Raw genomic sequence first — 56,716 nt, 5'->3', positions numbered from 1 at the left:
CGCGCTGATGGTCGCCATCGCCACGCATCGCGTGCTCGACAGCGAAGTGATGGAGGCGCTGATCCCCGGCTCCACCACGGCGGAAGGGATGGAGGAAGCGCACCCGCGCCAGCATGAGCCGGTCTCGATCCGCGGCCTCACCCCCGGCATCGCCTACAGCCTCAGCGATTGCTGCCACCCCGTGCCGGGCGACCGGATCGTGGGCGTACGCCGCACCGGCGAACCCATCGAAGTGCATACGATCGATTGCCGGTCGCTGGAGGTGGATCAGAACGACGACTGGGTCGACCTTGCCTGGGACAGCAAGTCCAAGGGCGGCACCGCGCGCCTTTCCGTCATCGTCAAGAACCAGCCCGGCGCCCTGGCTGCGGTCGCCAACGTCTTCGGCGCGACCAAGGCGAACATCCTGAACCTGCAACTGGTGAACCGCGAAGGTCCGTTTCACACCGACATCATCGACCTGGAGGTCGCGGATGCGCAGCATCTGAACCGCATCCTGTCGGCCTTGCGCGCCCTCGACATCGTGGTGCAGGCGGATCGGGTCTGATCCGGGCCGCCGTTACGCGGCGTTTCGCGGCAGAGCACCCCGCGTCGATCCATGTGCCCGTTTCGGCGTCCGCGATCCGGCTGACGCTGCCCTTGCCATGGTGCCTTTGCGCCCACGCGCCGACGGCGGCAAGGATGGGCAGGACGTCTTCACACATCCTTCTCCAACTGTTCGTTCTTCTACATCCAGGCGCCAAGTTGCCAGGGAACGAATTCGAAATCGCCCATGCCCAGCGCCTCAGACTTCGTCGGCGCGCCCGATGCGGTCGCCAGCAGCCGGTCGAAGATCATGCGCCCCGCGTCCGCTACGGAAAGGCCGCCGAGCACGGGCGAACAGTCGATGTCGATGTCGTCCGCCATCGACCGCGCGAGCGCCGCGTTGGACGCCAGTTTGAGGCACGGCGTCGGCTGCGCGCCGAACGCCGACCCGCGCCCGGTGGTGAAGGCCAGCAGATTGGCGCCGGACGCGATCTGCCCGGTCGCGGAGCAGGGATCGTAGCCCGGCGAATCCATGAAGTTGAGGCCGTTGACCCGTCTTTGCTCACCATAGAGCAGGACGTCCGCCAGCGGCGCGGACCCGGCCTTGGCGATCGCGCCCAGCGACTTTTCGAAGATTGTCGTGAGTCCGCCGGCCTTGTTGCCGGGCGACGGGTTGTTGTCGAGGTTGGCGCTGTTGCGCGCGGCATATTCCTCCCACCAGGCGATCCGCGCCTGCAAAGCGCGCGCCACGGCGGGGTTTGTTGCCCTGGCGATCAAGAGGTGTTCCGCACCGTAGATTTCCGGCGTTTCCGACAGGAACGCGGTGCCGCCCGCCGCGACCAGCAGGTCGGTCGCCGCACCCAGCGCTGGATTGGCGGTGACCCCGGACCAGCCATCCGAACCGCCGCACTGCAGCCCCAGCACGAGGTCCGACGCCGGTCGCGTCGTGCGCCGATCTGCGGCCGCTTCCTCAATCAGTTCGGTCACGATAGCGCTGCCCCGCTCGATCGCCTGCGCCGTGCCGCCCGCATCCTGAATCGTCAGCGTGCGCAGGCGCGGCCCGGCGGTCAGCCCGTGCCGTGCCATCATCTCGTCGATCTGCGCCACTTCGCACCCCAGTCCGATCAGCAGCACGCCGCCGAAATTGGGATTCCGCGCATAGCCCGCCAGCGTCCGTTCCAGCGTTTCGAAGCCGTCGCCCGATTTGGGCATGCCGCACCCGCTGCCGTGCGTGAACGGAGCGACCGCATCGATGCCAGCGGGCAGACGCCCCTCGAACTGGCGGGCGATGCGGCGCACGACCGTCGCCGAGCAGTTGACGCTGGCGATGATGCCAATCGCGTTGCGCGTGCCGACCGCGCCGCCGGCGCGCAGATAGCCATCGAAAGTGGCGGCCGACAGGTCAGCGGCGGCCGGTCGCGCGGCCGGCGCCGGCACGCCTTCACCCGTCTGATGGTCGCCTACCTCCAGATTGTGCGAATGGACATGCTCGCCCGGCGCGATGTCGCGCGTGGCGACGCCGATGACCTGCCCATATTTGCGCACGATCTCGCCCGCCGCGATCGGCCTCAGCGTCAACTTGTGCCCGCTCGGGATGGCATCGCGCGCCGCAATGCCCAGCACATCGTCGCCGGGCGCTGCATCGTCGATGAGGATCGCCACATCGTCCGCGTCCGTAATCCGTAACGCCCTTACCATTATTCTATATCTCCATAGCGCCCCGCCAGCGCGCGCAAGTGCGGCATCGGCAAATGGCAGTCGCTGCCGTCCACCCAGTCGACAAATGCCCCGATCCGCTTCGCCACCTTGGCGGGATGATGGGCGTGGATGTCCGACAGCCGATGTTCCAGATAGGGGTTGGCAAAGCGGTCGAGCGTCATCGCGACATAATCGCGCGCATGCTCCCCCCAACCCATGGCCGTGAAGCCCGGCACCACCTCATCGGCATACAGGCGCGCGAGCCGGTCGGCCGATGCTTCGTCCTGCATCATCGAAAGCACGGTAACGGCGCGGTCGCCCCCCGCCTGCGCCCACTCTTCCGCGAGCCAGCTATGGCCGAGGTTGAGGATGTGCAGCTTCAAACGCTCGCTGCGTTGGAGGTCGTTCACGACAGTCACTGAAGGGTGGACAAAGGGCATGACGAGCGCCGGCTGCCGTTCGATCGCCCATAAGGCGTAGGGTTCCGCGACAGCCCCCGCCGGTTCCAGCGGCGCGCTGACGATCCGGTCGACCAGCGTGTTGACCCACAGGCATGTCGCCTCCAGCCACGCGATGAAGTCCGTTTCCAGACCCTGCGCTATCGCAAGGCCCCGCACCGCCTTGCGCAATGTCGCACCATTGGCCGCGACCAGTTCGCAGGGCAGCAGGGTGACGCCCGGACGCCCCGCCATCCAGCGACGATGAAGCAGGTTCAGGAGGATGCCGCAGAAGCTTCGCGGCGGGCCATCGCCATTCCGCGCGCGGTCCGCGTCGCCGATATCATAGCCCGTGTCGCCGCTGTTCGACACGATATGGGTCGCCCGATCGACGAACAGATCGCAAAGCGCTGCCCAGTCGCCGCTGGCGGACAGGCCGCGCGTCACGCTGCAGACCTGGACCCGCCGCTCCACGGGCACGCCCTGCTCCAGTCCGCGCACGATCACCGGGAAGCCGGCCGAATCGTTGAACGCCTGAAGCCGGCCTGCCCGGCTGGCATCGCCGCTAACCTGAACGATCGCGATGTCCGGCACATCCTGCCCGGCCTGCGCCGCCTCCCACGCGAAGAGGTCGACATGCGCCTGAAGGAAACGGCTGGTTCCAAATTGCAGGATCATGGCTGCCCCGCTTGCAGCGCGTAAGCGCGCGCAGCATTGCCGCCGAAAATGGCGGCTTCGGCATCGGGGCAGTGACGCGCGACATAATCAGCGATCAGATCGTGCACGGCACGGTAGGGAGTCGCGAGCAGACAGACCGGCCAGTCCGATCCCCAGATCAGCCGATCCGGCCCGAACGCGGCGAAGACATGATCCAGATAGCGCTCCACATCCTTGGGTCGCCAATGCCGATGATCAGCTTCCGTCACCAGCCCCGAGACCTTGCACCAGACGTCCGGCCGGCGCGCGACAGCCGCCAGATCGTCAGCCCAGGGCTGCCAGCCGCCGCGGGCGATGTCGGGTTTTGCCGCGTGATCCAGCACGAACCGACCCGGACCAACCCTGTCGAGGAAAGCAGGCACGGTCGCAAGCTGCGCGTGATTGACGAGCAGATCGTAGCACAGGCCATGGCGGACCACGGCGCTGACGCCATGGACGAACGCGTCGGCAAGCAGGAAATCCGGATCCGCCTCGTCCTGCACCACATGCCGGTAGCCGACGATCAGCGGGTTCGTCCGCGCAGCGAGCAGTGTGTCAATGTCCGACGCGCGCAGGTCGATCCAGCCCACCACCCCGACGGTCCGCGCGAACCGTCTGGCGGCGTCGAGCAGGAAATCGGTTTCCTCCGCGCATTGCCGTGCCTGCACGGCAATGACAGCTTCGACGCCAGCTTCGTCCAGACAGAAGGCGAGATCGGCCGTCGAGAAATCGCGGGCGATGGCGGACGCGGGATCGATCCAGCCGAATGCGGCGGGATCGTAGCGCCAGAGATGATGATGAGCGTCTATTCGCATATGCGATCCCTAACTTGCATATATGAGAATGATCGTCTAGGCCCACCGGGAGAGACATCGCCGAGGCAAGGAGCAGGTCATGAAAGCGATCGTCTGTCGCGAACCCTTCAGCATCGAAATGGAAGAGCGGCCCGAACCTGCGGTGCAGGCCGGCCAGATACTCGTCCGCATCCGTCGCGTGGGATTGTGCGGCACCGACTATCATATCTTCGCAGGCCGCCACCCCTTCCTCGCCTATCCGCGCGTGATGGGGCATGAACTGGGAGGCGAAGTCGTGGAGGCCGGTCAGGGCTCCGCCTTCCGTCCCGGCCAGACGGTGGCGATCAACCCCTATCTTTCCTGCGGCCATTGCGTCGCGTGCCGTCGGGGCAAGCCTAACGCCTGTATGAACATCAGCGTGCTGGGCGTCCATGCGGACGGCGGCATGACCGAATTGATTGCTGTACCCGAACGCGCGGTGATCGACGCCACGGGCCTCAGCATCGACCAGGCGGCGATGCTCGAATTCCTGGCGATCGGGGCCCATGCGGTGGCGCGGTCACGGGTTGGCGGGGACGACCGGACGCTGGTTGTGGGCGCGGGTCCGATCGGCGTCGCGGCGGGCCTGTTCGCCCGGCTGAACGGTGCGTCCGTCACGCTGGTCGACACCCGACCTTCGCGCCTGGCCTATGCCCGGGACCGGCTGGGTTTCACCGACATCGTCGAAGCCGGGCCGGACCTTGCGAGCGACCTCGCCGCCCGCACCGACGGAGAGATGTTCGACATGGTGTTCGATGCCACGGGTTCGCTGCAGGCGATGGCCCAGAGCCTTAACCATGTCGCGCATGGCGGCGCGCTGGTGCTGGTCGGCGTCGCGCCCGGCGATCTTGTTTTCCCAGATCCCGAATTCCACAAGCGCGAGACGACCCTGATCGCCAGCCGCAATGCGCTCTCTTCCGATTTCGATCGGGTCAAGCAGGCTATGCTGGACGGCAGCATCCCGACCGACGCCCTCCATACCCACAGTCTGTCGGCCGAGGAAATGCCGACCCGCATTCCAGAGCTGATCGCGCAAGCGGACCATGTGTTGAAGGCGATCGCACGCTTTTAGGTCGACATGAGCAGAGGCGGCGTCGATAGGCTCCTTCGCCAAAACATGCTATAGCGTTCAGGAAGGCCGCCCTGGACCGGCCGCTTCGTGCGCGCCGGAGGATTTGCCATTTCAATGAAGACCATCGGCCTTGTGGAACTGGCCAAGATCGCGGGCGTCCACGTTTCAACCGTGTCACGGGCGCTGGACGACAATCCCCGGGTCTCGGCAAAGACGAAGGCCCGCATCAGGGCCCTTGCGGAAGAACATGGTTTCAGGCTGAACCAGACCGCCAGTTTCTTCCGAAAGCGCCGCACCGGCGCTGTGGGCGTGGTTTTTCCGCTGGGTCACGAAGTGCAGCAAAGCCTCTCCGATCCCTTCTTCATGGGCTTGCTTGGCCCCCTAGCCGACGCGCTGGCTGAACAAGGTTATGACCTGCTTCTGTCCCGGGTCGTGCCTGGCGACGAAAGCTGGCTGGCGAACATGGCCCTGTCCGGCCGCGTCGATGGCATCATCCTGATCGGGCAATCGGACCAGACCGATGTCATAGAAGGCGTGGCGAAGCAGTTTGCGCCTCTGGTCGTCTGGGGCGCGAATCGCCCGGATCTGGTTCAGGTCACCGTCGGCACCGACAATCTGACGGGGGGAGAAATGGCGGCAAGGCACCTTATCGCCATCGGCCGGCGCAGGCTGGCCTTTCTTGGCGACCCGGCGGTTCCCGAATTCGCGGATCGCTATGCCGGATTTCACCGCGCCATCAATCAAGCCGCCGAAGTCGAAGAAATCCTGTTGCCGCTGCATCTGACCGACCAGGATGCCTATCAGGACATGGCGCGTTACCTCGAAACTCACACGTCGCCGGACGGCATATTCGCCGCGTCCGACGTGATCGCCATGAGCGCCATGCGGGCGGTCGCCGATCAGGGCTTGCGCGTGCCGCAGGACGTCTCGATCGTCGGCTATGACGACATCAGCATTTCCGCACACACGGTTCCGCCGCTCACCACCGTCCGTCAGGACATGCGCAATGGCGCGAGATTGCTGGTCGACCTTCTCATGCGACGCATGGCGGGAGAAACGGTTGCCTCCGTCGCGATGAAGCCGGAACTGATCCTGCGCGGTTCGGCGTAGATCAACTTGCGCTGACCGTCCCGGTCCTGCCTTCCTTCACGCGCAAGGTCGCCGCAGCCGCAATCAGCATCATGGCGCCCGACAGCAGGAGAACATTGCGCGGATCCCCGCCCAGCAAGGGCCGGTAGATGATCGGCATCACGAGCGTTTCGATCATCATGGGCACGACGATGAACATGTTGAAGATGCCCATATAGACGCCGGTTCTGGCAGGCGGAATGGCGCTTGCCAGCATGACATACGGGTTGCCCATCAGACTGGCCCAGCCGATCCCGATGCCGATCATCGCGGGAATAAGGCCGATCCTGCTGCTGACCAGGCAGAGCGACAACATGGCAAGCCCCGAAAGAAGCATCGCCCCGGCATGCACGGACCTGGCCCCCGCGCGCCGGACAATCGGCATCATCGCGAAGGCGGCGATGAAGGCGACGAAATTATAGAGCGCGCCCGCCTGCCCCGTCACCAGGACGGCCTGCCGGAAGGCAGCGCTGCCCGCGTCCGCCGTGGCGAACAGGGACCGGGCAAGCGCAAAGGCGATATATTGCCAATAGGCGAACATGGCGAACCACTGAAACAGCATTGCGACCGCCAGTTGCCGCATGGGACGCGGCATGTCGCGGAGTGCCGCCACAAAGTCGCGCAATGCGGAACCGGCCGTGAGCGCTACGCCGGCGATGCGTTCGCGTTCTTCAGCGTCGAGGGGCAGTTCGGGGACGCGCAGGACCGAATAGAGAATCGTGGTGATCGACAGGACGGCCCCGATGAGAAACGCGATACGGGTGATTTCGGGGATGCCGTTGGCGTCGATCAGGTCCGCGCTCACGCCCGCCTGGACGAGCAGCGTCGGAGAGAGATAGGCCAGGGTTTGCGCGAGGCCCGTAAAGGCGGATTGCATCAGGAAACCCGCGCCCTGCTGCGCCGGATCGAGACGGTCGCTCACATAGGCCCGATAAGGCTCCATGGCGACATTGTTGGCTGCATCGAGAATCCAGAGGAGCGATGCAGCGACCCACAGGGCCGGGCTGTAGGGCATGGCGAAAAGGCAGATGCTGCAAAGAGCCGCGCCGATCAGGAAATAGGGCGTACGCCTGCCCAAGCGGCTGTGCGTACGGTCGCTGAGGACGCCAACCAAAGGCTGCACGAGCAGGCCAGTGACGGGTCCGGCCAGCCAGAGCAACGGCATGGACGCCTCGTCAGCGCCCAGGAAGCTGTAGATAGGGCTCATATTCGCCTGCTGGAGGCCGAAGGAGAATTGCAGGCCGAAAAAGCCCAGATTCATTTCGGCGATCCTAATGGCGCTCAGACGTGGTTTGGGACGAAACAACACAGGCCCTACCTCTCCCAACAATAGCCGGAATCGCTGCGATCTCCGGTCGCTTGAAGCGCGTCATACCTGATTGCGCAAACGTTTGCCAAATCTTTCTTGGCAAACGTTTGCGCACCTTCTATGCCATAGGGGCATCGAGTCGGCGCAACCGACCTCTTGGGGAGTGATGACATGAAGGTATTTACGTTTTTGTTGGCGACAACCGCGATGGCCATGCCTGCGTCTGCCTTGGCGCAAACCAACGCGGCCGACGCCGAGGCGCCTGCGACAGATACGTCTGAAATCATCGTGACTGCCGTCGCGCGGGGCCAGAACAAGCTGGACAGCTCGGTGTCCGTCAGTTCGCTGAGCGCCGAGGCCATTCAGCAGTCCGCGCCGCGATCGGTTGCGGAAATATTCCGCAACATCCCCGGCATCCGTTCCGAATCTTCAGGCGGCGAAGGCAATGCCAATATCGCGGTCCGCGGCCTTCCTGTCGCGTCCGGCGGCGCCAAATTCCTGCAGTTGCAGGAAGACGGCCTGCCCGTTCTGGAATATGGCGACATCACCTTCGGCAACGCCGACATCTTCCTGCGCGCCGACTTCAACGTCCAGCGTGTCGAAGCCATACGCGGCGGTTCGGCATCCACCTTCGCATCCAATTCGCCCGGCGGCGTCATCAACCTCATCTCCAAGACCGGCGAAACCGAGGGCGGCGCGATCCAGGCATCGGCCGGCCTCGACTATAGCGATTATCGGCTGGACGTGGATTATGGCGGCAAGCTGGCGGATGACCTGCGCTTTCATATCGGCGGCTTCTACCGGCAAGGCACCGGCCCGCGCGAGGCCGGCTATGACGGGAACAAGGGCGGACAGATCAAGGTCAACATCACCAAGGACTTTGCCGGCGGCTATATCCGTTTCTACGGCAAATATCTGAACGACCGGGCCATCGGCTACCTGCCCAACCCGGTCCGCGTATCGGGTAGCAACGCCGATCCCAAATATAGCAACATCCCAGGCTTCAGAATCAACCAGGACACCCTGCATTCACGCTATATCACGCGCAATGTGACGCTCGACGGCAACAATAACCCCGTCCTGGACGATATCCGCGACGGGCAGCGCCCGATCGTCAAATCCTTCGGCCTGGAAAGCCAGTTCGAGATCGCCGACGGCTGGCAGCTGACCGAGCGTTTTCGCTATTCGGACGTGTCGGGGCGCTTCATCTCGAACTTCCCCGCCAATGTCGATTCCGCGACGACCATCGCCGCAGCCATGGGTGGCGCCGGAGCGACGCTCAGCTATGCCAACGGACCCAATGCGGGTCAGGCGATCGCCAATCCGTCAACGCTCAATGGCAACGGCCTTCTCGCCCAGATCGTCGTGTTCGACACCAAGCTCAACAGCCTGAACAACATCACCAACGACATCCGCCTCACCCGCGATTTCGACGTGGGCAGCGGGAAGCTGGGGCTCACTTTGGGCTTCTACAAATCGCGTCAGACGATCGACACCGAATGGCTTTGGACGTCTTTGCTGTCGGACGTGGTAGGCGGCGGCAACGCGGCGCTGGTGAATGTGCGTTCCGCAACCGGCCAGCTGGTGACGCAGGATGGCATATATGGCTACGGTGCCAGCTATTTCGGCGGCTGCTGCCGGCGCAGCTACAATGTCGATTACAATACGAACGCTCCGTTCGCCTCGCTTAGCTGGACGTCCGACAAGCTGACCCTCGACGGCAGCATCCGCTACGATTTCGGCGACGCCAGCGGCTCCATCGCGGGCGCCGATCTGGGCGGGGGCCGGGTCGGCACCATATCCCGCGACATCAACGGGGACGGCGTGATATCGGACGCCGAAACGCGGGTATCGGTCATCCCGCTCACCAGCCCCGCGCCGGTGAACTATGACTTCAACTACTGGTCCTATTCTCTTGGCGTGAACTACCGTCTCGCCCAGGATCTGGCGCTGTTCGCACGATACAGCCAGGGCGGGCGCGCCAATGCCGACAGGCTCCTGTTCGGCCCGGCCGTCAGCACGGTCGATGGCCATCTGGTCGATGCCAATGCGGCTGTCGACATGGTCAAGCAGGCTGAAGGCGGGGTGAAATATCGCACCGGCGGCCTTTCTCTTTACGCGACGGGCTTCTGGGCGCGCACGGAAGAGCAGAATTTCGAGGCTACCACGCAGCGGTTCGTCGATCGCAAGTACCGCGCATATGGCCTGGAACTGGAAGGCAATTACCGCGCCGGCATCTTCAGCCTGACCGCTGGCGGCACCTGGACCAAGTCCAAGATCGTCAGCGACGCCCTGACCCCTGCGGTGGTCGGCAACGTTCCCCGTCGGCAGGCCGAGTTCGTGTTCCAGGCGACCCCGCAGATCGACGTCGGTCCGGTGACCTTCGGTGCCAATATCATCGGCACGACATCGAGCTATGCGCAGGATAGCGATCAACTGAAGCTGCCCGGCTACACCACGGTCAACGGCTTCCTGCAATATCGTCCCGTCGACCGGGTGCAGCTGTCCCTGAACGCGAACAATCTGTTCAACGTCAAGGGTTTCACCGAAGCGGAAGAGGGAGCGATCCCGGCGAATGGGATCGTTCGCGCCCGGTCGATCAACGGCCGGACGATCTCCGCCGCCATAAGGGTGAACTTCTGAGCCATGACGCTGGCGGTGACATCGGGAAGCGGAGTTTCGACTGAAGTGGATATAGATACCTTCCACTGGACTGCGGCCCATGTCGCCGCCATCGGCGATGGCCATCGGGCACCCATGATCGACAAGTTGGTTCCGGTCCTGCCCGGAACCGACCTTTGGGACCATTGGCCGATCATCGACAGGCAGGGGCGGACGGTCGATTTCCCCGGCGGCCCCCTGGTCATCGCACTGACGGCGCCCGTCATGCCGGACCCGGAGGCGCGCCATGCCGTGGCCCGCCTTCGGCTGATGCAGAAAAGGCCGGAAGGCTGGCTGGACTTCGGCAATCTTCTGCCCGATGATCTTAATCCGGGAAGCAGGGAATGGGCGGGGACGGCCGTGCTGGACGAGGACGGCAAGACTCTCTGGCTCTACTATACTTCGGCCGGGGTTCGGGGAGAGGCGGAGCCGACCTTCGTCCAGCGGATGCTCCTCACCTGCGCTACGCTTGAATTGTCCGACGCTGGGGCGACAGTGCATGGCTGGACAGCCCCCAGGGACATGTTCCTTCCCGACGACCGCCTGTACCAGTCGGATATGACGGGAGGCGGTGCCGTCGGCACCATCAAGGCATTCCGAGATCCCTTCCCTGTCATCCATCCGACGACCGGTGAGGAATTCATCCTGTTCAGCGCGTCCAAGCCAGGCTCAACGTCCGACTGGAACGGGCTGATCGGGGTCGCCCGGCGGGAGGGAGGGGTCTGCACGTTCCTCCCCCCGCTGGTCGATGCCGACGGACTGAACAACGAGCTTGAGCGACCGCATGTGGTCCGGCATGGCGAGCGCTTCTACCTTTTCTGGTCGACGCAGGCGAAGGTCTTCGCATCCGATGGTCCCAAGGGACCGAACGGGCTCTACGGCGCGGTAAGCGACGATCTGCTGGGCCCGTGGCGACCGCTGAACGGCACCGGTCTGGTCGTCGGCAATCCCGCCGAAGCCCCTTTCCAGGCCTATAGCTGGCTCGTGCTCGACGATCTGAGCGTTTGGAGCTTCGCTGACCTGGTCGGCGTGGCCACCCCTCCCCGCGACCAGGCGGAGGCCCGGTCGGCCTTTGCCGGAACGCCTGCTCCGGTCTTGCAACTGGCGCTTGATGACGACAGCAGCAGGATCATCGCATGAACGGCGATCCCGTTGTCGCGTCGCTCGAACTGGGCGGCACAAAGTCCATCGCTTCGCTGACGCAGGGCACACACATTCTCCAGCAGGAGCGGATCGCCACGGGAGACCGTCCCGAGGCGGTGCTGGGCTTCATGGTCGAAACGCTTGAACGATGGATAGCCCAAACGCCGTTCACGGCCATCGGCGTCGCGAGTTTCGGACCCGTCGGGCTCGCGCCCGACCGTGAGGATTTTGGATATATATTGACGACGCCAAAGCCCGGCTGGTCCAACTTCAACGTGCTGCGGCGCCTCAGGGACCGCTTCGATCTGCCGATCGGCTTCGACACCGATGTCGGCGGCGCAGCCTTGGCCGAAGGCCTGTGGGGCGCTGCGGCGGGCTGCCGCACCCATGCCTATTTGACCATCGGAACGGGCGTGGGATTGGGGCTCGTCGTCAATGGGCAGGTCCATCATGGGGCATTGCATCCCGAAGCGGGCCATGTGCGGCTTCGCCGGTCACCGGGCGACACGTTTCAGGGCATCTGCCCGTTTCACGGCGATTGTCTTGAGGGGCTGATAAGCGGTCCTGCCCTTATCAGCAGAGTGGGCGGGCCTGCTGACCAACTTCCCGCCGCTGATCCCGTATGGACGCACGTCGCGCACGACCTCGCCGAATTTCTGACCACGCTTCTTCTGATTACATCTGCCGAGCGCATCCTGCTGGGCGGGGGCGTGGCGCTGGGCCGGCCGATGTTGCTGCCAGCCGTTCACGCAGCAGTAGCGCATCGCCTCAACGGCTATCTCCACAAATGCGGGCCGTCCGATTTGCAGAAGCGCATCCGCTTCGCGGGTCTCGGCGCGAATGCCGGCCCCCTTGGCGGGTCGGCGCTCGCATTGCAGGCGTTGCAACGGTAAAGCGAATTTGGCGGCTGACGGAGCGGTTTCGGCGTGCCCCCTTTGAGATGCTTTAACCGCCCTGCTCTTCTCCCTTGGCTGCGATGGCGCTCAGCATCGCGCGCAGGGGCCCTTGGTCCCACCCGTCCAGCATGTCGCCGAAGCGTTGTTCAAGCTCGTCCATGATGGCATCGGCTCTTGACCGGATGGCCTCGCCCGGTTCGGTCAGCGTCAGGGCGAGCGATCGTCCGTCGACCGGCGACTTGTCCAGATAACCTTTCGCGGACAAGGCGGAAATCAGCGGCGCCATATTGGCCCGCTTGATCCCCAGCACCCGCCCAAGATCACTCTGAATGCAGCCGGGATTGGCGCCCACGAGGATGAGGATCGTCGCCTCGACCGGCCGAAGGCCGATGTCCGCCAGTCTGGACCCCAGATCGGTCATCATCGCCGATGAGGCGCGGCGCAGCAGATAGCCCAAACGAGAAGCGATGGGATCGTGCAGAGGGGTGTTCGGATTGGGCGGTTCCATCCTCGTGCATTATTACCGTTGTCCGCTCCAATCAACATTGCTATGTTATATAGCAATAAATGGGAGTCAGGATATGCCTGTGTCGGAGATTCAACTGATTATCGGCGGCGAATCACGCGCCGGCGCTAGTCAATTCGAACGCGTCGATCCCGTCACGGGACTGGTCGCGACCCGCGCCGCAGCCGCAAGCGTCGAAGACGCGGTCGCCGCGGTGGAAGCGGCGGCGGGTGCTTTTTCGTCTTGGTCTGCGCTTGGTCCCAATGCTCGTCGGGGGGCGTTGATGAAGGCGGCGGACCGGCTGGAGGCGAGGGCCGCCGATTTCGTGGATGCGATGATGGGCGAGATCGGGGCGACCGAAGGCTGGGCGCGCTTCAACCTGATGCTGTCCAGTGCGATGATCCGCGAAGCGGCTGCGCTCACCACCCAGATTGGCGGCGAGGTCATTCCGTCCGACAAACCGGGCTGCATCGCCATGGCGATCCGCGAACCTGCCGGCGTCGTGCTGTCCATGGCGCCCTGGAACGCCCCGATCATCCTTGCCACCCGGGCCATCGCCGTGCCGCTCGCATGCGGCAACACAGTGGTGCTCAAGGCGTCGGAACAATGCCCGCGCACCCATGGCCTTATCATCGAGGCGTTCGTCGAAGCGGGCCTGGGCGGCGGCATCGTCAACCTGGTCACCAACGCGCCGCAGGATGCGGGCGAAGTGGTCGGCGCGATGATCGATCATCCCGCTGTCCGCCGCGTCAACTTTACCGGATCGACGGCAGTGGGCAAGATCATCGCCAGGCGCTGCGCCGAGCATCTGAAGCCAGTCCTGCTGGAACTGGGCGGCAAGGCGCCGTTGATCATATTGGAGGACGCCGATCTCGACGAGGCGGTGAAGGCGGCGGCCTTTGGCGCGTTCATGAATCAGGGCCAGATTTGCATGTCGACCGAGCGGATCATCGTGGTCGAGGCCGTTGCCGACGCCTTTGCCGAGAAATTCAGGGCCAAGGTCGCCACCATGCCGGTCGGCGATCCGCGCGAGGGCAGGACCCCGCTTGGCGCGGTGGTCGACGGCAAGACGGTCGCGCATGTCAGCGCCCTTATCGACGATGCGCTGGCAAGCGGCGCGGTGCAGCTCAACGGCGGCGAAGCCGACGGCGTGCTGATGCCCGCCCATGTCATCGACAAGGTGACGCCTGGCATGAAGCTGTTCCGCGACGAGAGCTTTGGCCCGGTGGTCGGCATCATCCGCGCGCGCGACGAGGCCCACGCCATCGCATTGGCGAACGATACCGAATATGGCCTTTCAGCGTCGGTGTTCACCCGTGACACTGCACGCGGCCTGAAGGTGGCGCGGCAAATCCAGTCGGGCATCTGCCATGTCAACGGACCCACCGTTCATGACGAGGCGCAAATGCCCTTCGGCGGCGTCAAGGGATCGGGCTACGGCAAGTTCGGCGGCAAGGCCGGCATCGACAGCTTCACCGAGCTGCGCTGGATCACCATCGAAACCGAGCCGGGTCATTACCCGATCTGATCTTCCTCATCTCTGGAGAACAACATGACCAACATTCTGCATGTCGAAGGGGTCGAACAGGCCGAACTCGAAACCGTCGCCTTCACTGTCGAAGACGGCATCGCCTGGGTCAGCTTCAACCGCGCGGAAAAGCGCAATTGCATGTCCCCCCGCCTCAACCGCCAGATGATGCGCGTGCTCGATGAGCTGGAGTTTCGCGATGACGTGGGCGTCCTGGTCCTGACGGGCGAAGGCACCGCCTGGACCGCGGGCATGGACCTGAAGGAATATTTTCGCGAGACCGAAGCGCAGGGCCTTAAAGGCACGCGGAATGCGCAACGGGAAAGCTATGGCTGGTGGCGGCGGCTGCGCTGGTATCAGAAGCCGACGATCGCCATGATCAACGGCTGGTGCTTTGGCGGCGGCTATGGCCCGCTGTTCGCCTGCGACCTCGCCTTCGCGGCGGAAGAGGCGCAGTTTGGCCTTTCGGAAATCAACTGGGGCATATTGCCGGGCGGCGGCGCGGCCAAGGTCGCCGTCGAACTCACCGGATTCCGGAACGCCATGTATCATTCGCTGATGGGCGAGAATATCGACGGCAAGACGGCGGTCGAATGGGGCTTCGTCAACGAAGCGCTGCCGCTCGCCCGGCTCAAGGAGCGGGTGACGCAAGTGGCCAGGGTGCTGCTGTCCAAGAATCCGGTCGCGCTCAAGGCTACGAAGGACGCCATCCGCCGGGTGCGCGAAATGACCTACGACAATGCCGAGGACTATCTGGTCCGTGCGCAGGAAGCGGCCAACAGCTACGACAATGAAGGCCGCAAGGAAGGCATCAAGCAGTTCATCGACGAGAAGAGCTATAAGCCGGGCCTGGGCGCCTATGACAAGTCCAGGCAGCCGGCCTGACATTGAAACGCCGACCCTGAAACGATGAGCTACGCACGCCCGGCGTGGCTCATCGCGCGCTATTCCCGATATATTGCGATTATCCCAGGAGAGTGACCCATGACGGTCGAGACGCAGATCAAGCCCGCACCCCCGGCCACGACCAGTCCGGGCACGGCAGGCGGCCCATCGCTCGCTCGCCTGCTCCGTCCCCGGTCGGTCGTCATCGTCGGCGCCTCGGACAAGCCCGGCGCCCTGGGAGCGTCGGTTCTCTCGAACCTGACACGCAACGGTTTTGCGGGCGACATCCACCTCATCAATCCCAAGCGGCCGGAGATCGCCGGGCGGCCCTGCCTGCCCTCGGTCGATGCCCTGCCCGAAGGCGTCGATGCCGCCGTGCTGGCCATTCCGCGCGTCGCTGTCCTCGACACGATCCGTGCGCTGGCCGCGCGCAAGGTCGGCGCCGCCGTCATCTTTTCCGCAGGCTTTGCCGAAGGCGGCGCGGAAGGCCTGGCGCAGCAGCATGAAATCGGCAGGATCGCGGCGGCATCGGGCATGGTGATCGAAGGGCCCAATTGCCTTGGCATGACCAACTTCATCGACCGCGTGCCGCTCACCTTTGTCGAAATGGACGCGGTTCCCCTCGGCAGCCGCGACGGCATCGGCATCGTGTCGCAGAGCGGGGCCATGGCAGCCGTCCTGTCCACGACCCTGATGAGCCGCGACCTTGGCCTGTCCTTCTCCGTGTCGACCGGCAACGAAGCCGCCAGCGGGGTGGAGGATTATGTCGACTATCTGATTGACGATGCGTTCACGCAGGTCATCGCCATGATCGTCGAACAGTTCCGCAAGCCCAAACGGTTCATCGACGCCGCATTGCGCGCGCAGGAGGCCGGCAAGACCATCGTCCTGCTGCACCCCGGCAAGTCCAGCGCGGCCCGTGAATCCGCGGCGACTCACACAGGCGCGATGGCGGGCGACTATCAGCTGATGCGCGCCAAGGTGGAGCGCGCCGGCGTCATCTTCGCCGAAACGCTGGAGGAACTGGGCGATATTTCCGAAATCGCGCTGCGGTGCCCGCGCGTGCCCGCCGGCGGTGTCGCGGTGCTGGGCGAGTCGGGCGCCTTCAAGGCGCTCACCCTGGATCTGTGCGAGGCGCTCGAGCTTGAACTGCCGGTTGCCAGCGATGAAAATTCTCCGGCACTGCGTGCGGCGCTGCCGGACTTCGTCGGCGTTTCCAACCCGCTCGACCTTACAGCGCAAGGCCTGGTCGATCCCGATCTCTATTATCGCACGCTTGCCGCGCTGTTCGCGGACGACCGTTTCGGCAGCATCGTCGCGGGCATCATCCAGACCGATCCGGTGACCATCGGCATCAAGCTGCCGCCGATCTTGCGCGCGGTAAGGGAACTCAAGCCCACCAAGCCGCTGATCTTCGTCGGCCTTGACGAAGGCGCGCCCTTCCCGGCGGACGCCCTCGCGCAGTTGCGCGCGCTCGGCATTCCCTATTTCCCATCGAACGAACGCGCGTTTCGCGCGCTCAAGAGGCTGAACGATCACGCGCGCCGCGATGTCGCGAAGGCCGATCCAAAGCCGCTGCCGCTTGGCAGCTATCCCGTGGGCGTGGTGCCCGAATATCGCTCCAAGGCGCTGCTTGCCCCGCTCGGCATTCCCTTCCCCAAGGGCGCGTTCTGCCGGGACGTGGAAGAAGCCGCGACCGCAGCCCGCGAAATCGGTTACCCCGTGGTCCTTAAGGCGCAGTCCGCCGAACTGAGCCACAAAAGCGATGCCGGCGGCGTCATTCTGAACCTGGGCGACGAAGCCGCGCTGCGAGCAGGATGGGACCGGCTTTACGCCAACGTCGCGAACTATGATGCCGGCATGGTGCTTGACGGCGCGCTGATCGAAGGCATGGGCGCGCGGGGGCTTGAACTGATCATCGGCGCGAAGAGCGATCCCGAATGGGGGCCGGTCATCCTCGTCGGCTTTGGCGGCGTCACGGCGGAAATCCTGCAGGACGTGCGCCTGCTGACCCCCGATCTCCCCCAAGAGGCGATCCTTAGGGAACTGAACAGGCTCAAGCAGGCGGCTCTCCTCCACGGCTATCGCGGCTCGCCCGCACTCGATGTCGAGGCAGTCGCCGAAATGATCGCGACCCTGGGCCGCATCCTCATCGCAGAACCAGCCATCCGCGAGATCGACCTCAACCCCGTCGTTCTCTACCCCAGCGGCCAGGGTGCCGTCGCCCTCGACGCCCTGATCCTCACGGCGCCTGGACAGGATGCAGGGGAACCGGCGCAATGACCGACGATGTGGCCCGCCGTTCGGTGTTGATGGCCGGTCCAGCGGTCGCGCTCGGCGGCGCGCTGACAGGTGCCGCCCAGGCAGCGGATGGCTTACAACTCTCGGCTCCCCAGCTCGAACGGGCCATGCGCTTTCATGTCCTGATCGGGCCGGCGCAGGAATTGGGACAGGTGGACGGCGTCAGGAAACGGATCATTCCTATCACCGGCGGAACCGTGGACGGGCCGCGACTGCAAGGCCGCATCTTGCCCGGCGGTGCCGACTGGCAGTCCATCCGCGCCGATGGCACAGCCGACATATTCGCGCGCTATTCGATAGAAGCGAAGGACGGCACGATCATATCGGTCACAAATCCCGGCTATCGACATGGTCCTGCATCCGTGCTTGGGCGCATTGCCGCAGGGGAAGATGTGGACCCTGCCATTTATTATTTCCGCACGACGCCCCGGTTCGAAGTGGCGCAAGACAGCCCCCATGGATGGCTGGGCCGTACCGTATTTCTGTGCACCGCCGCGCGATACCGGGACCATGTCCGGCTCGACATCTTTGCGGTCGCGTAAGATGGGATGCGCATGATGGACGGCCCCGCCGATATCAAACGCCTGATCGACGAAGCCCCGATGAGCCGCGCGCAGCTGACGGCCATCATCTTGTGCGTGCTGCTCAACGCGCTCGACGGTTTCGATGTGCTGGCGATCAGCTTCGCCTCGCCCGGCATCGCGGCGGAATGGGGCGTCGATCGAGCGGCGCTGGGCATCGTCCTGTCGATGGAGCTTATCGGCATGGCCGTGGGATCGTTCCTGCTGGGAATGATGGCGGATCGCGTCGGAAGACGACCGACGACGCTCCTCTGCCTGATCATCATGACCATAGGAATGCTGGGGGCGACGCAGGCGGCGAGCGTCGCCACCCTCTCCGCCGTCCGGCTGTTCACCGGTCTCGGGATCGGCGGGATGCTGGCCTGCACCAACGCCATGGTAGCCGAACTGGCCAATGCCCGCGCTCGCAGCCTGGCCGTCTCCGTCATGGCGGCGGGCTATCCCGTGGGAGCCATTCTGGGCGGGTCGATCGCCTCCATGCTGCTCGTCGCGGGCGATTGGCGGGACGTGTTCCTGTTCGGTGCGATCACGACGGGCGTTTTCCTGCCGCTCGCATTCATACTCCTGCCCGAATCAGTGGGCTTTCTGTTGCAGAGGCGGCCGGCAAACGCGCTTGAGAGGGTCAATTCTCTCCTGAAGCGTTTCGGTCATCGCCAGGCGGCGGAGTTGCCCCCGCTGGACGAAACCGCGCCCAAGCCCAGCTTGCATAGCCTGTTCCACCCCGGACTGGCGCGCATCACCCTATTGCTGACCGCGGCCTATTTCGCGCACATCATGACCTTCTATTTCATCCTGAAATGGATACCCAAGATCGTCGTCGACATGGGCAATGCGCCATCCGCAGCCGGCAGCGTACTGGTGTGGGCCAATGTCGGAGGGTTGGCGGGCGCTCTGCTGCTCAGCCTTCTCAGCTGGCGCATCCACATCCGCACTCTCGTGATCGCCGCCATGCTGCTTTCCACGGTGATGGTCACGGTCTTCGGTCAAAGCCAGTCGGGCCTGACCGGGCTTGCCCTGGTGGCCGCGGCTGCCGGCTTTTGCACCAATGCGGGGGTGGTCGGGCTATATGCGATCATCGCCCAATCCTTCCCTACCCCGGTACGGGGTGCCGGCACGGGCATCGTCATCGGGATTGGCCGCGGCGGCGCTGCGTTGGGACCGATCATCGCGGGCCTTCTGTTCAGCCTGAACTTCGGGCTGCCGTCGGTCGCAATGGCGATGGCCGCGGGCTCGCTCATCGCGGCGGGCGCCCTGCTGGCGTTGCGCCCAGGCAAATCATAAGGAAGGTCGCCATGGACCTGCAAAGCGGGGAAGGCCAATTCCTCTAACCGCGCATCGCCTGGTACATGGCCTGCGCGCCTGACGGGATAGACGGCCGGCAACGGGGCCACCGGACATGCAATAACAGGTGGCGGAAAAACGCGCAGACTGCGGCCGTGGGGCTAAAAGTCAGGGAACAGGGGCATGCGGGTCATCGGCGGCTTGCAGTTGGCGATCGTGCGCCGGTCTGCGCCCCATGTGCCGCGCATAGAATCTCGAAAAATAGGAACTGTCGGCAAAGCCTAATTCCTCGGCCACTTGCGCCACGCCCGCATTGGTGAAGCGCAGCAGGCGTCTTGCCTCCAGCAGCAACCGCATGTGGATGAGTTCCATCGGCGTGCAATCGAGACGGCGTCTGCAAATCCGCGTCAATGTCTTGGCGGTGATGTTGAGCCGAGCGGCGTACCAGTCGAGATTATGGTGCTCGCGCAAATCCGTCTCGATCAATCTCCGAAAGGCTGCGAGCCGTTCCTCGTCGGCGGACTCCGCCTGCGCAGGCGCGGGCAGCGATCGGACCAGAGCCTCGGCCAGAGCCAGGAACAATGGTTGCGGTGCGCGCCAATCCGCCTGGCAATCGATCATTTCCTCGCAAAGCAATGTCACCCGGCGGATGTTGGCCTCCGGGATCTTACCGCACGTCCCCTGGGTAAGCAGGCGCAGGAGGGGATCGTCGCTTCCTGCCGCGCGCGACGTGAAACCCGCTGAAAGCGTCAGGACATATCCCGAACTTTCAGGCGTGAAGCTGAAGCCATGCACGCTGCCGATCGGCACGATCATGAAGCAGGGCGCGCGCAGCTCCCTCACGAGATCGTCGCAACGGAACTGAACCTGTCCGTGAAATAATAGCAGCGCCTGTACGCTGCGCAGATGGCGGTGCGCGTTAATCTCCCAATCATATAGCGCGCTGCGAGTGGCGATAGCTTCAATATGCGCGAATTCCGCCGCGTCGTCGTCCAGCTTCTCCCCATAGAGGACGAAATCGGGAATGGCGGGGCGTTGCATCGGCATGTCCCGAAAGTACCTGAACTATGACCGTAGCGTGTCTTCCCGCATCGGTCGGCCGCTGTCAATATCGGGTTCGCGAACGCACCTGCCCAGAGTGCACGACCGGAGAGATTAGTCATGAAAACACAAGTCGTGATCATCGGTGCGGGGCCCGCCGGGCTGCTCCTTGCCCATTTGCTGAAAGCGGAAGGCGTGGACTGCATCCTGCTCGAACGGCAGAGCGGTCCTTATGTGCTGTCACGCATTCGCGCCGGCGTGCTGGAGCAGATCACCGTAAGCCTTATGGAGCGGCTGGGCCTCGACGCGCGCATGAGGGCGGAGGGACTGCCCCACGACGGGTTCAACCTGGCCGATGGCGAAAGGCTGATCCGCATCGACATAAAGGCGCTGACCGGGAAGCAGGTGATGGTTTATGGCCAGACCGAACTCACCCGCGATCTGATGGAAGCCGCCGGCCCGCGCGGGCTGCACCTGATCTACGAAGCTGGCGACGTGACGCTGCATGATGTCGAGAGCGACGCACCCTTCGTGACCTACACAATCGATGGCGCCGAACGGCGGATCGATGCGCGTTTCATCGTCGGTTGCGACGGCTTTCATGGTCCATCGCGCCAAGCGATCCCGGCAAGCGTCGCGCGCTCCTTCGAACGTGTCTATCCGTTTGGCTGGCTGGGCATCCTGGCCGATGTTCCGCCCTGCAACCATGAATTGATCTACGCCAATCATGACCGCGGCTTCGCGCTTGCGTCGCAACGCAGCGCGGTGCGCAGCCGCTACTATATCGATGTGCCGACGACCGAGAGGATCGAGGATTGGAGCGACGATCGGATCTGGGACGAACTCAGCGTCCGGCTCGGGCCGGAGGCGGCCGCCCACATCACGCGCGGTCCGTCGATTGAAAAGTCGATCGCGCCCTTGCGGTCGTTCGTATTCGAACCGATGCGCCATGGCAGCCTGCTGCTATGTGGCGATTCCGCACATATCGTGCCGCCGACCGGCGCGAAGGGCCTGAATCTGGCGGCGAGCGACGTTCACTATGCGTCAGAGGCGCTGGTCGCCTATTTCCGGAAAAATGACGCGGATGCCATCGTGGCCTATTCGGGCAAGGCGCTCGCCCGCGTCTGGAAAGCGGAACGCTTCAGCTGGTCGCTCACCAAGCTGATGCATCGCTTCCCCGACGATGGACCGTTCGAACGCAGGATGCAGGTTGCCGAACTGGATTACATCGCATCGAGCGAGGCGGCGCAGCGGTCCATCGCCGAGAATTACGTAGGCCTGCCAGTCTGACGGACGGGTGAAGGGCTCCTCCTGGCAAGCCCTGCGCGCGGCTTCAAAGTTCTTCGGGCCAATAGAGGCGCATCGGGTTGGCGACGAGCAGCTTGTGCTGCAAGTCCGCGGTGGGCGCGATGCGTGGGATTATGTCGACAAGATGCCCGTCGTCGGGAATGGCGTCCTGCATATTGGGATGCGGCCAGTCTGTGCCCCACAATACCCGGTCCTGATAGTCCATCACCAGCGGCGCGACCGCGTCGGCAAAGGCGTCCCACGGATCGCCGGTGGGATCGAGCCGATCGGGGCATGTCGCCTTGAACCAGATATCCTCACGGCTGTCCAACAAAGCGCGAAAGGCCTTCATATCGGCCCCCGCCGGCCCCTGGGCGACATCGGGGCGGCCCATATGGTCGATCACCAGCGGCACGGGAATGGCGTCCATGAAGGGACGCAATTCCTCCAAAATGTCGGCCTCGAAATAGATCACCACATGCCAGCCGGCCGGCAGACGCCCCGCCACCTCAAGGAACCTGTCCTTGGGCGCATCATCGACCAGCCGCTTGAGGAAGTTGAAGCGGATGCCGCGCATCCCGCCGGCGTGCAACGCCGCCAGATCCGCCTCCGAAATCGCAGGATCGACGACAGCGACCCCCCGCGCCTTGCCTTCACTGGCGGCGATGGCGTTCAGCGTGGCCGCGTTGTCGGTGCCGTGGCAACTGGCCTGAACGATCACGTTGCGCGAAAAGCCAAGATGATCGCGCAGGGCGAACAGCATGTCCGGCCCCGCATCCTCAGGCAGATATTTGGCCTTGGCGCTGAACGGGAACTGCGCCATCGGCCCGAACACATGGCAATGCGCGTCCACAGCGCCCGCGGGTGGAACATAGTGCGGCTTAGACGGCGCGTCGTGCCAGGATATGATGCGTTCAGACATAGACTATTCCATCCATCAACTTGCGCGCGGTGCGCAGCAGGGCTGCGCTGACGACAGCGCCATCTTCGTCGGTCTGGAGCACGCAGGTCATCTCACCGGTCGGATGCTCCACCGACAGCGCCTTGCGCGCGCCATCGGGAATCTGCGCCACTTCGGCGGCAGGCGATCCTGCCAGCAGGCACGCCGTCGCCACCGAGACCGCTCCCAGGACACCGATCGTGGCATGGGCGCGGTGCGGTATGAAACTGCGCACCGTCACCGCCCCGCCCTTTTGCGGCGGCGCGACCAGCATCATCTTGGGCACCGACTTGTCGGCGACGTCGCCCAGGTTCATGCGCGCGCCAACCGCGAGGCGGATCGCTTCGAGCCGCGCCTTGAGTTCCACATCGGCGTCGAGCGTCTCGCGGTCTTCATATCCGGTCACGCCCACGTCCTGCGCCTTCATCACGACGCACGGCATGCCGTTGTCGATCAATGTGACGCGCGTTCCGTTCACCACATCAACGCTGTTGCCGGTGGGGAGCAGGGCGCCGCAGGACGAGCCGGCGGTATCGCGGAATTCCAGCGGCACCGGCGCATGGGTGCCCGGCACGCCGTCAATGGCGGCATCGCCCCTGTAGGACACGGTTCCGCCGGGCGTCTGCACGGTCGCGACTGCAACCTGCCCGGTATTGTCCATATGGATCGCCACCTGGGTTTCGTCGCCCGTGACGGCGACAAGGCCGCGTTCGATGGCGAACGGGCCAACCCCGGCAAGAATATTGCCGCAATTCTGGGCGTCAGTGACGATGGCCTTGTCCACGAACACCTGCAAAAACAGATAGTCGACGTCGATCCCTTCGCGCACGGACCTGGACACCACGGCAACCTTGCTGGTCAGCGGATCGGCACCCCCCATCCCGTCGATCTGGCGCGGATCGGGCGATCCCATCACGCCCAGCAGGAAAGCATCGCGCGCGGCGATATCGGCCGGCAGGTCGTCCTTGAGGAAATATCCGCCCTTCGACGTCCCTCCCCGCATCCACATGCAGGGAACCTCAGACATATTTGAGCCCCTCCCGCTCCAGCCGCTCGCGCATCTTGTACATGTCGAGGCCCAGGACGCCCTGCGCCAGCAGGTCCCGCTTTTCAGCCTCCTTCGCCTCGCGCGCCTGCGCCGCAGCCAGCACTTCGGCAGCCTTGTCGCGTGGGACGACGCACACGCCGTCATCATCGGCCACGATCACGTCGCCCGGATTGACCAGCGCGTTGGCGCACACCACCGGCACATTCACCGAACCGAGCGTATTCTTGACGGTACCCTGAGCGTAAATCGCCTTGGACCAGACCGGAAACGCCATCTCGGTCAGGTCGCGCACATCGCGTACCCCCGCATCGATAATGAGGCCGCGGCATCCCCGCGCCTGCGCGCTGGTGGCGAGGAGGTCGCCGAAATAGCCATCTTCGCAAGGGCTGGTCGGCGCAAGCAGCAGCACGTCGCCCGCCTTCAGCTGCTCGATCGCGACATGCACCATCCAGTTGTCGCCCGGCGCCGCGCTGATCGTCACGGCCGAGCCGGCGATGCGCGCTCCGCTGTAGATCGGCCGCATATAGCTCGCCAGCAAGCCGGTGCGCCCCTGGGCTTCGTGAACAGTCGCTACCCCACATTTGGCCAGCCCGTCGATCACGTCCGGGTCGGCGCGATCGATATTCTGGACGACAATACCACTCATGCGATGCACTCCTGTTTTCCCTGAGATGGCGGAGGTCTGCGCCAGACGGAAAGAGAAGTTTGAAAAGTGCGATTGGATTTGGCTAAGAGTGGGTGCATGGACATATGGGCGCTCAATCTTCGTCACCTGCATGCCGTGGAACGAATTGCGCGCCTGGGAACGGTGAACGCCGCCGCCGCTGCGGTCAATCTGAGCCAGCCGGCGATAACGCAGGCGTTGAGCCGTCTTGAGGACATTATTGGCCTGCCGCTGTTTGAAAGGCGGCATGACGGCATGATCCCGACCGATGCAGGCGACATATTGGCACCGAGAATTGCCGCCGCGCTTGACCACATCCGCAGCCCGCACGTCACGATGTCGCGCATGCGCGCGATGCTCGCGGTCGCCGAAACCGGCAGCTACACGGGCGCAAGCCTGGCCACAGGTCTGTCGGTGCCGTCGATCCATCGGGCCGTGGGCGATCTGGCGCTGGCCCTCCGGCGAGCGCTGGTTACGCGGCGCGGTAAATTCGCCATCACGACCGAGGCCGGCAATCAGCTGGCACGCGAATTCCGGCTGGCCCAGGTGGAACTGGAGGCCGGGCTGTCAGAAGTGATGGCGCTGCGCGGGCACGAGACGCGGCGCATCGCCATAGGTGCCATGCCATTGTCGCGCGCGCGCATCCTGCCAGTCGCCGTTGCCCGCTTCTTCGCTCGCCGGCCGCAGGTGCGGCTGACCATTGTCGAAGGATCGCGCACGGAACTGGTCGAACCGCTGCGCAACGGCCTGATCGATGTCATGGTGGGCGCTTTGCGGGAACCGCTGATGGAACCGGAACTGGTGCAGCATCGCCTGTTCGACGATGTTCCGGCCTTTTATGCGCGCCATGATCATCCGCTGGCGGGCAAGGCGCCCGCCGGCGACGCAATGGCTGCATTCCCCTTCACGCTCGCCCCGCGGGGCACGCCACTGCGCGACAGTTTCGAACGCTATTTCACCGAACTCGGGCTGGCGCTGCCGGCTGTCCCGATCGAATCGGGATCAGTCATGATGATCCGGCAAGTGCTGATGAGCACCGATTTCATCACCCTGCTTTCGCCCGATCAGGTAGCGGTCGAGGTCGAGGCGAAATGGCTGCGGCCATTAGCCCGGCTACCGGAACGTTTTGCACGCACCATCGGCATGACGACGCGCGCTTCCCTTCTCCCCACGCAGGTCCAGTCGGAGTTTTTCGCGGATCTCGAAGCGGCCGCACGGGAGTGCGGCGGCATGCAGAATTAGCGCAGCCTTATCGTCATTCGCCAGTTCCGATTTGATGTGCGACGGCTACCCCCGCACGGTGTCTGGGATGAGAGGAACCATTGCCCTGATCGGCTTCGGCGAGGCCGGATCCACTTTCGCGAACGCCGCTGGATGGGCGGCACGCGCCGCCGCTTATGATACCGCCGCCGCGCGCCATGCCGCGATCGAGCAATCCGCCTTGAAGCCATGCGGCAGCGCGCGGGAGGCCGTCGCCCACGCATCACTCATCCTGTCTCTCGTGACCGCCGACCAGGCGCTCGGCGTCGCTCGCCAATGCGCGCCCCTCCTATCGCCGGACGCTCTGTTCTGCGACATGAACTCCGTCGCGCCGGGTACGAAGCGCGAGGCAGCGCGCGCTTTTGCCGAAGCGGGAACCCGTTATGTCGATGTGGCGGTGATGGCACCGGTCAATCCGGCGCGCATGGCGGTTCCGCTCGCCCTTTCAGGCCCGGATGCGGATCGAGCCGAGGAACTGCTGCGGAAGGCGGGTTTTACCAACACCTATGTCGTGGGCGATGCCATCGGACGCGCGTCCGCGATCAAGCTGGTGCGTTCTGTCATGGTCAAGGGGATGGAAGCCCTTACCGCCGAAATGATGATGGCAGCCCATGCCGAAGACGTTGCCGACGCGGTGCTGGCATCACTCGACGCCAGCGAGAAGACGATGGGCTGGGCCGAGCGCGCCGATTATAATCTCGACCGCATGCTCGTCCATGGCCGCCGCCGCGCCGCCGAGATGACGGAGGCAGCCCGGATGCTGCGCGACCTTGGCATCGCGCCCCTGATGACCGAAGGCACGGTCCGGCGCCAGCAGGCATTAGGCGACCTTGGCATCAATCCGCCACCGACCGGCTTTCCTGCGAAGCTGGCCGCCATCAACGCTTCGTTCACGGAAGAAAGCTGAGCCATGTCGCTCGTCATAGATTGCCACGGTCACTACACCGTCCTGCCCAAGGCCCATGATGCATGGCGCGAAGCCCAGATCGCCGCCTTCAAGGCTGGGGAGCCCATCCCTGACTACCCGGATATTTCCGACGAGGACATCCGCGAGACGATCGAGCAGAACCAGCTGAGGCTCATCAAGGAACGCGGCGCAGACCTCACCATCTTCTCGCCACGGGCGTCCGCCATGGCGCATCATGTCGGCGACCAGGCGATATCGCAAGCCTGGGCGTTCCATTGCAACAACCTGATCGCCCGGGTCGTGCGGATGTTCCCCGAAACCTTCGTGGGCGTGTGCATGTTGCCGCAATCGCCGCAGGCGGACCTGACGGCGTCCGTCAAGGAACTGCGCCGCTGCGTCGAGGAACTGGGCTTCATCGGGTGCAACCTCAACCCGGACCCGGGCGGCGGCCATTTCGAACATCCTCCGCTGACTGACGCATATTGGTTCCCGATCTACGAGGTCATGGAGGAACTGGACGTTCCGGCCATGATCCACGTGTCGGGCTCATGCAACCCGGCGATGCACGCCACCGGAGGCTTCTATATTGCGGCGGACACGGTTGCCTTCATGCAACTGATGCAGGGCGATCTGTTCGCAAGGTTCCCCAAGCTGCGCTTAATCATCCCGCACGGCGGGGGCGCCGTGCCCTATCACTGGGGTCGCTATCGGGGACTGGCGGATATGCTGAAAAAGCCCAGCCTCGACGATTATATCATGAAGAATGTCTTCTTCGACACCTGTGTCTATCACCAGCCGGGCATCAACCTGCTGGCGGACGTGATCGACAACAAGAATATATTATTCGGGTCGGAGATGGTCGGCGCGGTGCGTGGGATCGACCCGACAACCGGGCATTATTTCGACGACACCAAACGCTATATCGACGCGCTCGACATCAGTGATGCGGAGCGCCACGCCATCTTCGAAGGCAATACACGCAAGGTGTTCCCACGCCTCGACGCCATTCTCAAGGACCGCGGGCTATGACCGGGCCGCGCGACATCCACACCTATCTCGGTGAGTTCGACGATATTCCGGGCACGCGGGTCTATACTGCGGCGCGCGCGCGCGTGGGCTATCATCTCAACCAGTTCGCGATGAGCCTGATGAAGGCCGAAAATCGCGCGCGCTGGCTTGCGGACGAACGCGCCTATCTCGACGAATGGCCGATGACGGAGGAGCAGAAGCAGGCCGTGCTGGCGCGCGACTATAATCGCCTGCTCGATCTGGGCGGGAACATCTATTTCCTCGCGAAGCTTTTCTCGACCGATGGGCTGAGCTTCGTTCAGGCGGTTTCGACCATGACCGGCATGAGCGTCGAGGAGTATAAGGCCATGATGGATGCGGGCGGACGCTCCCCCGAGGGCGTAAGGTCGATCAGGGCAAACAGGGAAGCCCAAGGCGGCGCCCCCCAAGAGGAGACGCGCTGATATGGCCCGCATTACCGCAGGGATCGCGTCGAGCCATGTGCCGCTGCTCGGCGTCGCCGCCGACACAGGCAAGGATCGCGACGCCTATTTCGAACCTATCTTCGCAGGCTATGACTGGACGCGCGAGTGGATCGCAAAGCCGGAGAACAAGCCCGATGTCGTGATCCTGGTCTATAACGACCATGCCAGTGCCTTCGACATGAAGATCATACCCACCTTCGCCATCGGCTGGGGACCGCGAAAGGTGCCCGATGTCGAGGGTCACCCGGATCTGGCGTGGCACATCGCGCAAAGCCTGATCCTCGACGAATTCGACATGACCATCATCAACGAGATGGACGTCGACCATGGGCTGACCGTCCCGCTGACGATGATGTATGGCGCGCCGGACGCCTGGCCCGCAAAGGTCATCCCGCTGGCCGTCAACGTCGTCACCTATCCCCCGCCGTCCGGCAATCGTTGCTGGGCCCTGGGCGAAGCGATCGCCCGCGCGGTGCAGTCCTTCAAGGGCGAGGATCTGAAGGTGCATATCTGGGGCACGGGCGGCATGAGCCATCAGCTCCAGGGCATGCGCGCCGGCCTCATCAATGCCGATTGGGACAATATGTTTCTCGACGGCATGATTGGCACCACGCAGGCGTTGCGTTCGATCCCGCACATCGAATATCTCCGCGAGACCGGCTCGGAAGGGATCGAGATGGTCATGTGGCTCATCATGCGCGGAGCGCTTGGCCGCGAAACCCGAGCACTGCATCGCCATTATCATGTGCCCTGCTCCAATACCGCGATAGGGCATATCGTGCTCGAACCGATGGACGGCACCGTACCGCCCAGCCCGACGCTGGAAGGCAACAATGCGGCTGCGCAGGGCGCGATCTGAAAACCGTCACCCATTCCAAGGAGAACAACATGCGCATTGCCCTTGTCGGCGCAGGTGCCTTCGGCGAGAAGCATCTGGATGGCCTCAAGAATATCGACGGCGTCGACATCGCATCGGTTATCAGCCGATCGGCTGAACAGGCTGCCGCAGTCGCCGCCAAATATGGCGCGCCGCATTCAGGCACCGATTTGTCCGAAGCGCTCGCCCTGCCCGACGTGGACGCGGTGATCCTGTGCACGCCGACCCAGATGCACGCGGCCCAGGCGATCGCCTGCATGGACGCGGGCAAGCATGTCCAGGTGGAAATCCCGCTGGCGGACAGCTGGGCCGATGCCGAAGCGGTCGTCGCCAAGCAAAGGGAAACGGGACTGGTCTGCATGGTCGGGCATACCCGCCGTTTCAACCCGTCGCACCAATATGTGCATAACAAGATCGCCGCAGGCGACCTGACCTTGCAGCAGCTGGATGTGCAGACCTATTTCTTCCGGCGCAAGAACATCAACGCCAAGGGGCAGCCCCGTTCATGGACCGACCATCTGCTGTGGCACCATGCCGCGCATACCATCGACCTGTTCGCCTATCAGTCGGGCAAGATCGTGGCCGCCAATGTGCTGCAAGGCCCCAAGCACCCGGACCTGGGCATCGCGATGGACATGTCGATCCAGCTCAAGGCCGAAACGGGCGCGATCTGTACGCTGTCCCTGTCCTTCAACAATGACGGGCCTCTGGGCACCTTTTTCCGCTATATCGGTGACAATGGCACCTATATCGCTCGCTACGACGACCTTGTGAACGGGAAGGAAGAGCCCATCGACCTGACCGGCGTGACGGTTTCGAACAATGGCATCGAATTGCAGGACCGCGAATTCATCGCCGCCATCCGGGAAGGCCGCGAACCCAATTCATCCATCGGCCAGGTACTCGACTGCTACCGGGTGATCGGCGAACTCGCCGCCAGTCTCGAAGCCCAGGACGGCTGGTCGTGATGGCGACCCGCGTCCTCGCCGGGCGGCAGGTTCGATCGATCGGCCTTGGCTGCATGAATGTGGCTTGGGCCTATGGCAACCCACCCGCGCGCGAGGACGCGGTCGCGCTTTTCCGTCATGCGCTCGATGCGGGATGTGATCATTTCGACACGGCAAACATCTATGGCGGGGGCGTCAGCGAGGAAATCCTCAGCGAAGCGATCATGGATCGGCGCCATGAATTTCTGCTGGCGACCAAGACCGGCATCATGGTGGATGGTCCGCGCCGCGGCGTGGATTGCAGCCCGGCATCGATTACGGCGTCCCTCGACGCCAGCCTGAAGCGACTCGGCACGGACCATGTCGACCTGTTCTACATGCACCGTTTCGATCCGAAGGTGCCGATTGCTGAGTCCGTGGGCGCCATGGTCCGCGCGATAGAGGCAGGGAAAATTCGCGCCTATGGGGTCTCCGAATGGTCCGCCGCGCATGTGCGGGAGGCCCATGCAATCCATCCCATGGCGGCCGTCCAGACCGAATATTCGCCCTGGACAAGGAATGTCGAACTTGGGGTGCTTGCAACGACGCATGCCCTGGGAATCGCTCTCGTCGCGTTTTCGCCGCTGGCACGTGGCGCGCTAGGCGGCGAATTACGGGATGTAGAAACGCTGGCGGAGAAGGACTTGCGCCGGACTCTCCCCCGCTTTTCCGCCGAAAACTGGATTCATAACCGCAGGCTTATCGATCGGTTCAATGACCTGACCACAGAAGCGGCGGTGACGCCCGCGCAATTGTCACTGGCCTGGGTCCTGTCGCGCGCCAGGCACGTCCATGCCATCCCCGGCACGCGGTCACGTCCCCATTTCGATCAGAACCACGCGGCAAGTGACCTGATCGTGTCGTCGGACATTCTGGAACGCGTGAGCGCGCTCATCAATCAGGACAGCGTTGCGGGCCACCGCTATCCACAGGGAATACGCGGCACGATCGACACCGAGGATTTCGATCAGTTCAGCCAATGATCCAAACAGCGCCCGGCGTTACGGGGTGCGAGGCGAGGACTGAAGGAACCGCCCCCTTGTCGTTGCGACGATCGCGCATAAAAATGGGCGCCAACTGCCGCCTCTTTATAAAAATGGCAGCCGATCTTCAGCCAAGGCTGCTCCGCGCTAAATCAGCTGCGTCGGTTTGATGGCTTGCAACGCCATTGAGACTTTGCAACACGTCAGGTGGGTGTTCGTCGGTCTGGACGGGCAGGTTTCTTGCCGCTGGTCGGGCCGCCAGCGGACCAAAATCACGCCCGGAGTCTATAGAGATGGCCCTATCCCGCGCCAGGCCGCTCAGCGCGCTTCGCCAGTTTCTCAAAGGACAAGCGTCCGCCGGCCTCGTGCTTATGGGTGCGGCCGTGGTCGCCATGATCCTCGCAAACTCGCCCTGGGCGGAAGGCTATGAACATCTGCTCCACGGGCAGATCGGGCCGCTGTCGCTTCATCACTGGGTGAACGACGGGCTGATGGCGGTCTTCTTCCTGCACGTAGGACTGGAGATCAAGCGCGAGGTCATGGACGGGCAGCTTTCAACCTGGTCCCGGCGCATTCTTCCCGGCATCGCTGCGGCTGGCGGCATGGTGGTCCCAGCGCTCATCTACCTCGCCTTCAACCTCGCGGGCGCAGCGCATGGCTGGGCGATCCCGGCGGCCACCGATATCGCCTTCGCGCTCGGCGTCATCGCCCTGCTCGGCAAGCGCGTACCAATCTCGCTACGCGTCTTCCTGACCGCGCTGGCGATCATCGACGATCTCGGCGCGGTGATCATCATCGCGCTTTTCTACACCGCCAAGCTGTCGCTGCTCGATCTTGCGGGAGCCGCCGCGGTCACGCTGCTGCTGTTCTGCCTGAACCGCGTCGGGGTTCGGCGGCTCCTGCCCTATCTGCTCATCGGCATCCTGCTCTGGGTCTTCGTGCTGCGTTCGGGAATTCACGCGACGCTTGCAGGTGTCGTCCTTGCATTTGCCATTCCACTGCGAAACATGCCGGGCGAACCTGACGAAGAGGAAAATAGCCCGCTTCATCGCCTGGAACACGGGCTGCATAAACCTGTCGGCTTCATGATCGTCCCAATATTCGGTCTCGCAAATGCCGGCGTGCATGTATTGGGGCTGCCGTCCGAGGCTTTCACTGCGCCGGTCACGATCGGCGTCGCTCTTGGCCTGCTGCTTGGAAAGATGGTCGGCGTATTCGGGACAGCGATGATCGCCGTCCGTCTTGGCATCGCCGATATGCCTGCCCATGCCGGACGGGCTCAACTGGCCGGAACCGCGCTGCTCTGCGGCATCGGTTTCACGATGAGCCTGTTCATCACTCTGCTCGCCTTCCCGAGCGATGCGCTGCTGCAGACGGAGGCCAAGATCGGAATTCTTGCCGGGTCGCTATTGTCCGGGTTCCTGGGCTATCTGGTGCTGCGGTTCGCGAGAAACGAGGGTGCGGGCGAGAAACTGAAAGCGGTGCAAGGCACTTAGAGCCGCGTAGAGGGATCATTCGACAAGATGACGCAACCGGGAGAGACATTCTCGCAAAGAGCCGAGGCACAGCTCGAACATGTCGCGCTCTATCGCTGGTGGCGTCGCGCCGTGGTCGGGAATGTCGATCACCAGGCGATCATCGAGCGGATCGTCTCCGAAAGCGGGTGGTCGCCCCGTTACCTCTTCATGACGATGATGTCGGCGGGCATCGCGGTGCTCGGCCTGCTGCTCTCGTCTCCGGCCGTGGTGATCGGCGCGATGCTCATTTCGCCCCTGATGAGCCCGATCCTGGGCCTGGGCTTCAGCCTTGCCCTGTTCGACTTCGCCGAAATGCGACGCGCGCTGATCGCGCTTGCGGCAGGGTCGGCCTGCGCGGTCGCGTTCACGGCCACCATCGTGCTGCTCTCCCCGCTGCAAGCGCCGACAGCGGAGATCATCGCGCGGACGCGGCCCAATCTCTTCGATCTGGCGGTCGCCCTGTTTGCCGCCCTGGCGGGCACGTTCGCGATCATTCGCGGGCGTGGCGACACGGTAGTGGGCGTGGCGATCGCTACCGCGCTGATGCCGCCGCTCGCTGTCGTCGGCTATGGCATCGCGACCGGCAATCTGCCGGTACTCGGCGGCGCGCTGGCGCTCTTTGTCACCAACTTCGTCACCATTGCACTGTCGGCCACGGTGATGGCGCGTTTCTATGGCTTCGGGCACTCCCTCTCCAGCCAGCAGAGCTGGACGCAGACCATAATCCTGATCCTCGTCTTCGTCGCCATGGCGATCCCACTCGGCCTGTCGCTCAAACAGATTGCGACCGAAGCCGTGACCGTCACGCAGGTGCGCTCGTTCCTCAATGACCGGTTCGGTTCGGATGCGCGCGTCACGCAGCTCGACGTCAACTTCGACGCAAAGCCGATCGCGGTGCGCTCGGTGGTGATCACGCCGCGTACGAAAATGCAGCGCACGGCCGCATTGCAGGCGGAACTGCAGCAGCGACTTGGCCGGACAGTCCGCCTGCAACTCGATCAGGTACTGCTCGAACCGGGTGCCGGGCCGCTCGACGCGCAGCGCGAGGAATTGCGGCAGGCTGGCGACGCCGCCGCTGCAGAGACCGCCCGGATTGCCGGACTGTCGCAGATGCTGGGGCTTGCCGCCGGCGTGGATCCCGAAGCTGTGACGGTCGATCGCGACCATCGCCGCGCCAGCGTTACCGCCGCGCCGCTGCCAGGTGCTTCGCTCTCCACATATCGCGTCCTTGAAGACCGCGCGCGCAGGGAAATACAGGATTGGAGCATTGCCATCGTCCCACCGCAGGGGCCGCTTCCCGACATCGCCTTCGCGGACAACAGCGATACTCTCGACAACCAGGGGCGTGAAGCGGTGCTGACCTCCGCCTGGGCCGCAAGGCGGTGGAACGTCCGCGCGATGAACGTGCCTGGACTGCCCGAGACGCCTCCCGAGCGGCCAACCCTGGCACAGCGCCGCGCCCTTGCGATCGCGACCCTGCTGCGCGAGCAAGGCGTGGCCACGTCGCCGGCAAACGGAGGAGGTCAGCGTTTCCGGCTCACCGCAGCGACGATCGGCTCACCATGATCGGGCGCGTGATAAGCGATGCCGGCTGGAGCGCCATCATCCTGGGCGGCGCGCTGCTGCTGCTGTTCATCAGCGGAAAGGTGCGGCACGATCTTGTCACGCTGATCGCCCTGTTCAGCTGTATGGCGGTCGGCCTCGTCACCCCGGCCAAGGCTTTTCTCGGCTTCGCTGACCCCGCCGTGCTGGCGGTGGCGGCGATCCTCGTTGGCGCGCCGGCGGAGGGCTGAGCCATGCACATCCATCGCCTGACGTTCCGCCGCTTCCGCGCACTGATGCGCCGGCACGGACCCGAAGCGCTCGTCTGGCGACGGCGGATCGCGATCCTGGGCGGCGCGATTACAGTGGGTCTTGTCGCATTGCTGTTCGCGCGTCTGGCTGATGAGGCAGGCGAATTGTTCCTATATTATGCGCGGCGGTGGTGGTGGGCACCGCTGATCGCGACCCCTCTCGGCTTCGCGGCACTGGTCTGGCTGACCCGTCGTTATGCCCCGGCGGCATCGGGGTCCGGCATCCCGCAGGTCATGGCGGCATCGCGCGACCCCGAACAGGGGCTGCGTCTATTGGTCTCCGCGCGCACCGTGACGGTCAAACTCTTCCTCACCATCGGCGCGCTGTTCCTGGGAGCATCGGTGGGACGCGAGGGGCCGACCGTGCAAGTGGCAGCCGCCATCATGGGCTATGCCCACCGGCTGATGGCGATCCCCTTGCGCGCATCGGTCTATATCGCCGGTGGCGCCGCGGGTGTTGCGGCTGCATTCAACACGCCGCTCGCCGGGGTCGCTTTCGCGATAGAGGAACTGGCCGCCGCCTATGAGCAGCGCATGACACTCCTTGTCATGGCGGCGGTGCTGATCGCCGGCATGGTCAGTCTGGGACTTGCCGGGGACTATGTTTATTTCGGCGTGATGCGCCAGACCCTGGGCGTTCGGGAGGCGATGATCGCAACGCCGGTCGCAGGTATCCTGGGCGGCCTCGCCGGCGGCTTGTTCTCCCGCGCGATGCTGGCGGCGGGCCGCACGGACTGGCATCCGATGGCGTGGCTGCGCGCGCGACCGATCCTGCTGGCAGGTTGCTGCGGACTGGTGGTGGCGGTTCTGGGCGTCGCGACCGGATTGACGTGGGGCACCGGCTATCAGACGGCCAACGCCGTGATCGCCGGGTCCGACGTGCCGCTATGGTTTGGCGGCGCAAAATTCATGGCGACGCTCGCCACTGCGGTTTCGGGACTTCCCGGCGGAATCTTCGCGCCGTCGCTTTCAGTCGGCGCCGGGGTCGGCGACTTGCTGCGAAGCATCTTCCCAACCTATCCGCCCGGCGCGATCGTTCTCCTCGGCATGATCGCCTATTTCACCGGCGTCGTCCGCGCGCCGCTCACCGCCGTGATCATTATTTCCGAAACGACGGCCAGTCGCGGGCTGTTGCTGCCGTTGCTCAGCTCGGCACTGATCGCCGATTTCGTGGCTCAGCTCGTCTGCAAGGACCGGCTGTACCACGCATTGTCGAAGCGGTTCGATACAGCGGACGGAGATGATGTCGGCCGATCGGGTGCGGAGCAAGGTTCGCGGTGAACCTACCAGAGACCGCATCGACCCGGCCGCAGCCGACCAATGCGGTACGCCCGGAATCTGCCGACATTCCGCAAAGCAGGGAACGCAATCAGCAACATACCGTTAACATGTTTTCCATGTTTGAAGAGTGTCCCCCATGGAGACCCAGCCCGCGCGCGCCCTCCGTCCAATTGCTCCCGTCATTCTGGGAGCAGTCGTAGCGCTCATCGGCGCGGTGCTGACGATCGGCGGCTGCTGGCTCGCGATTCTTGGTGGTTCCCTTTATTATGTGCTGACTGGCCTGGCGATGGTCGCGGCCGGCATCTTGTTGATCCGCCGCAATATCTTGGGCGGGTGGCTCTACTGCGCCATTTTCGCTGCCACGCTCCTATGGGCTTTCGCGGAAGCCGGCGCAAATGGATGGGCGCTGGTGCCGCGCATCGTTGCGCCACTCATATTGCTGATCGCGGTGTTGCTGGTAATGCCCACCTTGTCGCGCGCGCGTCTGCGCTGGCGGCTCGGGATCGGAGCCAGCCTTCTTTCGATCGCTGCTGCGGCTGTAGCAGCAGTGGGGATTGGTCATATCGATGCGACCCGACCTCAGGGCACGCTCCCGGCCCTTGCATTTTCGGGGGCCGATACAGCTGCGATGCAGGCAGGCGATGATTGGCCGGCCTATGGCGGAAGCTACAGTGCGCGGCGTTTTTCCCCGCTGGCCCAGATCACGCCGGCCAACGTCGGATCGTTGCAGCGGGCATGGTTGATCCATACAGGCGACCTGCCGTCCAAAGCCGCCAAGGGCACCTATGGCGCAGAAAACACGCCGCTCAAGGTCGGCGATACACTCTATGTCTGCACCCCAAAGAACATCGTGCTGGCGCTCGATCCGGCGACCGGCAGACAGCGCTGGCGCTTCGACCCCAAGGTGTCCGATGAAGCGATCCCCTATACTGCCGCCTGCCGGGGGGTGAGCTATTTTGCCGTGCCGGGCGCCGATGCAGCGACGGCCTGCGCCAGCCGCATCATCTTTGGCACCCTCGACGCCAGGCTGTTTGCCATCGACGCACGCACCGGTCGGCGCTGCGCGGGCTTCGGCCGCAACGGGGAGACAGATACCAAGATCGGCATGGGGTCAACTCCGCCCGGATATGTCTCGATCAACTCACCCCCCACCATCGTTCGGGGCGTGATAGTTACCGGACATCAGGTGCTTGACGGGCAGGATCGCTGGGCGCCGTCGGGCGTCATTCGCGGGTTCGATGCCGTGACAGGGCGTCTGCGCTGGGCCTGGGACATGATGCACCCGGACTGGAACGGCTATCCACCCAAGGGCCAGACCTGGGCGCGCGGCACGCCTAACATGTGGACGATAGCGAGCGGGGACGAGGCATTGGGTCTTGTCTATCTGCCGATGGGGAATGCGGCCGCCGACTATTACTCCAGCCTCCGCCGTCCGCAGGAAAAGGCGTTTGCCACCTCTCTGGTCGCGCTGGATGTGACGACCGGCAAGCCGCGCTGGCATTTCCAGGCTGTGCGCAACGACGTGTGGGATTATGATTTCGGCGCCCAGGCGACGCTGGTGGACTATCGGGGGACGCCCGCGCTCGTGCTGCCCTCAAAACAGGGCGACATCTACGTACTGGACCGCCGCACCGGCCAGCCGCTGACCCCGGTCGGGGAAATCCACGCTCCAGGCGGCGGCGTGGAACCGCAGCAGCGCGCGCCCACCCAGCGCGTGTCGCTGTGGCATACGCTGCGCAAGCCGGACCTTACCGAGAAAGACATGTGGGGCATGTCTCCGATCGACCAGATGATCTGCCGCATCCAATTCCGCAAAGCTGCTTACCGGGGCTTCTACACGCCCCCGGAGGCCGAGCGCCATTCGATCGAATATCCGGGGTACAATGGCGGCACCGACTGGGGCGGCATCGCTGTCGATCCACGGCGCGGGGTGATCGTCGCCAATTACAACGACATGCCCAATTACAACCGGCTGGTGCCGCGCGCGGAAGCGAACCGGCGGGGTTGGGCACCGCGTGATCAGGCCCGCGGCAATATCGGCGGCGCGGAAGGCGCAGGCGATCCACAGGCACATACCCCGTACGCGATCAACGTCAACGCCGGCTGGCGACTGCCCTTTACCGGCATGTTGTGCAAGCAACCGCCCTATGGCGGCATCCGCGCCATCGATATGGCGACAGGCAAAACCATATGGGACCGCCCGCTGGGCGAGGCGCGGACAAATGGCCCATTCGGCATACCGTCCATGTTGCCGCTCGACATCGGAACGCCCAATAATGGCGGTTCCGTGGTGACCGCCAGCGGGCTGATCTTCATTGCCGCCGCGACAGACAACCTATCCGGGCGATCGACATGCGTACGGGCAGGACGGTCTGGAAGGACGTCCTGCCTGCGGGTGGTCAAGCAACCCCGATGACCTACGCAATGGGCGGCAGGCAATATGTGGTGATCTATGCGGGTGGTCATCACTTCATGGAAACGCCGGTGGGTGATGAAGTGATAGCCTATTCCCTGCCGGGAAAAGGATGATCGCCTCGAACCCAAGGTGTGACCAATGCTTCAGGGATTAACATCGGCAATCACGGACGAGGCAAACCATGGACTTCCTGGTCGTCTATCGCGGTAATAATTCCGGCGGAAAGCCACGCTCCCAGCCACTGACCGACAAGCGCTACGCCGCGATCTTCACCGAAACTCAGGGTGGCGTTCTCACAAGCCTCTCTGAAAGACATGCCGCTGCGGAGATCCAGTAGCGTCTGTAATTCGGCGGCATCGATGATCCTGATGCGACATTGCTCGCCCTCGCGCCATAGCAAAGCAGTTTCGGGCGTATCCAGATAACGGGACGCGGGCGGTTCCTCCTGGGCCGCCAATGAGGACCAGATGGTGAAGGCGTTGGTCTTCAGGTCGATAAGGTCGATCGACCCCTGAAACGTCAGCACCGCCCGGTCCCAGTCAATCTCGCTTAATTGGCCGAGCCCGATCGCCAAGTAGTCCGCCGAGACGAACAGTTCTTCCAACCCAAGCTCCAGGCGAGCGATTTCCGCGATTTCGGGATCGTCGGGATAAAGCTGCGCCAATGTCGCTGGAAAATCATGCGCATAGGCGTCGAGCGTCCAGCTGCTGGGGGGCACATCGTCGATATGATGCACGGCCGCCTGAAGGAACCGTTCCTCGCCGATCCAGGCGCGCGTGCGCGCGAAGCTGCTTTCCAGACAGGTGACGAGCTGAGAACGGTAATTATTCTGGTAGACGGCGAGGCCGGGTCCGATCGACGGATGAATGCGCGCGGCGGCGGCCGCGTCGGCATGCACGAGCCAGGCGCGGATGTCGCGCTGAAGTGCCAGCAGGCTCATGCCGCCGCCTCCATCCTGTCCGCGGCGATCTGCCGCGCGGTGTCGAGTTCCGTGAGCAAGTCGCCGAGGGGCGGTATGTCGTCGTCGCGCTCGATCATCGTCGCCACCGGGCCGAGGCGGGGAAGAATATAGGCGTAAAGCTCCCACACCGATGGGGGCACCGGCCGATCATGCGTGTCGATCAGCAGATGTTCGCCCTGGCTGTGGCCCGCCAGGTGGATTTGACGCACGTGGCGGTGCGGAACGCCGTCCAGATAGGCGATGGGATCGAAACCGTGATTGCTGGCGCTGACAAAGACGTTGTTCACGTCGAGCAAGAGGCCGCAGCCCGTCCGTGCACACACCAGATTCAAAAATTCCCACTCGGTCATGTCGGCCGACACGAAGTCGAGATAAGAGGAGGGATTTTCGATCAACATCGCGCGCCCCAGTGCATCCTGCGCCCGCCCGATATTGGCGCAGACAATATCGAGCGCCTCCCATGTGTAGGGCAAGGGCAGAAGATCGTGCGAATTAAACCCCTCGATCCGCGACCAACTCAGATGATCGGACACGAACAGCGGTTCGATATCGTCAACAAGCGCGCGCAGCCGGTCGAGGTACAAGCGGTCGACGCCATCGGCAGAACCGATCGACATCGACACCCCGTGCAGGGCAACCGGATATTGCGCGCGGATGTTGCGCAATATCCGCCGGGGCCGGCCGCCATCCACCATGAAGTTTTCGGAGATCACCTCCAGAAAATCGACCGCCACCTGCCGATCGAGAAAATCGGCATAGTGCGGGGCGCGCAGACCAAGGCCAAAGCCGGCAAAGGACGGGATCATCAGAACACTCCCTGCTGCGAAGGGCAGCCCGGCGCCGCCATGAGCGCCGGGCTTTGGGATAAATTTACTTGGGTTCGGTCAGGCTGCCGCCGGCGGCCTTGCACGCCTTGACGGTCATTGCCTTGAAGCCGTGCCCCTTGCAGACATTCTGGCCTTTGCATTCGTTGGTGGGCGTCTTGCAGTCGGACGTGCCCTTGCAGCTGTTGACGCCGTAGCAATGCACGACCTTGGTATCGGCACTGTCCTTTGCGACAGCAGGGGCAGCGGCGGCGGCAACAATGGCAATGGAAGCGGCGGACGCGGCGATACCGATGCCTGAATTGAGCGTGAGCATGATGGATTCTCCGGGAATACTGATTGAGCCAGAATGGCCCCTGTCTTTCGATCCGGACGGGCGGTCGGTTACAGCAGCGGGAGAAAATTTTACCGACGCGGCGCGCGGCGCACCGTTACCAGCGCAACAGCCTTGGTCCGACGAGCATGCCCAGCAAGGTCGCCAGCACTATGCCCAGCGAATACCAGGTCAGAACGAAAATGGCCGACACCTCGGGACAGTGCAGGCAATAGACGGTCGCCGCGAAAGCCCCCGCGGAAAGACCCGCCGCTGCGCCGGCCGCCCGCAGCCGCGTGGGCGCAAGCCGGCGGAACGACCAGAGCAATCCGGCAAAGATCGGCGCGGAGAGCGACAGGACCAGCCAGGGGCAGCTTTTCCAGCTGTGGCCGAGCCACATCGACAACCATTGTGAAGAGGGCGTACGCACCAGTTCCAGCATGCCGACGCCGGCGAGCAGCACGACCGGGATCAAGATCAGCCAAAGGCCGCGTAATGGGCCTGCGTCGGGCCGCGCGAGTTGCGCGGTCGTCATCAACGCGACGATGGCCAGGGAAAATGTATAGCCCCACTTCATCCAGAAGGAAGCTCCCCGCATCGCCGCGGCGAGATCCGGTCGAAAGCCGAGTGCGATCTGGATCAATATTGCCGATCCGACGCCGCCTATGGCCATGCCGATAACGAGTCTTCGCGCGACGCTGTTGCGGGCAACCGGGCGCGTGTCGGTGGCGAGGTGCCGGACCAGATCGTCGGTGTTCATCGCATCGCCCCCTGCACCCGCGCCATCAGCGCCTTCAGGCCGCGATGTACCGAAACCTTGACGTCCGATTCTCCAACCCCTTCCGCGCTCGCTGCCTCAGCGACGCTCAGCCCCTCGATCCGGGTGGCGCGGATCATCCGCGCCTGCTTGTCCGGCAATGCCTGAAGCAAATCGTGCACATCGAGCCTGGCGATGCTGCTCGCCTCGAAATCCACGGCGGTAAGCCATTCGTCGCTATCCTCGATCGGCCGCAACCGGCCGATGCGGCGGAAGTGATCGATCATCTTGTAGCGCGCGACCGCGTACAGCCAGGCCGTGAATACACGCCCCGGATCATAGGTGGCGCGACGCGTGTGAACGGCAATTAGGGTATCCTGCACCAAATCCTCGACATCGTCGTCAGCGCCGCGAAGCCGACGCCGATAGAAGCCCCGTAGCAGCGGAACCAGCAGGCGCAGCAATGCCTCATGAGCGCCGGCATCGCCGTTCAGCCCATCGATCATCAATGCGCGCAAATGCTCCTCTGTCGCCTGCATTCGGTCTCCTCGCTCCATTTTCGGGCCAAGGCGCGGACAGGTTACAGCATCGGAGAAAAATTTTCGCGCAAATCGGATGTAACCGAAGGCAGGCCTTCCACGAACTTGCCGACGTGACACGGGCTTCCCCGCCTCCTCCCCGGTCACCGCGCGGCTCGGTCAGCCCGAGCCGCGCGAAGAGGCTTCGGATCACAGAGGACATCATCATGCGTACCACATATGCCGCGATCGCCGCGAGCATCGCCGTCGCTTCGGCAACCGCGCTCGCCATGCCCGCCAATGCCCAGGAAAAACCAAAGATGGAAAAATGCTACGGCGTGTCGCTCGCCGGCAAGAACGACTGCGCGGCCGGTCCTGGTACGAGCTGCGCGGGCACGTCCAAGGTCAACTATCAGGGCAACGCCTGGAAGCTGGTGAAGGCCGGAACCTGCACTTCGATCAAGACGCCCAAGGGCAACGGATCGCTATCCCCCAAAGCCTGACATAAGCAGCCGGGGCGATCGACCGCCCCGGCCATGTTGGAGACGAGCCATGCCCATTTCCATTTATGACCTTGTCGTTCGACGGATTGCGGCGCTGTTGCCCGATGCCCTTCTGCTGCTCATCGGCCGCCTTGCCATCGCGTCCATATTCTTCCTGTCCGGGCGCACCAAGGTGGAGGGCGTCTTCACCATCACCGACAGCACCTATGAGCTGTTCCGCACCGAATATGCCCTGCCGCTGCTGCCGTCGGACGTTGCGGCAGTGATGGGAACGGCGGCGGAGCATGTGTTCCCCATCCTGCTGGTGCTGGGGCTGGGCACGCGCTTGTCCGCGATGGCCCTTCTCCTGATGACCCTGGTCATAGAGATTTTCGTCTACCCCGACGCATGGCCCACGCATCTCAGTTGGGCCGCTATCCTGCTGCCCCTCATTGCACGCGGTGGTGGCATCTGGTCAGTGGACGCCTTGTTGCGGAAGGACGCATTTGCGCGTCAGATCCCGCAAAGCGGTCGATGACGCCGCTTCCTTGACCCTCATTTCTTCAATCCACTCGGCGGGCAAACCAGATGTGGTGAAACTGGTCCTTGCTGCCTGCGAAAGCGGGCACGCCCAGCTCGTCGACATCGAACCCGACATCCTCAAGCCTGATGCCGAAGTCTGCAGCGGGATAAGCCGACCAGATGGCCAGAATTCCTCCGCATTTGAGCGCGGCATGGGCGGAGCGCAGGCCCCAGTTGGAGTAGAGCCGCTCATTTTCAAGCTGGATCATGCCGTCGGGGCCGTTGTCCACATCGAGCAGGATCGCATCGAACCGATTGGTGGAAGCGGCCATGACATCATGCACGTCGCTGACATCGATCGTCAGGCGCGGATCCGACAAATGATCGCGGAAGATGTGCGCCAACGGGCCTCTTGCCCAGGTTACGACTTTGGGCACCAGTTCAGCGACGGTGATCGACGATCGCTCCGACCACGCCGCCAAGGCAGCGCCAAGCGTGAAACCCATGCCCAGCCCGCCGATCAGGACGTCGCCATCACGACTGCCCAACCGCTGGCACGTCATCGTCGCCAGCGCTTCTTCGGACACATGGTCGCAGCTTCCCATCAACTCGTCCTGACCGAACCGGATGGAATAATCGTCGTCGGACTTGAGCAGCCGTAACTGCCCGCCGCCGGGTATCTCTGCAATATCGATAAGTTGTACAAGATCGGGTGAGGATCGGGTGATGCTGCTGACAATCTGGTCCAGAAACGATCCTTCACTTTGGGCCGCGAACGGTCCCTATTTACGTGCCTTGCGAGCGGCATAGCGCGCGTCACGAGCGGCCTTACGTTCCGCTTCCGTCAGCGCGGCCGGTTTCTTTGCAGCAGCCTGCTCCGCCTTCTCGCGGCGGGCGGCCTTTGCCGCTTCCCGCTCGCGCAGCACCGCCTCACGCTTTTCCTGCGCAGCCGCTTCCTTGGCAAGGCTCCTGGCCAGCCGCTCCGCCTGTTCCGCTTCGCTCAGCGGAGCCTTGGCACGCAACTGCTCCAGCGCCTTGTTCCTGGCGTCCTTCGCCGCCGCAGTCCTATCCTGGAAACCAGGCTCTTTGTATCCGCGCATGTCGTCCTTCTGTGTTCACATCCCACCCGACCCACCGGCACCCATGGGATCAGCCCAGAAGCGCTTGAACAAGGCACCCGCCCCGGTATTAGCCCAAAGGCAGTTTCACCAAGGTTTTCCGCGCTTTGCTTGTGAAAGGGATGGTGCCCCAAGGCGGACGAAAGCGATGAATATGAATCGCCGCTTCTACTACCCTAGAGCCGCCATTTAACGCAAATGATCGCCTTCCTTCGTCCCCGGATTGCCCCCAGCGCTATGACCTAAAGGAACCGTTTTACTCATCCGTCGAGGAACGATCACCCTGCGGCAAACCATCACATCGAAAGGATTGACCGTCCATGCGGCATTTGCCATGATTTGAATATGGGGATCGCGGTCTCCCCACGAGGCGACAGGCTCAAGAATCGCGTCCTACTTTCAACAAGGACGCATCATGTCTGTTCTCAACACGATCTCACCGGATAAACTCGTTCGCTTGGTCGGTATTCCGACCGGGCCTGTTTTGATCGACGTTCGACCCGAGGAGGAATTCTCGGCCGAACCGCTGCTGATCCCTGGATCGTTGCGAAGGTCCGCCAGCGATGTCAGCGCCTGGGCACGAGCATTCCACGGCCAGTCGGTCGTTGTTGCTTGTCGGGACGGTGGATCGCTGAGCCAAGGCGTCGCCGCCCGGCTGCGCCACGACGGCGTGTCAGCGGAGGCGCTGGAGGGCGGTGTGGCCGGATGGGCGAACTCTGGTCTTCCAATGGTGCCGAACACCGTGCTGCCGCCCCGCGATGCCGAGGGACGGACCGTCTGGGTGACGCGCGGTCGCCCCAAGGTGGACCGGATCGCCTGCCCGTGGCTGATCCGCCGCTTCATCGATCCGAGCGCGATCTTCCTGTTCGTGGCGCCCTCCGAGGTTCAGGGCGTCGCCGAGCGCTTTGGCGCCGCTCCCTTCGACATCGAAGGCGAAGGCGTCACTTGGAGCCATCGGGGTGAGCTATGCACCTTCGACGTCATGGTCGAGGCATTCGGCCTCAGCGGTCATGAGTCACTCAAACGCCTCGCGCCGATCGTGCGCGGTGCCGATACCGGCCGCCCCGACCTCGTGCCCGAAGCGGACGGGTTGCTTGCCGCCTCGCTCGGCCTGTCGCGCATGTATGCCGACGATCAGGAACAGCTCGAGGCCGGGATGCTCCTCTACGACGCCTTCTATCGCTGGTGCCGCGACGCGACCGACGAAACCCATAATTGGGTCTCGCACCAGCCCGCGAAAGCCCGCGCCAAAGCGCAGGTGCGGCCATGAGCGGCGCGGTGACGGAACTGCCCGTAGGCAGCGAAGCAGGCACGCCGGATCACGGCATCACATTTGGTGAAGCCGTGCGCGTCTGGGCGCGGATCGCATCGCTGAGCTTCGGCGGCCCCGCTGGCCAGATCGCGGTAATGCACCGCATCCTCGTCGAGGAGAAGCACTGGATCGGTGAGGAGCGCTTTCTGCACGCGCTCAACTATTGCATGTTGCTGCCCGGCCCCGAAGCGCAGCAGCTTGCCGCCTATATCGGCTGGCTGCTTCACAAGACCAAGGGCGGTCTGGTCGCAGGCGGACTGTTCGTGCTGCCCGGCTTCCTCGCAATCCTGGGCCTCAGTTATCTCTATGTGCTGCTCGGCCATGTGCCGCTGATCACCGGGTTGTTCTTCGGCTTGAAGGCGGCGGTCCTCGCGGTGGTGATCCAGGCGGTGGTGCGGGTCGGATCGCGTGCTCTCAAGAACAACGTCATGCGCGGGATCGCGGCGGCCGCCTTTGTCGCGATCTTTTTCCTCAATGCGCCTTTTCCGCTGATCGTCCTAGCGGCGGGCATCGGCGGCTATGTCGGCGGACGGCTGGGCTTGTCGGCCTTCAAGGGCGGCGGCGGACATGGGAGCGCGGGCGGGAATGTCGTCCATGACCGCGATACCGCGCTCGGCGAAAGCCTGCCGGATCATGCCAAGCCCAACCTTGGCTGGTCGCTCAAGATTTCCGGGACATTCCTGTTCCTTTGGCTCGCGCCGGTCATCGCGCTGCTGGTGCTTCTCGGCCCCGATGACGTGTTCACGCGCATCGCAACCTTCTTCAGCCAGATGGCGATGGTTACATTCGGCGGCGCTTATGCCGTGCTGGCTTATGTCGCGCAGGAAGCGGTAGGCACCTATCATTGGCTCAGGCCCGGCGAGATGCTCGACGGCCTTGGCCTGGCCGAGACGACGCCGGGGCCGCTGATCATGGTCACGCAGTTCGTCGGCTTCCTCGCGGCGTTTCGCGATGCGGGCGCATTGCCGCAATTGGTCGCGGCCACGCTGGGCGCGATCCTGACGACATGGGTGACGTTCATGCCCTGCTTCCTGTGGATCTTCGCGGGTGCGCCGTTCGTCGAGCAGTTGCGCGGCAACCGGACGCTCTCGGCCGCACTCAGCGCGATCACGGCGGCCGTCGTGGGCGTGATCCTCAACCTTGCCGTCTGGTTTGCGATCCACACCTTGTTCCAGGACGTGCGGGTGGTCCGGGTCGCGCGGTTCGCCTTCGACTTCCCGGTTCTGACCTCGCTTTACCTCCCGGCGGCGCTGCTGGCCGCCGGCGCCGCGATAGCCGTGTTCCGGTTCAAGGTCGGGATGATCCCGGTCCTCGCGGCAAGTTCCGCGATCGGTGCGGCCCTCTATCTGTCAGGCGTGGTCCAATGATCCCGCTGCTGCTCAAGGAGATCATGATGAAGCGTATCACCACGTTCGGCCTGTTGGGGCTTCTCGCTCTGAGTTCGCCCGCATTGGCGGCTGAACCCTGGGAACAGGCGGTCGCCACCGCCATCGGCAAACCGGGCGCCGAGATGCCGGGCGGTGTCTATCGCATCGGCCTGCCGCGCAGCGACCTGCATGTGGTGCTCGACGGCGTGACCTTGAAACCGGCGCTGGCGCTCGGCTCCTGGCTGGCGTTCGTACCGCATGGCGGGGGTCAGGCGATGGTCATGGGCGATCTGGTGCTCACCGATACCGAAGTGAATCCGGTGATGGCCAAGCTTGTCGCCGGCGGAATCGAGATCACCGCGCTCCACAACCATCTGCTGCGGAACACACCCCACACCATGTATATGCACATCGCCGGGCATGGCGATCCGGCGCAACTCGCCAAGGTGCTGCACGATGCGCTGGCGCTGAGCGGCACGCCCTTGTCCGCGCCTCCGGCGGCAAGCCCCGCCGCGCCGGAGACGATCGACCTCGACACCGCCGCGCTCGACCGCATCATGGGCCACAAGGGCAAGATCGGCGGCGGCGTCTATGCATTCGGCATTCCCCGTGCCGAGGCACCGCGCGATGGTGGGATGGCGTTACCGCCCGCGATGGGCGCGGCCATCGCCATCAACTTCCAGCCAACCGGCGGCGGCAAGGCGGCGATCACCGGCGACTTCGTGCTGACAGCGTCGGAGGTCAATCCGGTGCTGCGCGAGTTGCGGCAGAACGGGATCGAGGTGACGGCGCTCCACAACCACATGCTCGACGACGAGCCGCGCCTGTTCTTCATGCACTTCTGGGCCAATGACGACGCGCAGAAGCTCGCGCGCGGGTTGACCGCCGCGCTCAGCCATGTCGCGGTCGCGGCGAACTAGGGCGCAGCGATGAAACCCTGGAGGGGATGTGCAGCGGCACTGCTGCTGGCGCTGCCGGGGTGCAGCCAGGCACAACCGACCGATCCGCACTCCCCTCTCGTGCTGGAGCGAACGATCTCGCTCCCCGACACCAGGGGGCGCATCGACCATCTGGCGGTCGATCTGGCGGACCATCGGCTGTTCGTTGCCGAGATCGCCAACGGCACGGTCGATGAGGTCGATCTTGAGGCCGGCAAGGTCATCGGCCGCATCGCCGGCCTTGGCGAACCGCAGGGCGTCGCCTGGCTTCCGGCGACCCACGAATTGGTGGTCGCCTGCGGTGACGGCTCGGTCCGCTTCTATGACACAGAGCTTCACGAGCGGGCGCGGATCGCGCTTGAGGACGATGCCGACAATGTGCGGGTCGATCCGCGCAACGGCCATGTCATCGTCGGCTATGGCAAGGGCGGCCTCGCCACGATCGATCCCGTCCGTCACACGGTTCTCGCCCGATTGGCGCTGCCCGGCCATCCGGAGGGGTTTCGGCTGTCCGGATCGCGCGCCTATATCAATATCCCCGATGACGGCTCGGTGATCGCGGCCGACATCGACCAGGGAAAACAACTGGCACGCTGGCCGACCGGACTGCACCGGCTTAACTTCCCGATGGCGGTCGAGCCGTCAGGCAACCGGATCGTGATCGCCTATCGGCTCCCGGCGGCGCTGGCGACGATCGATACAGCGAGCGGCCAAACGCTCTCCCTCGGATCAGCTTGCGGTGATGCCGACGATCTATTCCTGGTGCGCGATCATATCCTGCTGGTCTGCGGCGCCGGCCATGTCGATGTGATCGGCGCCGATGGACAGAGCGCGTGGGCGCAAACTGCTGGCGGCGCACGCACCGGGCTCTATGTGCCGGAGCTGGACCGATTGTTCGTGGCGGTTCCGGCCCATGGTCATCCCGCCGCGATCTGGGCGCTCAAACTGAATCTCGCGCAGCCCCAGCGCTGAAGCACGGCGGCGTCAGAGATATTTGGCCAGTTCACCCAGCTTAGCCAGTTCGTCGCGCGTCGCCTTGGGCAACGGCCCGACCAGTTCCTCCAGATGATGTTCGATATGATCGCTGACCAGCAGTGTCTTGGTCTTGTCGAGCGCAGCGACCACCGCCTGCATCTGCTGCGCGATCTGGAGGCCGTCCCGGCCTTCGGCAACCATTTCGACGATCTTGGCGAGATGGCCCTGCGCGCGCTTCAGGCGGTTGAGAAGATCGGGATTGGCGGCATGGCTCATGCAAATGTCCTGCTCAATGCGGTAGCGCGATCCATCCGTGAACGGCGACATAGAGGCCGACGATCAGGATGACCCCACCCGAAACATAGGGCGCCTTGCGGACGATCTCGCCAAAACCGCTCCAGCGCTTCGTCACCTGCTTGACGCTGATCGCGGCGATGACGCCCGACGCGACCATGGTGATGGCAAGCCCGATGCTAAAGCACAACACCAGCACGGCGCCCAGCGCGAGCCGCTGGAGCTGGAGGCAGAGCAGCAGCACGGTGATCGCGCCCGGGCATGGGATCAGACCGCCGGTCAGGCCGAACAGGATGATCTGGCCGGTGGTGACATTGCTGTTCGCGAAGCGGCGCCGGATGTCCTCTGCATGGGCCATTTCGTGCGCATCGACAAAGCCGCCGGTCGCAACCTCCAGGCCGCGTTCCTCGGCTTCCTCGAATTCTTCATGTTCATGGTGGTCGTGATCGCCGTGATGATTATGCCCGTGGCCGTGGGAGTGGCCGTGATGGTGCCCATGATCGTGGTGATAGTGTTCGGCTGCAATCTGCTCGCGGCGGGTGCGCCATAGCATCCAGGCGGCGATCACGACGATCAGCACGCCGGATGCGAGCTGGAAATAGGGTTCGGTCGCTTCCGCGTTGAGGCCGCCGAACAGCCACATGCCGCCGAGCGCCACGACCCAGACCACGACCGTATGGGAGAGCGTCGCCGCCAAACCCAGCAGCACGGCCTGGCGCACTGTTCCCCTGACCGCGATGATGAAGGCCGCCATCATCGTCTTCGAATGGCCCGGTTCGAGCCCGTGCAGCGCGCCGAGCAAGATGGCGGTAGGCACAAACAGCCACGCATGGGCGGCGCTTTGTTGAAGCAGGTCTGCAAGAGAGGTCATGGCGTGGCGTTTAGCATGAGCTTTCGCATCATCCCATCCCCCTGGATAGGATATTTATCGATAAACGAACCTTATTGTGTTCTGGAGATTACTCCTCATCGCCTGATGAGCATCGGCGCCCGCTGGCTCAATCTACAAGTAGCGCGAGATTGCCTTGAAACCCTCGATCGCCCTGTTCGAGGGCGATCGGCGGTTCGCGGTGGTGGTCCGCTTGCCGGATGCCCAGCGCGACGATCTTGAAACGCTTGGCGTCATCCCGGTCATGCTGCCGGCGGCCGAAGGCCAGGCTGGTGCTGCCGGCGATTACGGCTTGGACAGCCCGCCTGAAGATCGGTCCCATGCCAAAGGCCAAGTTGGCGACCTCGTAGGCAAACGCAATGCCGGTGCCCGGATGGGCATCGGCATTGTGATCCAGCAAATATCAAGCCGGTCAGACTGCACCGTCCCTTCGGAATGCTGGTCGCGGATACGTAGCCAGAATCTCCGCAATCGATTTGAACTCCATGACCGTCATCGATCGCCGTTGTCACTACGCTGGCGTAGCAAAGGCGGTTTATAGGTCATTTTCGGCGGAAACCAACGGTATGTGGTGACCCGCGATGATGAACACTACATTTACGCTGTAACACCGCCCTAATGCTTGCACATTCGAATCAATTCGGATGGGCCGCCGCCGCAGTCGAGTCTATGACGGAAGAACTTCGACAGTCATGGAATAAGACGATCGTGGCCGCGGTGGCGCAATCGGGCGCGGTGCTCCTTCGCCTCCGGGCAGATTACCAGCAGCCAGTGGCTGTTCAGCCTTGGCACTGGCTTGGGGCGCAGAACCACCGGGGCCGGCCGCGCTCCGTCCACCGCCGCTGGCGACGTTTACCCACCACATACCGGCGTCCGGCCAAGTGATCGTGACCTTGCCCTCGGCATCGGTCGTGAGATCAAGCTGCTGAATGCCATCGCGATAGCGAACGCCACCGTTTACCGCGCTCACGGAAAGGTCGGCCGCCGGCTTGCCATCAAGCAGGAACTGGAAAGTGGCAGCCTCGCCGCTCGCCAGTTCGGTAGGGTGCGTAACCGGAACCATCTCAAGTCCCTTGCCGGTCGGCTTGAAAACCGCGGTGGTCGGCTCTCCAGCGGTCGCAAAGGTCTCGATGCGGCTCGTATTGACCGCGCTCCATACATCGGTCGCCCCGGCGGGCACAGCTTGAGCGAGCGTTGCAGGCGTGGTCCCGCGCGGAAGCATCTTCCGTTCTCCGTTCAGCAGGTAGCTGCCGCTCACCGATTCAGAAACGATTGCGATCTTGTAGGTGCCGGGCTGCACGACATGGACATCGAAAGTCTGACGCAGGCGGCCCTTCGCGCTGTTCTCGACCGCTACCTTGCTGCCATCCGGCGCGAGCGCGAACGGTTCCCAATTCTGCACGGCGTGATCGAAATAATAGAGGTCCGTCGATAGGGCCGCATCGACCGTCAGCCATTCGTCGCCGCTACCGACGAACATGGTCTCGGAAGGAAGCATCCACGACCGGGGCGCTGCCTCGACAGCGATCGGCGCAAGCGCGGCTCCCATGGCGAGGGCCGACAGGATCGACGTGCGGATCATCTTCACAGGCATAGCTCCCCCTTAACGCCGGGCGTTCAGTGAGACGCGGCCAAGCTCGAACTTGCCGCTCGTCGATGCAGTTGCCTGGGTTCCCGACCAGGTGAAGGGCAGACGCACCGCTTCGCGTCCACCGGCCTCGCGTGCTGCTTCGACGACGAGGACATAGTTCCCCGGTGTCAGCGCGGGCATACCTCCCCGACCGGCGGTGAAGCTGAGCGTATGCGATCCGGCCGGACGGGTTGCGCCGCTCACGCCGTCGGCAGGAACACTGAGCATTCGTCCGGCAGCACGCCACCAAAGACGCACGTCGCGCAGCCATTTGGCGCCCGCATTGTTGCGCTTGTCGACATCATAGAGAATGCTGAGGGTCCGGGGAGCGCTGCCCGCCTTCTCCAGCCAGACCGCCACATAGGGGCGATGATATTCGGCAACCGACAATCGCGGCAGCGTGAACGAAAGGTCAATCGTCTGCGCGCCAGCTGGCGTTACCCCAAAGCCGCTTGAGCCGAGAGCCGCCGCAGTCAATCCCGTCAAGCGAAAACGCATGCATATATCCCTGATTTCGATTGCTTCTAAGAAGCCCAAGGTCCAATTCAACATCACCCACGTAGCGCAAACAATTCGCATTCGCAACAAAAGGGACTTGCGTTCATCAATATTGCATCGTCAAATGGGAAGAGCGCATGTTCGTGCACCTTAACTCCGATTGTAAGAACGGCTATTCCATTCAAGACGGCGACCCACAGATGCAGCATGGGCGGGCAGTCCTTCAGCCTCGGCAAGGGTCACGGCTGCACGACCGAGTTCTCGTAAAGCCCGTTCGTCCAGCTCGATAACGCTGGTGCGCTTCATGAAATCAAGCACCGATAGTCCTGAGGCGAACCGCGCCCGGCGCCCTGTTGGCAGGACGTGATTGGGGCCAGCGATATAGTCGCCGATAGCTTCCGGCGTATGCTGGCCGAGAAAGACCGAGCCAGCATGTGCGACACGGTCAAAAAGATGGCGAGGTCGAGGGGTGGCGATCTGGAGATGTTCGGGCGCAAGCGCATCGATGAGTGGTATGGCATCGTCGAGAGCAGGGACGACAATGATCGCGCCATGCGCTTCCCACGAGGAACGCGCCACCGCCGAAGTGGCGAGGGTGCCGAGTTGCACTTCGACCGCCGCAGCGACGTGGTCGGCGAAGGCCCGATCGTTGGTGATGAGGATCGACTGGCTCGTCGGATCATGTTCGGCCTGACTGAGAAGGTCGGCGGCGATGCAATCCGCATCGTTCGCTCCATCCGCCAGGACGACAATCTCGGATGGACCCGCGACCATGTCGATTCCCACGACACCGTAAACCTGCCGCTTGGCTTCGGCGACCCAGGCATTGCCCGGACCGGTGATGACATCGACGCGTGGGATCGACCCAGTGCCGTAAGCCAGCGCGGCGACCGCTTGTGCACCGCCAATCGGACGCACCTCGTCAATGCCGGCGAGGTAGGCCGCCGCCAGCACCAGCGGGTTGGCGATGCCATCGGGCATCGGGGTCGCCATCACCACGCGACTTACGCCCGCAACGGCGGCAGGAATCGCGTTCATCAGCACCGATGAGGGATAAGTGGCTCGGCCCCCCGGCACATAGATACCGGCGCTTTCCACTGCCCGCCATCGCGCGCCGAGCCGGACGCCAGCACCGTCCACATAGTCGCTGTCCGTGGGCAACTGCCTTTCATGGTAGGTGGCAATCCGCCGCGCGGCAAGTTCCAGGGCCATACGCAAGTCAGGGTCGAGGTCGCGGAACACCCTCTCGCAAACGTCGCGGCCGATCGTCCATCCGGTCTGGTCGAGGTCGTGCCGATCCCACTTCCAAGTATAGGCGCGCAACGCATCGTCGCCGTCCCGGCGAACAGCCGCGATCACCTCGCGCACGACCACCGAGACATCCTCGTCGGCTTCGCGCCGCGCTTCCACCAGTGCGTCAAAATCCAATTTGAAATCAGGGGCGTCCGCAAAAAATCTTCGAACCATGCTTCACACTTCCACTTGTTGGGCGCTGAATTTGGTGAGGCGACACGCAGCAGCTTTCGCAGATTACCGCACAGCCTCGACCGCGATCAGCAGCACGGCATAGCGCCCGCCTTTGGCCAGCAACACCAGCGGCAGGAAGACCCGTAAAGGCGTGCGTAGCAATCCGGCCGCAAAGGTTAGCGGATCTCCTACAATCGGCGCCCAGGAAAGCAGGAGAGACCATTTGCCCCACCGGGCATACCAGCAAACGGCCTTCTCGACCGTGGCGGCCTTGAACGGAAACCAGCGCCGGTCGCGCAGCCGTTCGAAACCGCGTCCGAGCAGCCAATTGAAAAGCGAACCGAGCGTGTTTCCTGCCGTCGCACTTAACAGCAGCAGGAGCAGATCGTATCGCCCACTGATCGCCATCGCCGAGAGCAGGATTTCGGACTGTGCAGGCAGCAGGGTCGCGGCGACGAACGCTGTCACGAACAACCCGGCATAGGGCGCCGCTATAGCGATCATCGCGATCGACAGAAGGCATAGCGGTTCGCATCCTTCACTGCACAGTCGTGCCGAACAGGTGGCCGATGCCCGCCGTGGCTGCCAGCGCGATCGCGCCCCAGAAGGTCACCCGCACCGCGCCACGCCACATCGACGCGCCGCCTGCCCTTGCGCCGATCGCGCCGAGAATGGCGAGGAGGACGAGCGTCGCGATCGTGATTGCGATGACCAGCGAGGCGCGCGGGACCACGCCGACCATTAACACCGGTATGATCGCACCTGCGCAGAAGGTTGCCGCCGACGCCAGTGCCGCCTGGATCGGCCGTGCCGCCAATTCGGACGTGATGCCAAGCTCGTCACGCATGTGCGCGCCGACCGGATCGCTGCGCATCAACTGCTCGGCGACCTGGACGGCGAGGTCGGGTGCAAGCCCGCGCGCTTCATAGACAGCGGCCAGTTCGCGGCGTTCCTCCTCGGGGTCTGATGCATGTTCGCGCGTTTCGCGCAGCCGGTCGGAGCCTTCGACATCGGCCTGACTGCTCACCGAGACATACTCACCCGCCGCCATCGAGATTGCGCCGGCGATAAGCGCTGCGACGCCGGTCAGCATTACCGTCGACGAACTCGTCTGGGCCGAAGCGATGCCGACCACCAGGCTGGAGGTTGAAATGATGCCGTCATTAGCGCCGAGCACTGCCGCTCGCAGCCAGCCGACCCGCTGCACCAGATGCCGTTCGCTCGGATGTCGCATGCCTCAGTCTCCCTGCCTCGTTCGCGATGGGCATCCAGTGAGACGCCCATGGCGCGGACTGTTTCCGCACTTATGCCCGAAGGACTCAGCACTCGGTGGCCAACGCCGAGACCCCTCCATCATGCTTCCGCAATCCTGACGCGCAGAAGCTTGACCGAATTAAGGAACACGAGAACGTCTGGTCCCAGATGGATGAACGCCGCCTGGATTGGTCCAATCCAGCCCATGAGCGCGGCGGTGATGCCAAGCACATGGACCACTCCGACACCGACCCAGAGATTTTCCTGGACGGTCCGATAGGCGCGACGCGCGATAGTGCGCGCGCCAACAATCTTGCCGAGGTCGTCGGTCATCAGTGCGATGTCAGCGGCTTCCAACGCCGCCTGCGTGCCGCCGCCGCCCATGGCGATGCCAATGTCGGCACGCGCGAGTGCCGGCGCGTCGTTGACGCCGTCACCCACCATCGCAACCTTATAGCCGCGCTTCTGCAAGTCGGCGATCATGGCGACTTTGTCTTCGGGCATCAGGTCGGCCTTGACCTCATCGACACCCAAGTCTCTCGCAATCGCGTTAGCAGTCGTCTGATTGTCGCCGGTCAGCATGACGATATGTCTGACGCCATTTTCCTTCAAAGCGGCGATGGCTTCTCGCGCCCCTGGGCGCAGCGTATCGGCGATGAAGATGATCCCGCAAAACCGGCCGTCAACCGCGACGTGGACGGGCGTGCGATCCCGATCTTCGACAGCATAGGCGATGGACACGCCGTTCTCGCGAAGTAAAGCCGGATTACCTACGAGAACGGTTCTGCCTTCCACGGTCGCCCTAACGCCTCGACCCTGAACCTGCTCGTAGTTTTCCGGTTCCGGCACTGTGATTCCGTCCTCGGCGGCCGCCTCGACCACCGCCTTGGCCAAAGGGTGGGCTGAGCGGCGATCGGCGGCGGCCGCGATCCGCAGCAGTGTCGTTTCCGAAAAATCTGGATTGGTCACCTTGACGTCGACCACTAACGGCTTGTTGGCGGTCAGCGTGCCGGTCTTGTCAAAGGCGATCGCGTCTGCCTTGGCGAGTTGCTCAAGATAGAGCCCGCCCTTGATGAGAATGCCGCTGCGAGCAGCCCTGGCAATCGCGGCGATCATGACGATCGGCGTCGCCAGGCCAAGCTCTGCCGGCGAGGTGAAGATCAACAAGGTCACGATCTTGGAGACGTCGCGCGTCACCAGAAAAACGACGATCAGGAAGACGAACACGACCGGGATCAGCCATCCCGCGACCTTGTCGGCCAGCTTCTGCACGGGGGCAGCCTCGGCTTCGGCATTTTCGACCAGCGCGATGATGCGGGAGAAGATCGTATCGCCGCCGACCTTTTCGGTTCGGATGTCGAGCGCGCCGGCTTCAACGATGGTGCCGGCGAACACCTCTGCACCCTCCGTCTTGTCCTGGGGGACGCTTTCACCGGTGATCGGTGCCTGGTTGACCGAGGCTCGCCCGCCGACGACCACGCCATCGACCGGGATTTTCTCGCCGGTTCGCGCGAGGACGATGTTGCCCGCCTTGAGCGCCGCGATCGGCACCGTGCGCTCCGACCCGTTATCCCGCACGATCGCGGTTTGGGGCACGGACCCGATCAGCGCCTTGATCGAGGCGCGAGCGCGATCGGTATTGAGGTCGGCAATGAACTCCGCAATGAGAATGATGACCATTAGGACGGCGCCGGCCACAGTTTCGCCGCCGAATATCGCGACAATGGTCGCGATCGTCACGAAGATCTCGGTGCCGATCTTACGTTCAGTTATGAGGTCGGCGAGCCCTGTCCTGACCAGCGGATAGAGGCCGATGACGACCGCAGCCCAAAGCACCTGGATCGGCACAAGCTGTTGCCAATACAGCAGCGCCACCGTGCCGGTAAGCAGTATCCGGCCAATTTCGATCCAGCGTTCCCGTGTCATCAGGTCGCGCCAGGTCGCACCGTCTTCCCGGGGTTCAACTGCCTCACTCATCGTAACGCTGCCTCCTGTCGCTTCATTTTTCCGTTCGCCCGATAGAGGCTCCCGTTTCCCGCACCCTGAGGGGACATTTCGCCGCGAGCGCGGGGGCGAGCGCCCGCGGCGTGGTTCAGACCTCAAGGGGCAGGCCCGAACCAATCTCGATTTTAAGCACCGGAGCGAAAGCCCTTCCTGGCGCGACGCCTGGGTGCAGTTGACGGCCTGCGGAGCGCAAGATGCCGCGCGAGCAAGCGGTCCTCGGCCCTGAGCAACGAACCGAAAAGTCGCTTCGCACCTTTGAGCGGCAGCAAGGATAAAAGCCCCGTGCAGCGGAAACTGTGGACCACGCGCGCGCCTGGGGGGATTGCAGAGAGCAGGTAGCTTTCCTCCAGTGCGAAAAGCTTTCCCAGACCGAAGCGCAGGGCAAAGCACCGCTGCTCATCTACCGTTACAATGCGGGCATCGACGGTTCGGAAAGGCGCATTGCCTGTCTTCATGCGGAACGAATAATCGACCTTTGTATCCGACGTCAGCGAACCGGTTATTCTGTTAGCGTCCGCGCTCGTGGTGTAATTTTCGGTGGAGATTTAGGTGCTGCTGGTG

At 63.7% G+C, this 56,716-nt stretch carries 55 protein-coding genes and 1 pseudogene (1 of these 56 cut by a window edge); 31 read left to right on the top strand and 25 right to left on the bottom strand.

The annotated features are described in order from the left end of the window. Positions 1–547: the final stretch of a RelA/SpoT family protein gene (locus tag AX724_RS15030; RefSeq protein WP_066767852.1), read on the top strand. Its footprint begins 1,559 nt before the window's first position; only the last 547 of its 2,106 coding nucleotides appear in the window; its start codon lies beyond the left edge, outside the window; it ends in the stop codon at positions 545–547. 179 nt (positions 548–726) lie between these two features. Here the strand turns inward: AX724_RS15030 and AX724_RS15025 are convergent, their stop codons facing one another. From AX724_RS15025 to AX724_RS15015, 3 genes are read right to left on the bottom strand one after another with little or no spacing between them, the layout of a single operon-like run. Then, positions 727–2,223: a UxaA family hydrolase gene (locus tag AX724_RS15025; protein ID WP_066767850.1), complete on the bottom strand. Its 1,497-nt coding sequence runs from the start codon at positions 2,221–2,223 to the stop codon at positions 727–729. Beyond that, positions 2,223–3,338 (bottom strand): D-mannonate oxidoreductase, encoded by a 1,116-nt coding sequence (locus AX724_RS15020; RefSeq protein ID WP_066767848.1) that lies wholly within the window; start codon positions 3,336–3,338, stop codon positions 2,223–2,225. The genes AX724_RS15025 and AX724_RS15020 overlap by 1 nt, the downstream gene beginning before the upstream one ends. Beyond that, positions 3,335–4,171, bottom strand: a complete 837-nt coding sequence (locus AX724_RS15015; protein WP_066767846.1) for an amidohydrolase family protein — start codon at positions 4,169–4,171, stop codon at positions 3,335–3,337. Before AX724_RS15015 ends, AX724_RS15020 begins: the two co-directional genes overlap by 4 nt. A 79-nt stretch (positions 4,172–4,250) precedes the next feature. Here AX724_RS15015 and AX724_RS15010 point away from each other — a divergent pair, with 79 nt between their 5' ends. Beyond that, positions 4,251–5,261, top strand: coding sequence for a zinc-binding alcohol dehydrogenase family protein (locus tag AX724_RS15010; RefSeq protein WP_066767844.1), 1,011 nt, complete (start codon positions 4,251–4,253; stop codon positions 5,259–5,261). Between the two features lie 114 nt (positions 5,262–5,375). Beyond that, a complete protein-coding gene (locus AX724_RS15005) occupies positions 5,376–6,371 on the top strand; it encodes a LacI family DNA-binding transcriptional regulator (RefSeq protein ID WP_066767842.1) in 996 nt (331 codons plus the stop codon). Between the two features lies 1 nt (position 6,372). On the opposite strand, the gene AX724_RS15000 is transcribed toward AX724_RS15005, so the two are convergent. After that, positions 6,373–7,650, bottom strand: a complete 1,278-nt coding sequence (locus AX724_RS15000; protein ID WP_066767840.1) for an MFS transporter — start codon at positions 7,648–7,650, stop codon at positions 6,373–6,375. A 219-nt stretch (positions 7,651–7,869) separates the two neighbouring features. Here AX724_RS15000 and AX724_RS14995 point away from each other — a divergent pair, with 219 nt between their 5' ends. Genes AX724_RS14995 through AX724_RS14985 form a run of 3 tightly spaced genes read left to right on the top strand, consistent with a single transcriptional unit; the run spans position 7,870 to position 12,395 of the window. After that, positions 7,870–10,341 carry a TonB-dependent receptor domain-containing protein gene (locus AX724_RS14995; RefSeq protein WP_066767839.1) on the top strand — a complete coding sequence of 824 codons (2,472 nt, stop codon included), beginning with the start codon at positions 7,870–7,872 and terminating at the stop codon, positions 10,339–10,341. A gap of 45 nt (positions 10,342–10,386) precedes the next feature. Further along, complete coding sequence (locus tag AX724_RS14990; RefSeq protein WP_231736696.1) at positions 10,387–11,499, top strand: glycoside hydrolase family 68 protein; 1,113 nt, start codon at positions 10,387–10,389, stop codon at positions 11,497–11,499. After that, positions 11,496–12,395, top strand: a complete 900-nt coding sequence (locus AX724_RS14985; protein ID WP_066767838.1) for an ROK family protein — start codon at positions 11,496–11,498, stop codon at positions 12,393–12,395. Before AX724_RS14990 ends, AX724_RS14985 begins: the two co-directional genes overlap by 4 nt. Before the next feature lie 52 nt (positions 12,396–12,447). On the opposite strand, the gene AX724_RS14980 is transcribed toward AX724_RS14985, so the two are convergent. Then, positions 12,448–12,906, bottom strand: coding sequence for a MarR family winged helix-turn-helix transcriptional regulator (locus tag AX724_RS14980; RefSeq protein WP_066767837.1), 459 nt, complete (start codon positions 12,904–12,906; stop codon positions 12,448–12,450). 73 nt (positions 12,907–12,979) lie between these two features. Here AX724_RS14980 and AX724_RS14975 point away from each other — a divergent pair, with 73 nt between their 5' ends. From AX724_RS14975 to AX724_RS14955, 5 genes are all read left to right on the top strand, one after another. Continuing rightward, complete coding sequence (locus AX724_RS14975; RefSeq protein ID WP_066767836.1) at positions 12,980–14,431, top strand: aldehyde dehydrogenase; 1,452 nt, start codon at positions 12,980–12,982, stop codon at positions 14,429–14,431. 24 nt (positions 14,432–14,455) lie between these two features. Further along, a complete protein-coding gene (locus AX724_RS14970; RefSeq protein ID WP_066767834.1) occupies positions 14,456–15,316 on the top strand; it encodes a p-hydroxycinnamoyl CoA hydratase/lyase in 861 nt (286 codons plus the stop codon). 99 nt (positions 15,317–15,415) lie between these two features. Then, positions 15,416–17,599: an acetate--CoA ligase family protein gene (locus tag AX724_RS14965; protein WP_082733545.1), complete on the top strand. Its 2,184-nt coding sequence runs from the start codon at positions 15,416–15,418 to the stop codon at positions 17,597–17,599. Continuing rightward, complete coding sequence (locus tag AX724_RS14960; RefSeq protein ID WP_066767832.1) at positions 17,596–18,159, top strand: DUF3237 domain-containing protein; 564 nt, start codon at positions 17,596–17,598, stop codon at positions 18,157–18,159. The genes AX724_RS14965 and AX724_RS14960 overlap by 4 nt, the downstream gene beginning before the upstream one ends. A 12-nt stretch (positions 18,160–18,171) precedes the next feature. Beyond that, on the top strand, positions 18,172–19,479 hold the full coding sequence (locus AX724_RS14955; protein ID WP_066767899.1) for an MFS transporter: 1,308 nt from the start codon (positions 18,172–18,174) through the stop codon (positions 19,477–19,479). Between the two features lie 168 nt (positions 19,480–19,647). Here AX724_RS14955 and AX724_RS14950 read toward each other — a convergent pair whose 3' ends face one another. After that, a complete protein-coding gene (locus AX724_RS14950) occupies positions 19,648–20,526 on the bottom strand; it encodes a helix-turn-helix domain-containing protein (protein ID WP_231736695.1) in 879 nt (292 codons plus the stop codon). 114 nt (positions 20,527–20,640) lie between these two features. On the opposite strand from AX724_RS14950, the gene pobA reads away from it, so the two are divergent. After that, positions 20,641–21,810 (top strand): 4-hydroxybenzoate 3-monooxygenase, encoded by a 1,170-nt coding sequence (pobA, locus tag AX724_RS14945; protein WP_066767830.1) that lies wholly within the window; start codon positions 20,641–20,643, stop codon positions 21,808–21,810. Positions 21,811–21,853: 43 nt separating this feature from the next. Here pobA and AX724_RS14940 read toward each other — a convergent pair whose 3' ends face one another. The 3 genes from AX724_RS14940 to ligK are packed head-to-tail and all read right to left on the bottom strand — an operon-like array spanning position 21,854 to position 24,441. Further along, positions 21,854–22,729 (bottom strand): amidohydrolase family protein, encoded by an 876-nt coding sequence (locus AX724_RS14940; RefSeq protein ID WP_066767828.1) that lies wholly within the window; start codon positions 22,727–22,729, stop codon positions 21,854–21,856. Beyond that, positions 22,722–23,774, bottom strand: a complete 1,053-nt coding sequence (locus tag AX724_RS14935; RefSeq protein ID WP_066767827.1) for a 4-oxalomesaconate tautomerase — start codon at positions 23,772–23,774, stop codon at positions 22,722–22,724. The genes AX724_RS14940 and AX724_RS14935 overlap by 8 nt, the downstream gene beginning before the upstream one ends. Further along, positions 23,767–24,441 (bottom strand): 4-carboxy-4-hydroxy-2-oxoadipate aldolase/oxaloacetate decarboxylase, encoded by a 675-nt coding sequence (ligK, locus tag AX724_RS14930; RefSeq protein ID WP_066767825.1) that lies wholly within the window; start codon positions 24,439–24,441, stop codon positions 23,767–23,769. The genes AX724_RS14935 and ligK overlap by 8 nt, the downstream gene beginning before the upstream one ends. A 96-nt stretch (positions 24,442–24,537) precedes the next feature. Here ligK and AX724_RS14925 point away from each other — a divergent pair, with 96 nt between their 5' ends. The 12 genes and pseudogenes from AX724_RS14925 (at position 24,538) to AX724_RS14870 (ending at position 38,145) form a co-directional block, all read left to right on the top strand. Further along, positions 24,538–25,701, top strand: coding sequence for a LysR substrate-binding domain-containing protein (locus AX724_RS14925; protein ID WP_066767823.1), 1,164 nt, complete (start codon positions 24,538–24,540; stop codon positions 25,699–25,701). Positions 25,702–25,768: 67 nt separating this feature from the next. Further along, positions 25,769–26,626: an NAD(P)-dependent oxidoreductase gene (locus AX724_RS14920; protein WP_066767822.1), complete on the top strand. Its 858-nt coding sequence runs from the start codon at positions 25,769–25,771 to the stop codon at positions 26,624–26,626. Between the two features lie 3 nt (positions 26,627–26,629). Further along, positions 26,630–27,655, top strand: coding sequence for an amidohydrolase family protein (locus tag AX724_RS14915; protein WP_066767821.1), 1,026 nt, complete (start codon positions 26,630–26,632; stop codon positions 27,653–27,655). Beyond that, positions 27,652–28,098, top strand: coding sequence for a protocatechuate 4,5-dioxygenase subunit alpha (gene ligA, locus AX724_RS14910; RefSeq protein ID WP_066767820.1), 447 nt, complete (start codon positions 27,652–27,654; stop codon positions 28,096–28,098). Before AX724_RS14915 ends, ligA begins: the two co-directional genes overlap by 4 nt. A gap of 1 nt (position 28,099) precedes the next feature. Beyond that, positions 28,100–28,978, top strand: coding sequence for a class III extradiol dioxygenase subunit beta (locus AX724_RS14905; protein ID WP_066767819.1), 879 nt, complete (start codon positions 28,100–28,102; stop codon positions 28,976–28,978). Positions 28,979–29,007: 29 nt separating this feature from the next. After that, positions 29,008–29,964, top strand: a complete 957-nt coding sequence (locus AX724_RS14900) for a Gfo/Idh/MocA family oxidoreductase (protein WP_066767817.1) — start codon at positions 29,008–29,010, stop codon at positions 29,962–29,964. Then, positions 29,964–30,965 carry an aldo/keto reductase gene (locus AX724_RS14895; protein WP_066767815.1) on the top strand — a complete coding sequence of 334 codons (1,002 nt, stop codon included), beginning with the start codon at positions 29,964–29,966 and terminating at the stop codon, positions 30,963–30,965. Before AX724_RS14900 ends, AX724_RS14895 begins: the two co-directional genes overlap by 1 nt. A gap of 293 nt (positions 30,966–31,258) precedes the next feature. Then, positions 31,259–32,461, top strand: a complete 1,203-nt coding sequence (gene nhaA, locus AX724_RS14890) for a Na+/H+ antiporter NhaA (protein WP_066767813.1) — start codon at positions 31,259–31,261, stop codon at positions 32,459–32,461. 27 nt (positions 32,462–32,488) lie between these two features. After that, positions 32,489–34,048, top strand: a complete 1,560-nt coding sequence (locus tag AX724_RS14885; RefSeq protein ID WP_066767812.1) for a DUF389 domain-containing protein — start codon at positions 32,489–32,491, stop codon at positions 34,046–34,048. Beyond that, positions 34,045–34,275, top strand: a complete 231-nt coding sequence (locus tag AX724_RS14880; RefSeq protein WP_066767811.1) for a hypothetical protein — start codon at positions 34,045–34,047, stop codon at positions 34,273–34,275. Before AX724_RS14885 ends, AX724_RS14880 begins: the two co-directional genes overlap by 4 nt. Positions 34,276–34,278: 3 nt before the next feature. After that, a complete protein-coding gene (locus AX724_RS14875; protein ID WP_066767809.1) occupies positions 34,279–35,616 on the top strand; it encodes a chloride channel protein in 1,338 nt (445 codons plus the stop codon). 136 nt (positions 35,617–35,752) lie between these two features. Beyond that, positions 35,753–38,145 (top strand): annotated as a pseudogene (locus AX724_RS14870) (membrane-bound PQQ-dependent dehydrogenase, glucose/quinate/shikimate family). Positions 38,146–38,195: 50 nt separating this feature from the next. Here AX724_RS14870 and AX724_RS14865 read toward each other — a convergent pair. The 5 genes from AX724_RS14865 to AX724_RS14845 form a co-directional block, all read right to left on the bottom strand. Then, entirely contained in the window at positions 38,196–38,972 is a 777-nt protein-coding gene (locus AX724_RS14865; RefSeq protein WP_066767806.1) for an HvfC/BufC N-terminal domain-containing protein, read from the bottom strand. Continuing rightward, on the bottom strand, positions 38,969–39,799 hold the full coding sequence (gene bufB / locus AX724_RS14860) for an MNIO family bufferin maturase (protein ID WP_066767805.1): 831 nt from the start codon (positions 39,797–39,799) through the stop codon (positions 38,969–38,971). The genes AX724_RS14865 and bufB overlap by 4 nt, the downstream gene beginning before the upstream one ends. Positions 39,800–39,863: 64 nt before the next feature. After that, positions 39,864–40,133, bottom strand: coding sequence for a BufA2 family periplasmic bufferin-type metallophore (gene bufA2, locus AX724_RS14855; protein ID WP_066767803.1), 270 nt, complete (start codon positions 40,131–40,133; stop codon positions 39,864–39,866). A gap of 115 nt (positions 40,134–40,248) precedes the next feature. Next, on the bottom strand, positions 40,249–40,890 hold the full coding sequence (locus AX724_RS14850) for a DUF1109 domain-containing protein (protein WP_066767798.1): 642 nt from the start codon (positions 40,888–40,890) through the stop codon (positions 40,249–40,251). Further along, positions 40,887–41,426: a sigma-70 family RNA polymerase sigma factor gene (locus AX724_RS14845; protein ID WP_066767796.1), complete on the bottom strand. Its 540-nt coding sequence runs from the start codon at positions 41,424–41,426 to the stop codon at positions 40,887–40,889. Before AX724_RS14845 ends, AX724_RS14850 begins: the two co-directional genes overlap by 4 nt. 206 nt (positions 41,427–41,632) lie before the next feature. Here AX724_RS14845 and AX724_RS14840 point away from each other — a divergent pair, with 206 nt between their 5' ends. Together AX724_RS14840 and AX724_RS14835 are read left to right on the top strand one after the other, a co-directional pair. Beyond that, the gene (locus tag AX724_RS14840; RefSeq protein ID WP_066767794.1) at positions 41,633–41,908 is read left to right on the top strand and encodes a BufA1 family periplasmic bufferin-type metallophore; all 276 of its coding nucleotides are present in this window, start codon (positions 41,633–41,635) and stop codon (positions 41,906–41,908) included. A 49-nt stretch (positions 41,909–41,957) separates the two neighbouring features. Next, the gene (locus tag AX724_RS14835; protein ID WP_066767789.1) at positions 41,958–42,425 is read left to right on the top strand and encodes a DoxX family protein; all 468 of its coding nucleotides are present in this window, start codon (positions 41,958–41,960) and stop codon (positions 42,423–42,425) included. 25 nt (positions 42,426–42,450) lie between these two features. On the opposite strand, the gene AX724_RS14830 is transcribed toward AX724_RS14835, so the two are convergent. Next, the gene (locus AX724_RS14830; protein ID WP_331711449.1) at positions 42,451–43,014 is read right to left on the bottom strand and encodes a spermidine synthase; all 564 of its coding nucleotides are present in this window, start codon (positions 43,012–43,014) and stop codon (positions 42,451–42,453) included. A 177-nt stretch (positions 43,015–43,191) separates the two neighbouring features. Next, on the bottom strand, positions 43,192–43,509 hold the full coding sequence (locus AX724_RS14825; protein WP_066767787.1) for a DUF6481 family protein: 318 nt from the start codon (positions 43,507–43,509) through the stop codon (positions 43,192–43,194). A 433-nt stretch (positions 43,510–43,942) separates the two neighbouring features. Between AX724_RS14825 and AX724_RS14820 the strand changes: the two genes are divergently transcribed. The 4 genes from AX724_RS14820 to AX724_RS14805 are packed head-to-tail and all read left to right on the top strand — an operon-like array spanning position 43,943 to position 48,116. Next, positions 43,943–44,797: a chromate resistance protein ChrB domain-containing protein gene (locus tag AX724_RS14820; protein ID WP_060978302.1), complete on the top strand. Its 855-nt coding sequence runs from the start codon at positions 43,943–43,945 to the stop codon at positions 44,795–44,797. Beyond that, positions 44,794–46,206, top strand: coding sequence for a chromate efflux transporter (chrA, locus tag AX724_RS14815; RefSeq protein ID WP_060978301.1), 1,413 nt, complete (start codon positions 44,794–44,796; stop codon positions 46,204–46,206). The genes AX724_RS14820 and chrA overlap by 4 nt, the downstream gene beginning before the upstream one ends. Then, a complete protein-coding gene (locus AX724_RS14810; RefSeq protein ID WP_208597921.1) occupies positions 46,203–47,126 on the top strand; it encodes a DUF1259 domain-containing protein in 924 nt (307 codons plus the stop codon). The genes chrA and AX724_RS14810 overlap by 4 nt, the downstream gene beginning before the upstream one ends. A gap of 9 nt (positions 47,127–47,135) precedes the next feature. Next, the gene (locus tag AX724_RS14805; protein ID WP_060978300.1) at positions 47,136–48,116 is read left to right on the top strand and encodes a YncE family protein; all 981 of its coding nucleotides are present in this window, start codon (positions 47,136–47,138) and stop codon (positions 48,114–48,116) included. Between the two features lie 12 nt (positions 48,117–48,128). Here the strand turns inward: AX724_RS14805 and AX724_RS14800 are convergent, their stop codons facing one another. The 9 genes from AX724_RS14800 to AX724_RS14760 all read right to left on the bottom strand — a co-directional run bounded on the left by AX724_RS14800 (position 48,129) and on the right by AX724_RS14760 (position 56,128). Beyond that, the gene (locus tag AX724_RS14800) at positions 48,129–48,395 is read right to left on the bottom strand and encodes a metal-sensing transcriptional repressor (RefSeq protein WP_060978299.1); all 267 of its coding nucleotides are present in this window, start codon (positions 48,393–48,395) and stop codon (positions 48,129–48,131) included. Between the two features lie 13 nt (positions 48,396–48,408). Continuing rightward, the gene (locus AX724_RS14795) at positions 48,409–49,284 is read right to left on the bottom strand and encodes a nickel/cobalt efflux transporter (RefSeq protein ID WP_060978298.1); all 876 of its coding nucleotides are present in this window, start codon (positions 49,282–49,284) and stop codon (positions 48,409–48,411) included. Positions 49,285–49,411: 127 nt separating this feature from the next. After that, positions 49,412–49,702 (bottom strand): hypothetical protein, encoded by a 291-nt coding sequence (locus tag AX724_RS23410; RefSeq protein WP_060978297.1) that lies wholly within the window; start codon positions 49,700–49,702, stop codon positions 49,412–49,414. A gap of 267 nt (positions 49,703–49,969) precedes the next feature. Beyond that, complete coding sequence (locus tag AX724_RS14785; protein ID WP_223811304.1) at positions 49,970–50,896, bottom strand: DUF4198 domain-containing protein; 927 nt, start codon at positions 50,894–50,896, stop codon at positions 49,970–49,972. 9 nt (positions 50,897–50,905) lie between these two features. Continuing rightward, positions 50,906–51,430, bottom strand: coding sequence for a DUF2271 domain-containing protein (locus AX724_RS14780; RefSeq protein WP_060978296.1), 525 nt, complete (start codon positions 51,428–51,430; stop codon positions 50,906–50,908). Positions 51,431–51,580: 150 nt separating this feature from the next. Next, positions 51,581–52,897, bottom strand: a complete 1,317-nt coding sequence (gene hisD, locus AX724_RS14775; RefSeq protein WP_060978295.1) for a histidinol dehydrogenase — start codon at positions 52,895–52,897, stop codon at positions 51,581–51,583. A 63-nt stretch (positions 52,898–52,960) separates the two neighbouring features. Continuing rightward, complete coding sequence (locus AX724_RS14770; protein WP_060978294.1) at positions 52,961–53,401, bottom strand: YqaA family protein; 441 nt, start codon at positions 53,399–53,401, stop codon at positions 52,961–52,963. A gap of 34 nt (positions 53,402–53,435) precedes the next feature. Further along, on the bottom strand, positions 53,436–54,131 hold the full coding sequence (locus AX724_RS14765) for a VIT1/CCC1 transporter family protein (protein ID WP_060978293.1): 696 nt from the start codon (positions 54,129–54,131) through the stop codon (positions 53,436–53,438). A 119-nt stretch (positions 54,132–54,250) separates the two neighbouring features. After that, a complete protein-coding gene (locus AX724_RS14760) occupies positions 54,251–56,128 on the bottom strand; it encodes a heavy metal translocating P-type ATPase (RefSeq protein WP_060978292.1) in 1,878 nt (625 codons plus the stop codon). Between the two features lie 323 nt (positions 56,129–56,451). On the opposite strand from AX724_RS14760, the gene AX724_RS24535 reads away from it, so the two are divergent. After that, a partial coding sequence (locus tag AX724_RS24535; protein WP_208597920.1) for a hypothetical protein occupies positions 56,452–56,716 on the top strand: 265 nt, incomplete at its 3' end.

The sequence above is a fragment of the Sphingobium sp. CCH11-B1 genome (assembly GCF_001556865.1).
Classification (GTDB): Bacteria; Pseudomonadota; Alphaproteobacteria; order Sphingomonadales; family Sphingomonadaceae; genus Sphingobium.
This window is presented reverse-complemented; position numbering and strand designations above follow the sequence as displayed.

Bases quoted from the DNA above. Each gene is read 5' to 3' on its own strand.
- AX724_RS14995 (WP_066767839.1), top strand. From the start codon at position 7,870: ATGAAGGTATTTACGTTTTTGTTGGCGACAACCGCGATGGCCATGCCT.
- AX724_RS14900 (WP_066767817.1), top strand. From the start codon at position 29,008: ATGCGCATTGCCCTTGTCGGCGCAGGTGCCTTCGGCGAGAAGCATCTG.
- AX724_RS14960 (WP_066767832.1), top strand. From the start codon at position 17,596: ATGACCGACGATGTGGCCCGCCGTTCGGTGTTGATGGCCGGTCCAGCG.
- AX724_RS14845 (WP_066767796.1), bottom strand. From the start codon at position 41,426: ATGCAGGCGACAGAGGAGCATTTGCGCGCATTGATGATCGATGGGCTG.
- AX724_RS15010 (WP_066767844.1), top strand. From the start codon at position 4,251: ATGAAAGCGATCGTCTGTCGCGAACCCTTCAGCATCGAAATGGAAGAG.
- AX724_RS14880 (WP_066767811.1), top strand. From the start codon at position 34,045: ATGATCGGGCGCGTGATAAGCGATGCCGGCTGGAGCGCCATCATCCTG.
- AX724_RS14895 (WP_066767815.1), top strand. From the start codon at position 29,964: ATGGCGACCCGCGTCCTCGCCGGGCGGCAGGTTCGATCGATCGGCCTT.
- AX724_RS14835 (WP_066767789.1), top strand. From the start codon at position 41,958: ATGCCCATTTCCATTTATGACCTTGTCGTTCGACGGATTGCGGCGCTG.
- AX724_RS14955 (WP_066767899.1), top strand. From the start codon at position 18,172: ATGATGGACGGCCCCGCCGATATCAAACGCCTGATCGACGAAGCCCCG.
- AX724_RS14915 (WP_066767821.1), top strand. From the start codon at position 26,630: ATGTCGCTCGTCATAGATTGCCACGGTCACTACACCGTCCTGCCCAAG.
- AX724_RS15025 (WP_066767850.1), bottom strand. From the start codon at position 2,223: ATGGTAAGGGCGTTACGGATTACGGACGCGGACGATGTGGCGATCCTC.
- AX724_RS14765 (WP_060978293.1), bottom strand. From the start codon at position 54,131: ATGCGACATCCGAGCGAACGGCATCTGGTGCAGCGGGTCGGCTGGCTG.
- AX724_RS14760 (WP_060978292.1), bottom strand. From the start codon at position 56,128: ATGAGTGAGGCAGTTGAACCCCGGGAAGACGGTGCGACCTGGCGCGAC.
- chrA (WP_060978301.1), top strand. From the start codon at position 44,794: ATGAGCGGCGCGGTGACGGAACTGCCCGTAGGCAGCGAAGCAGGCACG.
- AX724_RS14950 (WP_231736695.1), bottom strand. From the start codon at position 20,526: ATGCCGATGCAACGCCCCGCCATTCCCGATTTCGTCCTCTATGGGGAG.
- AX724_RS14920 (WP_066767822.1), top strand. From the start codon at position 25,769: ATGAGAGGAACCATTGCCCTGATCGGCTTCGGCGAGGCCGGATCCACT.
- nhaA (WP_066767813.1), top strand. From the start codon at position 31,259: ATGGCCCTATCCCGCGCCAGGCCGCTCAGCGCGCTTCGCCAGTTTCTC.
- AX724_RS14905 (WP_066767819.1), top strand. From the start codon at position 28,100: ATGGCCCGCATTACCGCAGGGATCGCGTCGAGCCATGTGCCGCTGCTC.
- AX724_RS14970 (WP_066767834.1), top strand. From the start codon at position 14,456: ATGACCAACATTCTGCATGTCGAAGGGGTCGAACAGGCCGAACTCGAA.
- AX724_RS14940 (WP_066767828.1), bottom strand. From the start codon at position 22,729: ATGTCTGAACGCATCATATCCTGGCACGACGCGCCGTCTAAGCCGCAC.
- AX724_RS14795 (WP_060978298.1), bottom strand. From the start codon at position 49,284: ATGACCTCTCTTGCAGACCTGCTTCAACAAAGCGCCGCCCATGCGTGG.
- AX724_RS14965 (WP_082733545.1), top strand. From the start codon at position 15,416: ATGACGGTCGAGACGCAGATCAAGCCCGCACCCCCGGCCACGACCAGT.
- AX724_RS14840 (WP_066767794.1), top strand. From the start codon at position 41,633: ATGCGTACCACATATGCCGCGATCGCCGCGAGCATCGCCGTCGCTTCG.
- AX724_RS14885 (WP_066767812.1), top strand. From the start codon at position 32,489: ATGACGCAACCGGGAGAGACATTCTCGCAAAGAGCCGAGGCACAGCTC.
- AX724_RS15005 (WP_066767842.1), top strand. From the start codon at position 5,376: ATGAAGACCATCGGCCTTGTGGAACTGGCCAAGATCGCGGGCGTCCAC.
- AX724_RS14820 (WP_060978302.1), top strand. From the start codon at position 43,943: ATGTCTGTTCTCAACACGATCTCACCGGATAAACTCGTTCGCTTGGTC.
- AX724_RS14935 (WP_066767827.1), bottom strand. From the start codon at position 23,774: ATGTCTGAGGTTCCCTGCATGTGGATGCGGGGAGGGACGTCGAAGGGC.
- AX724_RS14805 (WP_060978300.1), top strand. From the start codon at position 47,136: ATGAAACCCTGGAGGGGATGTGCAGCGGCACTGCTGCTGGCGCTGCCG.
- AX724_RS14925 (WP_066767823.1), top strand. From the start codon at position 24,538: ATGGACATATGGGCGCTCAATCTTCGTCACCTGCATGCCGTGGAACGA.
- AX724_RS14810 (WP_208597921.1), top strand. From the start codon at position 46,203: ATGATCCCGCTGCTGCTCAAGGAGATCATGATGAAGCGTATCACCACG.
- ligA (WP_066767820.1), top strand. From the start codon at position 27,652: ATGACCGGGCCGCGCGACATCCACACCTATCTCGGTGAGTTCGACGAT.
- AX724_RS14780 (WP_060978296.1), bottom strand. From the start codon at position 51,430: ATGCGTTTTCGCTTGACGGGATTGACTGCGGCGGCTCTCGGCTCAAGC.
- AX724_RS14980 (WP_066767837.1), bottom strand. From the start codon at position 12,906: ATGGAACCGCCCAATCCGAACACCCCTCTGCACGATCCCATCGCTTCT.
- pobA (WP_066767830.1), top strand. From the start codon at position 20,641: ATGAAAACACAAGTCGTGATCATCGGTGCGGGGCCCGCCGGGCTGCTC.
- AX724_RS14850 (WP_066767798.1), bottom strand. From the start codon at position 40,890: ATGAACACCGACGATCTGGTCCGGCACCTCGCCACCGACACGCGCCCG.
- AX724_RS14770 (WP_060978294.1), bottom strand. From the start codon at position 53,401: ATGATCGCTATAGCGGCGCCCTATGCCGGGTTGTTCGTGACAGCGTTC.
- AX724_RS14785 (WP_223811304.1), bottom strand. From the start codon at position 50,896: ATGCCTGTGAAGATGATCCGCACGTCGATCCTGTCGGCCCTCGCCATG.
- bufA2 (WP_066767803.1), bottom strand. From the start codon at position 40,133: ATGCTCACGCTCAATTCAGGCATCGGTATCGCCGCGTCCGCCGCTTCC.
- AX724_RS15015 (WP_066767846.1), bottom strand. From the start codon at position 4,171: ATGCGAATAGACGCTCATCATCATCTCTGGCGCTACGATCCCGCCGCA.
- AX724_RS14830 (WP_331711449.1), bottom strand. From the start codon at position 43,014: ATGGGAAGCTGCGACCATGTGTCCGAAGAAGCGCTGGCGACGATGACG.
- hisD (WP_060978295.1), bottom strand. From the start codon at position 52,897: ATGGTTCGAAGATTTTTTGCGGACGCCCCTGATTTCAAATTGGATTTT.
- AX724_RS14865 (WP_066767806.1), bottom strand. From the start codon at position 38,972: ATGAGCCTGCTGGCACTTCAGCGCGACATCCGCGCCTGGCTCGTGCAT.
- AX724_RS14825 (WP_066767787.1), bottom strand. From the start codon at position 43,509: ATGCGCGGATACAAAGAGCCTGGTTTCCAGGATAGGACTGCGGCGGCG.
- bufB (WP_066767805.1), bottom strand. From the start codon at position 39,799: ATGATCCCGTCCTTTGCCGGCTTTGGCCTTGGTCTGCGCGCCCCGCAC.
- AX724_RS15020 (WP_066767848.1), bottom strand. From the start codon at position 3,338: ATGATCCTGCAATTTGGAACCAGCCGTTTCCTTCAGGCGCATGTCGAC.
- AX724_RS14985 (WP_066767838.1), top strand. From the start codon at position 11,496: ATGAACGGCGATCCCGTTGTCGCGTCGCTCGAACTGGGCGGCACAAAG.
- AX724_RS14800 (WP_060978299.1), bottom strand. From the start codon at position 48,395: ATGAGCCATGCCGCCAATCCCGATCTTCTCAACCGCCTGAAGCGCGCG.
- ligK (WP_066767825.1), bottom strand. From the start codon at position 24,441: ATGAGTGGTATTGTCGTCCAGAATATCGATCGCGCCGACCCGGACGTG.
- AX724_RS15000 (WP_066767840.1), bottom strand. From the start codon at position 7,650: ATGAATCTGGGCTTTTTCGGCCTGCAATTCTCCTTCGGCCTCCAGCAG.
- AX724_RS14875 (WP_066767809.1), top strand. From the start codon at position 34,279: ATGCACATCCATCGCCTGACGTTCCGCCGCTTCCGCGCACTGATGCGC.
- AX724_RS14975 (WP_066767836.1), top strand. From the start codon at position 12,980: ATGCCTGTGTCGGAGATTCAACTGATTATCGGCGGCGAATCACGCGCC.